Here is a 57,671-nt window from a genome sequence, read left to right on the forward strand (position 1 = left end):
TAACGATACGACGATCCGTGGTTTCAAAACAGAGCTTCGTCATAACGCAGCTTACTACATGCTAAAACGTGGCGTGTAAGAATTAGTACTTTATGTACTAGAACGTGCTGTGTGTGAGCACGTTCACCCCAAATTTTGTTGTCGATTAAGCCAGTGATGAGCCTCGCTCTTCGCTGGCTTATGCTATTGTGAAGCGAAACATTTTAGGAGTAGATATGATCGATTTAAGCGCCTACCAAGGCATTATTTTTGATATGGATGGCACCTTAATTGACTCGATGGGCAGTCACTTACAGGCATGGCAAAAAGCTTGCGAAGCCTATGGCTACCCATTCGATTACGACTACATGTACAGCTTAGGTGGCATTCCGACCGTTAAAACAATTGAAATGCTTAACGAAAAATTTGGTTTAGAACACGACCCTCTGGTTGTGGCAAAAGATAAACACCAGTTTTGGGTTAATTTACAGCACCAACCGCTAGTGATTGACGAAACCGTCGCAGTACTTGAAAAGTACCATGGTGTATTGCCTATGGGCGTTGGCACAGGCGCTGACCGAGAGCATGCAATTGATCATCTAACGGATACCAATTTAATAAATAAAATTGGTGCGTTAGTGACTGCAAGTGATGTAAGTAAAGGCAAGCCAAACCCTGAAACATTCTTAAAAGTGGCAGAGCAATTAGGTGTTGAGCCAAGCCAATGTGTGGTGTTTGAAGACACGCAAATTGGTTATCAAGCTGCCAAAAGTGCGGGAATGGATTGCATCATGGTGAAAGACGGAAAAATCCAACTTTAGCGATTAAAGTTGCAATGACACCCTTATTTGTATTATAAAACTATAAATACAATTACAAAAAGGTTATTCATATGTCATTGCAATGTGTTTTCCAAGGTTTAAAAACAACTCATCAAACAGCCAGTTCGAACACGAAAAAGTCGCGCGGGCTTTATGCATTGTTGGTGACATGTGGGATTGCCCTTACACCAGCTTGTGCTCATCAAGGAGACAATATGACTACTTCCCCTTCAGCATCAATGACGGCCTATGGCGTACTGGCTGATCAAACGCCGGTTAATCAAGTAACGCTGACTAACAGCAATGGTATTAGCGTTGATGTAATCAACTACGGCGGCATTATCACGCGTATTGAAACACCAGATGCAAAAGGCGAAATGGGTAATATTGTACTGGGTTTAGATAACCTAGAAGCATACACAAAAGCGACAACTTACTACGGTGCAATCATCGGCCGTTTTGGTAACCGTATCGCAAACGGTAAATTCACGTTAAATGGCACTGAATACCAATTAGCAACTAACGATGGTGACAACCACTTACATGGTGGTGTGCAAGGTTTCGATAAAAAAGTGTGGAACATGACACCGTTCACGACGCAAAACAGTGCTGGTGTTACCTTAAGCTTAGTTAGCCCTGATGGTGACCAAGGTTACCCGGGTGAAGTGACGACTGAAGTAACTTACACGCTAACGAATAACAACACGTTAGATATGCAGTTTATTGCTACAACAAGTAAGCCTACCATCATCAATATGACGCAACACAGCTACTTCAACCTAGCAGGTAAAGGCGACATTCTTGATCACCAAATGCAAATTAACTCAAAAGCAATTACCCCTGTGGATGGCGGCTTGATCCCAACTGGTGAGTTGATGGATGTTGCAGGCACACCGTTTGACTTCCGTACTGCTAAAGCAATCGGTCAAGACATCAAAGCTAGCAACGAACAACTGAAACTTGGTAAAGGTTATGACCATAACTTTGTGCTTAAAGACACGCCAAGCAATGAACTTATTGAAGCAGCGACGGTTTACGAAGCAAATTCAGGCCGTACGTTAACAGTTTACACAGAAGAGCCTGCTGTACAGTTTTATTCAGGTAACTTCTTAGACGGTAGTACTCAGCAAGCGTCTGGCTTAGTGCATAATTTCAGAAGTGGTTTTTGTTTAGAGCCACAGCATTTCCCTGATGCACCAAATCAGCCAACGTTCCCAAGCACAACATTATTACCGGGTGACGTGTATTCAACACGCATCGTGTACGAATTTGGTACAAAATAAAGGAACACAATCGTGAAAACAACAAAGCTTAAAAGCGCAATGCAAAAGGCTGGCTTAGCCAGCGTATTTGCCTTGTCGTTTGGTGCACTGACTGGTTGTCAGACTACAGCTGAAGACAACACAGCTAAAACAACTGACGTGGCAGCCACAGAAAAAGCGCCAATCCAAGATAATGGTATTTTTACCAACCCACTTTTTCCTAATGGCGCCGATCCATGGCTTGAGTACTGGGATGGTAACTATTACCTAACCACAACAACATGGACATCTGAGTTAGTGATGCGTAAATCACCAACGCTAGCTGGCCTTGCTGATGCAACACCTGTCAATGTTTGGTCTGATTCAAACCCTGAGCGCTGTTGTAACTTTTGGGCGTTTGAATTCCATCGCCTAAAAGGGCCAAACGGCTACCGCTGGTACATGATGTACACAGCCGGTACTGATGGCACTTTAGATAACCAACACTTAAATGTACTAGAAAGTGCCGGTGATGATCCTATGGGTCCATACGAATACAAGGGCGCATTAATGCCTAACGTATGGAACATCGACGGTAACTACTTAACATACAAAGACAAGCTATATGTGATTTACTCACAATGGCAAGGCGATCAGCAATTAAACATTATTGCTGAAATGGAAGATCCATGGACACTGAAAGAGAACTCACCGCATACGGTGATCACGCGTCCTGAGCTAGATTGGGAAATCAGTGGTCGTAAAGTAACTGAAGGCGCTGAAATTTTACAGCACAATGGTCGTACGTTTATGACGTACTCAGCAAGCTTCTGTAATACTCCTGATTACAAACTAGGTATGCTTGAGCTTGTTGGTGACGACCCACTTAAAGCGAGCAGCTGGAAAAAATACGACAAGCCAGTATTTGAGCGTACTGAAGAAGTGTTTGGCCCAGGTCACAACGGCTTTTTCACATCGCCAGATGGCACCGAAGACTGGTTAGTTTATCACGGTAATGATTCGGTAGAGCACGGTTGTAGTGCGACTCGTTCATTACGTGCGCAAAAATTTACTTGGAACGACGATGGCACGCCAAGCTTTGGTAAACCATTAACACCTGGCGTTGAAGTAGCACCGCCATCAGGTGAATACGGTCCACTAGTAACGCGAGTACAAGGTCAGCGCTATCAATTAGTGAATGCAACAAGTGGCTTATGTTTAGACATCGCAGCTGATCCACAAGATGCACGTGCGGTGCAACGTCAGTGTGCAAGCACCAATGGTCAATGGGTTATTGATGCAACAACAGATGGTTTTGTTCGTTTAGCTAACCGTGAAGACAGCAAGTTCTTAGAGCTTGAAAGCTGTAATGACGCAGATAACGCTAAAGTACAATCTGCAGCATGGCGTAATAACTTCTGCCAGCAATGGAAAGTAGCACCAAGCACAGATGGTAATGTATCTATTACTAACCGTTACACAGGCAAACCATTAGCGGTTGCTGGTTGTTCTGCTGCACAAAACCAAGCGGTTTTACAGCAAAGCGACGCAACAGCGTGTGGCGACTGGCAATTACGCCCTATGGGTAGTGTTGTAGTATTAAGCCAACAAAGTGGTAAAGCACTTAGCGTAGCAGATACAGTTAAATCAGGTACCAATGTTGAGCAACAAGCATATACGCATAAAGATGCACAACAATGGTTCTTCACACCAACAGATACTGGCTATGTAAGCCTTAAACAAAGCGCTGACAGCGAGTTCTGTGCTGCGGTAGCTGATAACGCCTTAGTACCAGGTGCCAACGTAGAAATGGCCTCTTGTGCAGCGAAAACAGCACAGTGGCGCATTGCGCCAGTAGAAGGTGGTGGTGTGATGCTTATCAACCGCTACACAAAACAAGCGCTTGGCTTAAGTAACTGTGGTTTAGCTGAAAACACTAACTTCGCACAACAACCTGATTTAGGTAACAAGTGCCAAGTGTTCCATCTGCGTGAACCAAATTAAGTTATAAGTAAAAAATCGACTCAACCAAAGCCACTTCATTTATGAGTGGCTTTTTTTATGGTCAGCCTTCAGCTGTCAGTTTTTAGCCGAGCGGTGGGGTATGTTGGTGATATGTCTGTCTGCTCGTAGGGTGTTGATTTCATGACGCGCCAAGCAAGCGTGACGCCTACGATATACTTGCCCTGTTCATTCTTCGGGTAGGTTGGTTTGAGCGAAGCGAAACCCAACATAATCCATCAAAACCTTCTCATGCCTCTGCATTGCATATAAAACCCCACGTAGGAGGTACTTTAGTGCCGAATTTTGTCCATCACATAATCTTCACGGCTAAAGCCGTTCTACAATGCAATCCTAGAACCTAGAACCTAGAACCTAGAGCCAAAAACCTAAATATAACCCCTAATTAATAAAATAACCGATAGGTTGCCACTGGCCACTACTTTTACTGAGGCTAATTGTTTCAATGGCCTGCTCTTTATTCATAAATTGGCTTTGAAACTGAATGATCACGTATTCACCATCAGGCAGAGAGGGTAAAGAGTCATAATTCATCAGGCTTAAATTCTTACGTAAAATCACCTTGCCAAGCGGTACCCGAACTTGTTTTAACGCTTTACTCCAGTTGCTTTGTGGCATCGCTTGTTTAAATAATAAGTCTGCTTGCTGCCAACTTTGCTGATACTGACCGTTGTCGATTAACGTAAGCCAGCTTTTAGCGCGATGAATAACTTCGAGCTCTTCAGCATTTGCACAAAAGCAGCTTAAAAAAATGATTAGTAAGAGCGTTTTTCTCATAGCAATTCCATTTACTTGTTGTTTATTGAATTCGTCTTGAAGTGTTTTTATGTTAAGGCGATGAACAATAAATACTATTCATCAATTGTGCGGTTTATTTTCCCGCAGATAAGCATTTCTTACAGCACATAGCTCAAGGCGCTTTGTGCTGTTCTAAATTAATCGATCAGATAGCCTAGTGGGTGCCAGCCATCGGCGGCTTTGCTAAGGCTGAGCGTTTCAACTACAGCCTCTTTATTCATAAACTCGGTTTGAAACTTGACCACTAAATACTCACCATTTGGCAGGCCGGGTAATGAGTTATATTCTGCTGTGCCAAAATAGGTGCGAGACATAACTCGGCCTAAAGGAACGCGTATTTGATTTAATGCCGTTTGCCAGCGAGCTTTTGGCGTGGTGTTTTGAAAGACCTGATCTGCTTGCTGCCAGCTCTCGTGGTACTCTCCTGAATCGACCAAGGTTAACCATGCTCTAGCTGTTGAAACAGGGCTTGTTTCTTCAGCTGAGGTGAAAAAGCACACCAATAATGATGCCAGTAAAAACAGTTTTTGTAGCGTAAATCCATTTACAGAAAGTAATAAAATTTGACGCATAAGACGCCCTCACTTCGTTCATAGGGTGAATTCATAATACGAATGAGTTGGTTAATTTCTATACTGAAAAAGTAGTAGGGAAGGCTTTTTAGTGGGATTTAAGTGTTGTTTTTTATTTGAGCGATCTTTGCAATTGAGTTCGAAAAGTGGCGATGTAGTTTAGATTGTTAAGTTTATATTGTTGATTTATTAAACAAAACAATTCGTTTTAATAGCTACAAAATGTAACGACAATGACCCTAAATAACACTTGTTTTTGCTGCTAAGGAAGTTTCGTATTTGCATGCTCGATATTTCAGAGCCCGCATAGTTACTGGGTTTTTGACCCTTTTTTGGGTTTTGAGAGAGGAGTTAGAAAGGGGAAAGTTAGAAAGGGGAAAATTGGCTATAGCCGGAAAGGCACAGTCCAAACCTAAAAGCCATTAGTCACAGATTGGAAGCCCTGCTATTTGTCGTCACTTGAAAATCCCGATAATGCAAACTACCCTCAACGGTGAACCAATAGGGGTAAACTTTATATGGATAGCTCGCTTAATTTATTACGAAAAAAAGCTGAAAAGGATCTGAATCAAGCAACACTTGAAAGCAATGTTGTTTTGGTTGAAGACAGTGATCTTGATTTTACTGTTATTAACAAAGTGCTATCACCTAAGTACAACCTCAGGCGCTTCTCAACTGCCGAGCAATTGTTAGAGCAATTCACTAATTTAAAAGTCTCACTTTTTTTACTTGATTACCGATTGCCTGGTATGGATGGGATTGAACTTTGTCAGACCATTCGCAGTGTTCCTGCGTTTGAGCATACACCCATAATCATGTTAACTGGCGAAGCCTATGCAAGCTTTGAATATAAATTTTGGGACGCAGGATGCAATGATTTTATTGCTAAACCTTACAGTGCAGTAACACTGCAAAAGCGTGTAGAAAAAGAACTAAAATACAGTGCTTTGCTTGAGCAACATAAAGAAGCCTCAATGATTGACTCGCTCACTAAAGTTTTTAATCGACGCTATTTAGAAGTGGTGATGAATCAACTGAGTGCAAGGCATGAGTCACCCGAAGTCTCAGTGTTATTACTGGATATTGATTATTTTAAAAAATATAACGACCGTTATGGCCATTTGGCTGGTGATGCGGCGCTTGTATCAGTTACTAACACAGTCAAAAGAGCATTAGCACGCGACACTGATTTTATTTCACGTTGGGGTGGTGAGGAGTTTGCCATAGTTCTTCCGCACACTAATCATGATGGCTGTCAGTTGGTGGCAAAACGAATAATAGACCTATTGCACGAAGAGCATATACCCCATGAAGACTCACCGAGTGGTTATTTAACTATTTCAATTGGTGGGGTGACTGTTCCGGAATCTCCAAGAGATTGGAAGACACTTTTCTTAAAGGCTGACGAAAACCTGTATGAAGCTAAAGAGAACGGGCGTAATCAATACTGTTTAAAGCCTAAAGCCTAAAGCCTAAAGTTTTATACTAAGACATTCATTAGCACTCCAGGGTCGCTGATACCAGCTTCTTTAAGCGCGTCGCTAATTGATTGGCTAAGAGACATTATTTGCGTTTGGATTTCCATAACCATCTTGGTCTGCGTTTCAACTTGCACTTTTACAGCTTCATCTTCTTGGTTTTTGAGCGCTTGCAGTTTGGCTAATTGCTCTTTGGCAAGTTCGAGTTGTTCTTTGAGCTTTTCGAGTTGCTCAACCATTTTGCGAATATGCGCGGGGAGTTCGCTAGATACTTCTTCTTTTTGAGCGGGCTCTACTTCACGACCAGAGAGCTTATTCATTTCTTGGTTGCTGAGCTTGTAGCCTACTTTTGAACTGGTATTACTGCTTGCTGTATCTGCGTTTGAGATAGTTAACGCATTTGCTAATGAGTTAATAGCCATAACGATTGAGTTTAAAGGTAAAGATAGCTATGTATCGGAAAGGGGTACTAAAGCTTTAGAAAAAAGCCGGGTTTTCACCCGGCCTTTCCAGACAACAAATAGTTGAGGTGAGGCAGCTCACCTCACTTTGTTACTCCTGTGCAGCAGCTGCATCAAAGAGTGCTTTTATTTCTTCAGCGCTAATCGCACCGTTGAAAATTTTCAGTTCATCGATAGCACCGTTATAAGGTGTATCCCAGTAGTTAACACCGAGTGCAAACTCATTGGTTTCACCAGGAACCGTGAATACACGCGGGAAGCCATCGGTTTCTAGCTGTAATTCACCGTTAACATACATCTTCAACACATCACCGTTCGTACCATCAACAGTGAATGCAACATGTGTCCATTCTTTTGCTGGAATACGGCTATCTAGTTCTGCATTATCGAAGAAGGCACCGTTATTTGCCCATAAACGAGTTAGGCCTGTACCTGCCATAGATGGCACATAACTTAACCAAGAGCCTGCACTTGCACCTGCGAAGAACGCTGTAGTGTAATCAGTGAAGGTTTCAGGTTTTAACCACATAGATACTGAGTAGTCATTGGTCGTGATTAAGTTATCCGGTAAACGAACACCTGAACCTTCAAGGAATACTGCTTGACCCATGATACCGTCAACAAAAGTTACGTTACCACCAGTGTTGTTGATGAAACCACCCGTTGGTTTACCCGCTGCATACGCACCGTTTAATGCACTTAAGTCACCTTCGAAGCTGTATTCAGCAGGTGCAAGTGATTTTAAGGTTACATCGAATGACTTAGTATCAGTAAAGTCTTTGTAGTTAATAGTTGCAGTTAATGTCACTACTTGGTCGCCAGCAGAGGCGCTAGGTTGTGTCACAACAGCTGTGCCATTAACCGGTTTTAAGTACTCTTCGTTGTTTGACGTCCAGCTAATACCAGATACAAATGGACCTACACGCGGTAACTCAAAGCTTTCACGTACTGCAGATACATCACCTAAATCAAGCGCATCAGTAATGAAGCTCTCGAATTTAGTCGGATCTGTCAGGTTATTGATAGCCGCACCATTAATGTCTAGACCGTTTAGCGCGTAGTCATAAACGATGAATTCATCAATTTGACCTTGGAAAGGTAAATCCCAACCGTAGTTCACACCAAGGGCAAAGTTACCTGTTTGTTCGCTAAAGAAGTCAGGGCGAGGCATCGAACCTGCACGTACACCATCACGATAAAGTGTTGCAGTGCCATTAGCATAAGTGATTGCAATATGATTCCAATCCATTACCGCTGGAGAGTCAGAGATGATTTGGTTCCACATATCTGTGCCATCATCAGCTAAGTAACGGCTCCAAAGCATTGGTGTTGTTGTAAAGTGAGTACTACCCGGGATCAAGCTCATCCAACGTGCATCAGAGGTTGATGCGAAGAATGTAGGCGTGAAGTTAGTTAGTACTGTTGGCTTAAACCAATAAGAAATAGTGTACTCATCGCCTGTTACTAACTCATCAGGTAAACGAACACCCGTTGCACCATCAAAATTAAATGCTTTACCTGTTTGACCTTCTGCGTATGCAGCTGTACCAGCACCCACATTTAACATGTTGTTATCTGTTACACCCGCATCATCAAGGTTACCTAAGCCATCACTGAGTGAATCTTCAAATGCATAGTGTGCAATCGCATTTTTAAACTCTGGGCGCGCTTCTAGATTTACATTAAATGTTTTAGTCGTGCTTTCACCGTTTAAAGAGATATTAGCCGTTAAAGTAACCGCTTTATCACCACGATCTGGCGTTGGAATGAATACAGAGCCTTCACTGGTGATGTAGTATTCATCACTGCTTTCCCAGTTAATTGCAGCACCGTCTTTACCTTTCGTTGGTAATGAGTAGCCTTCGTCAGCGATTGATAATTCAGTTTTAATATCAAGCGCTTCTTGAACAGTACCCAGCACGTTTGCAGTATCCGTAATTTCATCACGTTTACTTGCCCAAATGGTAGCGCCTTCGCTTGATGTAGCTGACACAGTTACAGCCATTGCTTTAGTTGCATCATCCCATTGCCATTTAGCCACGCCAAAGTAAGTACCTGAATCTAACTCAAGTTTAATATTTGAGTCATCAATCATGTACCAGATACCTGGATCATCACCGGTTACTGAGTGATCTTCGTTTAAAGCAATATGCATTGAACGAATAGCATCTGTATTTACATCGTTACCATGGTTGATAAATTTGTAATAGCCGTAAAGCTCATCTGCCACAACCATGTTGTCGCCTTCAAGCGGCACATAACGTTGTGGAGAAGCCATAGGCCAACCTAATGAGTTAATGAACATTTCATGTACGCGAACTTGGTGCGCTTCTGAAATGGTTGGGAACTCAGTAGACGTTTGTGGGAAACGTGTATGCGTTACTAAGATATGACGACCTGTCGCTTCATCATAGTAAGCAGAGTTATGGCCCGGTGATTGGTAGCCCCATGCTGGTGCTGTTTCGCCAAGTTCTTGCGTGTACTCAAAGCCGCCCATTAGTTTTTCGCCGACCTCTAAGCCGCCGATAGCTGCAATGTCATTACCTGCGTTATCTAGGTAAGGGCCATCTGGTGTTTTAGAGCGAGCAACACGGATGTTGTAACCACCATTAAGATCAAAACCAGCAACAGAGAAGAATAGGTAGTAGTATTCACTTTCTGGGCTGTACATTACAAATGCACCTTCCATTGCACGGAAGTCACCGCCTACTAGTTTTTTACCATAGCCTTGCCCAGCTTCTGGCATACCTGTTTCTTCGTCCATTGCTAGCACGAAAATACCGCCAGAGTATGAGCCGTAAACCATCCAAAGTTTGCCATCAGCATCATAGAAGGCTGCAGGGTCAATGGCGTTAGGATCAACGGCACCATTCCATGTTGTTTGGCCATTATCAAGTGGGTAAGCTGCAAACTCCGCTTCTGTACGATAACCGCTGCGTAAGAAAATACCTTTGTTTGTATACGGACCTTCGATATTGTCAGCTTCAGCTAAACCAAGGTAAGAGCGATTCCAACATACTTCATCAACAACATCTGGTGTATCTGGGTTATCTTGTGCACAGTGGTTATAGTAGAACCAAAACTTACCATTTGGCGCTTTGATTACATCGGCAGCCCAGTTTCCTGTAAAACCGTCTGTCCATTCAATACCTTCGGCAATTTCACCTGTGTAGTTGTAATCAAATAATGGGCTTTCATTAACGGCTGCGTTAGCTGAAAGGCTCGAAATCATTTCCCAGTTCAAGAGATCTGTTGATTTAGCGGCAGCAAGGTGTGAACCAAAAATATAATAAGTATCGTCAACTTTAACGACAGAAGGATCGTGCACGCTTACATTGGTAACCATTACGCTACCTGATTCAGTGTATTCAACACTGCTGCTTACTGTCGGTTTTGCACTTTGCGGGTCGGCAACCGCTGGTGCTGTGTCAAGCTTAGTACCATCTTCTTTGCCACAACCTGTAACAGCCAAAGAGCAGGCTATGACCATGGCTAATTTATTTAATTTCATTTTATGTGTCCTCTTGAAACTGGGATTCATTTTTTATTCGATTGTTGTCAATAAAATTGCCGCGTGCCTATATCAAACTAATAAGAACGTAGTATTGTAATTTTATAGTACGATTTAAAATGTGCAAATACTTTTGCAAAGGTAATTGATATGTAAACATGAAGTATCAGTGTTTACAATATGTACAGCGTGATTTTAATTTTTTCAAGTTGCCAATTTGGGCGCTTTTTTCGCTGTTTTTGCTCTATTAGGGAAGTTTTTTGCTTATCTGCAAGTGAGGATTTTCCGGTAAATTTGTTTATTTGTATTACATTTGAACACTAAAAAGGGCTCTTAAAGAGCCCTTTTTGAGATTACTTGTCTTGTTTACTTAGACCTTCAGTGGTCATGATAATACGTTTAAGTGTGCCATCTTCGTTGTAATAAAGCGGCTCAATCGCCACTGAACGGCGAAAACGCCCGCCACTTGGTTTGCCATCAATTGGTGGTACGGCACCAGTATGGTAAATAAAGTAGTCTTTACCTTTGTATTCGATGATTGATTGGTGGTTGGTTTCGCTGTTACCTGCGATCTCATTCAAGATACCTTTATATTCCCATGGCCCATGAATACTTTTGCTCATGGCATAACAGATCTTCTCAGGGAACTCACATGCGTAAGATACATAGTAGTTGTCGTTTTTCTTATGAACCCATAACGCTTCGGTAAAGTTTGGTAAGTCTAGCGTTTTAATTTCACCATCAAGAGAGAGTAAATCGTCGCTTAGCTTTACGTATTTTGGCATTAAGTTACCAAAAAACATGTAAGTATCGCCGTTTTCTTCGGTATAAATAGCAGGGTCGATGTCGTCCCAATCATTTGGCGTATGCTTGGTCATATCATCGGTAACCAGTGCGTGACCAATTGCATCTTTAAATGGACCTGTTGGTGATTTAGAAGTTGCAACACCAATTGCAAAGCCTGGCTTTGTGTCATCGTGGCGAACAGTTGTAAAGAAGTAGAAAGTGCCATCACGCTCAATCATGTGTGAAGCCCATGCTTCACCTTTAGCCCATTTAAAGTCTGTTGCTTTCATGATTGGGCCGTGTTTTTTCCAGTTCACCATATCTGTTGATGAAAAGGCTAACCAGTCATGCATTTCAAAAAACACGTCATTATTAGGTGCTTCATCATGGCCTGTATAAAGGTATACGGTGTCATTGTGAACAAGTGCAGCAGGGTCTGCAGTAAATACATCGGTAAATAATGGGTTTTGTGCAACAGCTAAGCTGCTCGAAAAAAGTAATGGTAGCGCTAACGCTTTCAATTTCTTCATGAGTGTCCTTAGTAACTAATAATTGTTGTTTGAACTGCAGCTTTTTTCTACTCCGAGCTCGCTCTAAGTGACCAGATAATACACAGTGTATGCCTGATTATACTGAGTAACTGATTGTTTACATCGAAACAAACCAGTAAAAGTGCAGCAAAAAATAACTCTATATTGTATTATTGTATTTTAATCATAGTAGCATCAAAATACGCTGGGTAAATAACTTGTTAGCCTTTTTTGTTGCTCTGGATGAGTGAAAGACAAATTAAAACAAGCAAACGAATAACCGCTAAGTAGCTGATAATAATGGGTCTTAATAAATTCCCAAAATAAAAACGCAGCATGCTTTGAGTTTGTAACATGTTATAATTGCAACGTTTTTTGTAAACATAATGGCAGTTATTTTAATTTGGCTTTTTGAGTTGACTGTTAAATAATCATACAATATGATTAAAGTTCAGGCAGCAATGTATTAACATAAAAATATAGACACACTCGCGCACCGTTTTGACAACACACGATGCACAATGCAGTGGTCACTCTTCGGTAACTGAATGGGGAAAGTTCAGCGGACCGATATAACTATAATTTGGAGAACACCGCTTATGTTTAAAAGAACACACATAGCCAGTGCTGTAGTTATGGCATTTACCTGTCAATTTGCTTTTGCACAGGAGGAAGCACCAAACACTCCTGAGAATAACGTCGATGAGATGGAAGTTATTCAAGTATCAGGTATTCGCGGCAGTTTAAACAAAGCGTTAGATGAAAAACGTGCAAGCGTTCAAATCGTGGATGCAATTGTTGCTGAAGATATTGGTAAATTCCCTGATAACAACGTAGTTGAAGCATTACAACGTGTAACGGGTGTACAAACAACTGGCCGTGGTGCTGGTGAAGTAAGCGCGGTTTCAATCCGTGGTCTTACTGATGTTAATACCACAGTTAATGGTCGCGCTATCTTTACAGGTGCGGGTCGTGATGTGGCGCTGCAAGACATTCCTGCAAGTTTACTTTCAGGCGTAACCGTTTATAAAACTCGTTCGGCGGATCAAATCGAACGTGGTATCGCAGGTGCGATTGATATTAAAACTCACCGTCCTTTCAACTTCGAAGGTGAAAAAGTTGTTTTAGCAGCACGTGCGATTTACTCAGATCAACCAGATGAAGTTGATCCAAATATCAGTGCGTTACTTTCTAACCGTTGGGAAATCGACGGCGCTGGTGAGTTTGGTGCATTAGTTAATATTTCATACGCTGAAACACATTACCGCGATGACACCATCACAGCGGGTGCTGCATTCCCATTCTTTACTGATAAACCACAGTACAACTACTCACCGTATTCACGAGTTCCAAATGAATTTTGGACTCAAGGTACTGAGTTAGGTCTACCGACAGCGTCAGGTTCGACTCTAGATGTTAATGGCGAGCCAACAGAATACCTACTTGCACGTGATGCTATTTTTGGTACTTCATATACTGGTCTTCGTAAGCGTCCTGCTGCGTCTGTATCTTTACAGTGGGCACCAGATGAAACCCTAGAAATCACAGCTGAAGGTTTCTACACAGGTTACGAAAACGAATCGCAAAATGCGATGTGGTTCTCAAATACGTTTGAAAATGGTAACGGCTTCATTGAAACACCAACTGTGTTTGATGGCACTAATGTGGTTAAAGAAAAGCAAGCGATTGGCGCTGGTGGTTTCCAAAGTGGTGACTTTTCATATGGTAAAACAGATAGCTACTTATATGCGCTAGGTGCCGAGTGGCTAGCAAGCGATTACCTAACTATCAACACTGAGGTTGTTTACCAAGACAGTGAGTACGAAACAGATTTCTTCGCAATGCGTTTTGATCGTGTAGCGACGGGTCTTGACGTTGATTTTAATGATAAAGACGGTGTACCAGGCATCGCGTTTTGGGATGATCCAAACACAGCGGTAAACGAAGCTGATATGGCTGCTATCGAAAACTGGAATGCAGGTACTATTTATGACAATGGCGGTGGTAATGCCGGCGATGCACTAACATTCACATTTGATGCTGAATACCTAATTGGTGGTACTTATTTTGATAAAGTGAAATTCGGTGGCCGTTACGAAAAACGTACTGCGCAAGAGTACACGCGTGGTCAAGATACTGGTATTGCCAACACGTCTGTAGCTAGCTTAATTGAGCAGCTAGCAGCAGCGGGTGCAGCAGGTGATGGTTCTGGTATTGTGTTCCAAGTTGATGATTATTTCGATGGCCGTGCTGACGTATTCGACAGCTTTGTAACTGCTGACGGTGGTTACATGCTAGATAACGGCGATGCTGTTCGTAGCGTATATGGTATTGAAGCTGAAGACGTATATAAAACATTTGATATCGAAGAAAATTCATACGCGTTATATGCCACAACTAACTTCTTCTTAACGGATGATATAAGCGGTGAGTTTGGTTTACGTTATGTAAGCTACGAGCAAGATATGGACTTCGTTGCTGAATCTGGCGGTATGAACTCAAATGTATTTGAAGAAAGCTCAGCAAGTGCAGATAGCAGCGCATTACTACCAAGCTTAGTACTTAACTGGAACATCACTGATGATGTAGTGGGTCGTGTTGCGTACACAGAAACATTACGTATGCCTAACTTTGCTGACTTGAACGCGCTGCAATACTGGTACGATCCATTAACTGAAGGTGCTACATACGGTACAGGTAATGGTGGTAACCCAGAGCTTAAACCAACAGAGTCAAAGAACTACGACGTATCACTTGAATGGTACTTCGCAGATACAAGCTCACTTTACGCGGCTTACTTTTACCGTGAAATCGAAGGCTTAGTTGTTGCAGGTCGTAAGCAAGTTGTGCGCGAAGGCGATGATGGCGTAACACGTCCATACGTATTAAGTGCACCAGTGAATGCTTCAAACGGTGAACTATCTGGTTTAGAAGTTGGTTTAGTTTACTTCCCTGAAAACCTACCAGAGTACTTAAACGGCTTTGGTGTGCAAGCAAGCTACACGATGCTTGATTCAGAACAAGATACACCAGAATTCAATGAGCTAGGTGAAATTTCTGGTTATGTAGATTCGCAAATGACAGGTGTTTCTGATGAATCTTACAGCATCGTCGGTATCTACGAGCGTGATTCATTCGATATGCGTTTATCATATGTATGGCGTTCTGAGTTCTACACAGGTAATGAAGCGGCAATCTTTGCTAACCCTATTCAGTTTTGGAATCGTCCTGAGCAAAGCTTAGACTTCCAATTTAGCTACAATGTGAATGATGACTTTGTTGTAACCTTTGATGCAACGAACATCCTAGATGACGTATATCAGAGCTACTACGGTGAAGGTAACGACAACCTATTTAACTTTGGTAACGGTATCTACTCACGTACATTCGCACTAGGCGCACGTTATTCTTTCTAAATTTCTTTTATAGACCTAAAAACCCCGGCTTTGCTGGGGTTTTTTATTGGTTTTTATAAACCAAACCATCGGTCGAAAAGAGTTGCGATTTAATAAGTATGATAATACTATTAATTAGATTAGCATTAAATTTACAAAAATAACGAACGCAATGGCCAAGCTGTGTAATATCTAGGGCTAAAAATTTATTTGATACGCAATGTTAAAAGCTTTTTAGCATTGCTTGAAATAGTGAGCGGCGGCTCATTATTGACCAATTAGGGTGTTGTTGTATGGAATCTCAAAAGTTATCCGTTGTAGAAAAAGTCGGCTTTGGTGCCGGCGACATGGCAGTAAATGTCATGGTTGCAGCGTTATTCTATTTTATGTCTTTCTTTTACACCGATATCTACGGACTTGATCCAGTTGATATGGGTGTGTTGTTCTTAGTGGCGCGTTTTGTTGATGCCTTTACCGATCCATTAATGGGGGTGATCACCGACAAAGTGAAAACACGCTGGGGTCAATTCCGTCACTGGTTCTTATTTTTATCTGTGCCTTATGGTTTATCGGTCGTACTGTTATTTACCACGCCTGATTTCGACTACAACATGAAGTTAGCTTGGGCTTATGCAACGTACTTGTTTGCGACCTTGATGTTTACCGGTGTTGCTATACCTTACATCTCTTACATTGGTGTATTAACTGCCGATCCTAAAGAGCGTTTGTCAGCCAATGGTTACCGTATGTTCTTCGCTAAGATTGCTAATGTAGTGATCGTATTTTCAGTGCCGCTACTTGCCACATATTGGGGAGATGGCAGCTTGTCGTATGGTTATAAACTGGCAATGGCATTGGTATCGGCATGTGCCGTAGCACTATTTTTGTTTTGCTTCTTTACTACTCGCGAACGTATTACCCATGAGCCACAAACCGAAGGCGTACTTACGCAATTAAAAGTACTTATTAAAAACGACCAATGGTTACTACTGTGTGCAGCATGTGTGCTTGGTACGCTTGGCTATGCAATTCGTGGCAGTGTTGCTATGTATTACGCAACCTATTACTTAGGTGTACCAGATTTAGCAGGTGCCTTTACCAGTGCAGGTATTGCAGCATCTATTGTATCAATGGTGGCAAGTACGTGGATCACCCAGCGTTACTGTAAAATGAAGCTATTCCGTCAATCACAAATTGCCGTGCTATTTATTTCATTACTAATGTACTTTGTGGTGCAACCTGGCGATGTGATGACGGCGTTTGTGCTTTATATCATCTTGTCATTTGTGGTTGATTTACATGCACCAGTATTCTGGTCTGCCATTGCTGAAGCTGTTGATTACGGTGAAATTAAAGATGGCGTTCGTGCATCGGGCCTATCATTTGGTGGTATTTCATTCTGCCAAAAAGCCGGGGGCGGTTTAGCGGGCTTAGCAGGTGGTTTATTACTGGCATTTTTTGAGTACAAGCCTAACGTTGAGCAAACCGAATTTACACTAATGGGCCTAGCGCTGATGCTAACTATTATTCCGGGTGTTTTCCACGCCTTACTAGGTCTGATTTTGAAAAAATACAAAATTACCGATGAGTACTATACGGATATGGTTATTCATAAGCGCCTACCAAAATAACCACCCTTTAAACGCACACACTAAATAAGTGTGTGCGCTTTGCTCTTTAAAATAACAATTCGCTGGGAGACAACAGTATGAACACATTCAAGGTTAGCTATTTAGCAAGCGTTTGCGCTGCAATTTTAACTGTGACCGGTTGCAGTGAGCAGCCAACAGACACTAAACAAGCTGCTGTCGAGCATGCTGAACATACCAGCGAACAACATTTATTTGCCCTAAATCAAGTAAGTTTAAGCGCCAGCCCGTTTTTACATGCGCAGCAAACTAATGTGCGTTATTTATTAGCTCTTCATCCTGATCAGCTGCTTGCTCCTTATCTGCGTGAAGCCGGCCTTGAGCCAAAAGCGCCTAACTATGGCAACTGGGAAAGCACTGGCCTTGATGGCCATATTGGCGGTCATTATCTTTCTGCCTTAAGCCTTGCGTGGGCAGCCACAGGTGACGAAGAATTAAAGCAGCGTTTAGATTATATGCTGAGTGAGCTGGAGCGCGCCCAACAAGCCACAGGTGGTTACCTAGGCGGTATCCCAAATGGCGATGAAATGTGGCAGCAGATTGAAAAAGGTGAAATCAAAGCCGATTTATTCAGCTTAAATGACCGCTGGGTGCCGCTTTATAACATTGATAAAATCTTCCATGGCTTGCGTGATGCATACGACGTTGCTGGCAGTGATAAAGCCAAACAAATGTTATTTAAGTTAGGCGAATGGTTCTTAGCGACCACAGCTAAGCTAACTGATGAACAAGTTCAACAAATGCTGTATTCAGAGCATGGTGGCTTAAATGATGTGTTTGCTGATATGTACTTTATTAGTGACGATGAGCGTTACTTAAAACTAGCGCGTCAGTTCTCTCATAACATCATTATTGAACCCTTATTACACAAAGAAGATAAATTAACTGGCCTGCATGCCAATACGCAAATTCCAAAAATTATTGGCATGTTGAAAGTAGCAAATGCCAGCGATGATAAAGCATGGCAGCAAGGTGCTGACTTTTTCTGGAAGACAGTCAGCCAAGAGCGCTCAGTATCAATTGGCGGTAACTCGGTACGTGAGCATTTTCATGATAAAAGTGACTTCACGCCAATGGTTGAAGATGTTGAAGGTCCAGAAACCTGCAACACTTACAACATGATGAAACTTAGTAAGTTATTATTCTTAAAAACCGGTGATACGCGTTATTTAGACTATTATGAGCGCGCCACATATAACCATATTTTATCGTCACAACACCCAGAGCATGGTGGTCTTGTTTACTTTACCTCAATGCGCCCGGGGCATTACCGCATGTATTCGTCAGTGCAAGATTCAATGTGGTGTTGCGTAGGCTCAGGTATTGAGAATCACAGCAAATATGGTGAGCTGATTTATAGCAATACCGGTAAAGAGCTATGGGTGAACTTGTTTATTCCAAGTACGTTAAATTGGCAACAGCAGGGTTTACAGATCACGCAAGACAGCCAATTTCCAGATGATAACAAGGTTTCACTGACCGTGAATCGTTTGTCTGAAGGGCAAAGCACTGAGTCGGTAATTCATATTCGTAAACCGTCTTGGCAGCAAGGTGAGCTGAGCTTTACTTTAAATGGACAAGCTGTAAGCGCAACCGAAAAAGACGGTTATTACAGTATCAGCCATGCATGGCAAAGCGGTGATAAGCTTGCCTTTGAGCTTAGTCCTAAGCTTTATACTGAGCAGCTACCTGATGGCCAGCATTATTACTCTGTGATGTATGGGCCTGTTGTAATGGCTACCAAAGTACAAGCATTTGCAAATGAGCAGCTTAACTTTGTTGCCGATAATAGCCGCATGGGCCACATCGCTGCAGGGCCGACCTGTCCGCCAGAGGCTCTACCAATCATGCTGAGTGAGCCAGAAAAATTTATTGCCGATCTTACTCGTAAACCGGGCCAAGAGCTTGCATTTATCGCCGATAAAAATGTGGCGATTGCCAAGCAAGGTATCGATAACACTAAGAGCACGGAGCTAATTCCATTCTTCCGCTTACACGATAGTCGCTATCAAGTGTATTGGCCGCAGCAAAGCGAAGCAGAGTTCACGCAATTTGTTGCCGATGCAAAAGCGGCTGAGCAAGCGAAAGAACAGCTTCGTTTATTAACCGTTGACCAAATTACGCCGGGTGAGCAACAACCTGAAGTCGAACACGACTTTAAAGGTGAGGGAACCCGTGCAGGTGTTAATAATGGTCATCACTGGCGCGATGCGACAGGTTGGTTTGAGTATCAGCTTAGTAACCCAGAACAAAAAGCGGTTGCTTTGCGTGTTCGCTATTTTATTGGCGATGTAGATCGTCATTTCTCAATTAATTTAAATGGTGAGCAATTAGCTGCAGTTAGTTTGCCTGTAGGTAAACCAACGGATGAGTTCTACACCATTGATTACCCATTAACAGAAGCAATGAAAAAGTCGAAAACGCTTACCTTACGTTTTGCTGCCGACAAAGATTCTGTTGCCGGTGGTATCTATGGTATTCGTTTAATCAACGCACAATAAAGAGTTGGCTATGTTAAGCAACAATGTGTTTGCGACGGCTAAAGAGCATGTTTTACCGTCGCTTTTAGATAACAGCGCTGAGCAACACAGTTTTTACCAAACGCCGACAGGGCTCGGTTATAGAGTGATTGAGCAGGGTCAGGGGGATAAACCTAGTTGGGATGCCACAGTGACTGTGCATCAACGCGTTACCCTTACAAATGGTCGGGTGTTATTTGATACTCGCAAGCAAGGTGCTGCTGTAGAGTACGAAATTGCAGAGGCGATAGTAGGCTTGCAAGAAGCATTGCAATTAATGAATAAAGGCAGTCGCTTTGAGGTGCTAATACCTGCGCATCTTGCGCGCGATGTGTACAGCGCATTTATTGAAGAAAAGCATCAGCAAGGCTGCCAAAGCCCCATGCTCGTTGATATTACCTTGGTTGATTTTAGTTAATAACACCTACTTTCAACCTCAAACGAGGTCATTAAAGCAAATAAAAAACCTGCAATTTTGCAGGTTTTTTTGTGTGTTGGATAATTACTTCTTAAGCTTGGTTTTAAGCTTATTCAGGTCGGCTGGGTTAACAACCGGCCAATCGTTTTTCCAACTCATAGGTAAAATACGTAGTTTTTGCACGCCGTTATCGGCTGTTTCGTAGGCGTGTAATACTAAATAGTCTTTACCATCAAAGGTGTACGCAGCATTATGACCAAGAGCTGCCCAGTCTTTATTACCTTCAATAACTAAACTGCCACCGCCATCAACCATAGAGCGACCTTGTTGATCTAAGTATGGGCCTTCGATGTTTTTACTGCGACCCACTCGTACGTTGTAAGTACTCTCTACACCACGGCAGCATTTATCAAACGAAACAAATAGGTAGTAATAGCCGTTCTTTTTAAAGATATAAGGTGCTTCAATTGGGCCATGCTCTGTGTTTGGGCGACTCGCAATGTGATGCCACTTTTCAGGTTTTGCTAAGCGCACCATGTCATCATCAAGTTTTACTAGTTTAAGACCACCCCAGAACGAACCAAAGCTCATCCACGGTGTACCATTCTCATCTTCGATAATCGCAGGGTCGATAGCGTTCCAATCGTCGCGCTCAGGCACTGATTCAACCACTATGCCATAGTCAATCCACTTGTAGTCAGGTGATGATGGGTCAAGTGTTTCATTAACCGTCACACCAATTGCCGAAGTGTTTTTGCCAAATGCAGAGACTGAGTAATAAAGGTAAAACTTACCATTTTTCTCATACACATCAGGTGCCCATAAGTGGCCATCAAAGCTTGGTGAAATACGCTTTGCCCAACTCGGCTCATCTTTAAAAACGCGGCCTGTGAGTTTCCAGTTGGTTAAATCTTTCGATTCATAATAGGTAATGCCTGGCCCTGTGCTAAATACATAGTACGTGTCGCCTTCTTTGGTCATTACCGGATCGTGTACTTCAACTTGCTTTGCAGATACGGCTGCGGCAGAAAAAAGTAGCCCTGTTGAAAGCCACTTCATTGCGTATGTCACCTTACTTACGGGTCTCATGCTTGAATACCTTTTGTTGTTTTAACTCTTGTGTTCATTCAGCTACTATATAATATGTAATACAATATTAACAATAAAATCGAGACGAAATACAGGACACATTATGCTCAAAAAATTATCTCGGCTAACGCTTCTTAGTGCGTTAAGTGCCTCGCCATTGTCAGCCCTTGCTGATGCTAATAGTAGCAAGACTTTAGCGCCAATTGATAACCCCATTGTACTCAAACGTGCTGACCCTTGGTTAGTTCGCGATGATAAAAGTGGCTGTTACACGTTTATAGGTAGTTCGCCGAAATTTGATGAAATTGAGCTACGCCAAGCTTGTCGTTTAAACGACTTAAAATTAGCTGAGCCGAAGGTTATTTGGCAAAAGCGCGATAAAGGCCCAATGAGTGTCAATATTTGGGCCCCTGAGCTGCATCAGATTGATGGCAGTTGGTATATCTACTTCGCCGCAGGTGATATCGAAAAGCCGTTCAGTATTCGCATGTATGCACTTAAAAACGACAGTGCTAATCCGATGCAAGGTGAGTGGCAAGAAATGGGGCAAGTAACTAGCCACCTTGATAGTTTTTCGCTTGATGCCACAAGTTTTACGCACAAGGGTAAACGTTACATGATTTGGGCGCAGCAGAACCAGCCTGCAACTTATAACTCAGCTTTATGGTTAGCTGAAATGGACTCACCAACATCAATTAAAGAACCCATTATCGCTATTACAGAGCCAACCCTTGATTGGGAAGTGCAAGGCTACAAGGTGAACGAAGGTGCTGCAGTTATCACCCATGGCGATAAAATATTTGTCACTTATTCAGCCAGTGCCACCGATCATCGATATGCGATGGGCTTGCTTTGGGCAGATGTGAATGCTGATTTGCTTGATCCTGCTAGTTGGCATAAAAAGGCTGAGCCGGTGTTCACCACCAATGCTGAGCTAGGTCGTTTTGGCCCTGGGCATAACAGTTTTGTAAAAGCTGAAGATGGTGTAACCGATTTAATGATTTATCACAGTCGTGACTATAAAGAGCTGAAAGGCACACCGCTTACAGACCCAAATCGCCATGCGCGAGCACGCATTATTACGTGGGATAAAAACGGTTTTCCTGTGTTTTCACCAGAACTCGCTGATTAAAAAAGGGCGCCAATTGGCGCCCTACAACTTTGGGAACGAACGATTACCAGAAGCGGTAGTAAATAAAGGCAGTAATACCAATAATACCCGCGGTATGAATGTAATCCCACTTATCTAAGCCGGCAGCCACTTCTTTCATAGTTGCTTTATCTAGGCTTGAGAAAGTAAGACCTTTCAATTGTTCTTCGTCTGCTTGTTTGGTGAAAATACTCACCACAATCATAATCGCAACGACCACGACAAATAGCAGAATACAATAATATAACCAGTTCATTGTGGTGATCCACGCAAATGATGAACCTGTTAAATCATCTTTAAATGGCAGTAATACTAAGCGGATCATACCAAGCACAAAACCTGATACTAAGCCCACAAAACCCGCTGTTGGAGTGATGCGTTTACTACATAAACCTAGTAAAAATACCGCAGCAATACCTGGTGCAATAAGAGACTGCACACTTTGCAGATATTCATAAAGCACATCGGCAATTAAGCTCATGACGGGTATCCACAGAAGACCTAATACAACAATCACGATAGTGGCAATACGGCCTACTTTCAGAAGGTGCTTCTCAGATGATTCTGGTTTGAATTTCTTATAGAAATCAATGGTAAATAAGGTTGCTGATGAGTTAAATAATGATGCTAAAGAGCTCATAAGAGCTGCTACTAAACCACCAATTACAATCCCCTTAACGCCGGCTGGTAATAGCTCAGCAACTAAAGTTGGGAAAGCTTGGTCAGCACTTTCATAGCTAATAATACCTTTAACATTCAATGCGTATGCAATCATGCCTGGTACTAAGAAGATAAATACAGGAAGTAATTTTAAGTAACCGGCGAACATGGTACCGCGACGGGCTTCTTTAATGCCTTTTGCAGATAAAACACGTTGTACGATGTATTGGTCGGTACACCAATACCAAAAACCAATAATGAATGAACCAAATACAATGCCAGGCCATGGGAACTCAGCATCTGAAGCACTACGAATAAGGTGCATATTAGCATCGTTGATACGCTCAACTTCTGCCCAGCCACCTACTTTATCTAGACCAACAACTAATATGACTAAGGAGCCAATAATGAGTACAGGGGTCTGCAACACCGAGGTCCACATAATGGCTTTCATACCGCCAAGTACCGTATAAATACCGGTGATCACGACAAGGCCAATAGCTGAAATCCAGAAGAAATCGATACCCCAAATGCTCTCGATACCTAAGATTGTTTTAAATGCGATGCCGCCAGCATAAACCGTTACCGCAACCTTGGTTAATACATAACTAATCAATGAGATAACAGATAAGAAGGTACGTGATTTAGAGTTAAAGCGGCGCTCTAAGAATTCAGGCATGGTGTAGACTTTACTACTCCAATAGAAAGGCACGAAAATCCAACCGAGCAGTAGAATGATCCACGATTGCATTTCCCAGTGAGCCAGTGCCATACCCGATTGTGCACCTGAACCTGAAAGGCCCACTAAATGTTCCGAGCCAATGTTCGATGCGAAAATAGAGGCACCAATCACTAACCAACTTGCATTACGACCCGCTAAAAAGTAATCAGCGGTGTCTTCTTCTTTTTGTCGCATAGACATCACGACAACGCCTAGTAACAGGACAAAAAATCCTGCTAGCACTGCCCAGTCTAAGGTACTTAGTTCGACCATCGTGTGTTCCACCTAATTTTGAAAGAGAATTTTGCTTTTTTAGTTGTTGAATAAAAATATTATATTATAAATAAGCTAAGTGAAAGAGATTTGTTAAAATAAGGTGACAGTCTGTAGGTGAAATGGTGACTGTATTGTTCAAAATACAGACACTTGTATTAGGCCGTTTTTTACTTGTTATTGATTTTAATCAATTATTTCCAGGATGACGGAATTGCTTTATAGATGTATCATATTACTCAGATCTTTTGAGGAACACACATGGCGCGCTTAGAAAATTTAAACCTATCACAACAAGTTACCAATGAGCTTGGTAAAGCAATTATTGTTGGAGATTATAACTCTGAAACGGGGCTACCAACCGAAGCACAACTTTGCGAAGTGTATGGTATTAGCCGCACAGCTGTTCGTGAAGCAGTGAAAATGCTTGCTGCAAAAGGACTGATTTCTTCTCGTCCACGACAAGGTATTCGTGTTGAGTCGGCGGAGAACTGGAACTTATACGACACAAGCGTATTAAAATGGTTGTTAGAAAGCAGCCCATCACTTTACGTACTTAAAGAATTTCTACAAGTGCGTTTGGCAATTGAGCCACAAGCAGCAGCACTTGCAGCAAGAAAAGGCGACCAAGCAGCCATTGCAGAAATTAAAATGGCACTTGATAAAATGCAAGCGGCAGCAGAAGAGCCAGAAGGCGTAATGCATGAGCCAGACCTTGCTTTCCATACGGCCATTTTGCATGCCAGTGGTAACCGTTTTTTCTATCAATTACGTGATTTTATTAGCACGGCTCTGCATGTAAGTATTCAGCATACTACACCTGCTAAGGGCAATAAAAAGGCAATCGCTGAAGAGCACTTTAAAGTGTATAACGCGATTGCGAGCGGCGACCCTGAGCGTGCTAAAAATATGATGACGTACATGATTGATGAAGCAATGGCGTTTATTGAAAAAGAAATCGCCGAAAAAGAAGCGGCTCAATAACTTCGCTTTTTGACGTTGTAATTACTTTAAAACAAAAGGTTATCATGCCAAATTCAAACGAGCTAAAAACTGTTTACCCAAGCCTTGCTGGTAAGAGTGTGTTTATAACTGGCGGCGCATCGGGAATTGGTGAAGTAATGGTAATGCGGTTCTGCGAGCAGGGCGCAAAAGTCACCTTTGTTGATATTGCAACTGAGCAAAGCGATGCGTTATGCGCGAAATTAGCTGGCAAATATGAGTTTGACCCACAATTTATCCGTTGCGATATACGTGATGTAGAAGCCTTAAAAGCGGCCATTGAGCAAACTCGTCAGCAACAGGGTGACATTGGTGTGCTAATTAATAACGCAGCCGATGACACCCGTCATGCCGCTGAAAATATGGATGTGAAATATTGGGAAGATAAGTTTGCTGTTAACTTACGTCCATGTTTCTTCTCATCGCAAGCTGTAGTTGAACACATGCAGCGTTTAGGCGGTGGTAGCATTATCAATATGGGGTCGGTAAGCTGGCGCATTAAGCAAACAGGCATGCCAGCCTACACAACAGCAAAAGCGGGGATTGAAGGTTTAACCCGTTCATTGGCTGCTTCATATGGTAAAGACAATATTCGTGTGAATTCACTGGTTCCGGGTTGGGTGATGACAGAGCGCCAAATTACTCATTGGCTAACCCCAGAAATGATTGAAGATGTTCGTTTAAGTCAGTGTATTAACGAAACAATTCAACCAGACCATGTGGTAAACGCGGCATTGTTTTTGGCCGCTGATGACAGCCGAATGATGACAGCACAATCATTGATAGTGGATGCAGGTTGGACATAATTTTGCGAAACAGTCGCAAAACAACTAGCTTGCAATAAAAATTTTTACATAATTCAAATGATACTATAATAATAAAATATGGGTTATAGAATCAACAGAGCTCATACTTAGGAAGGTGGTAAGAAAGTTTGACCGACTTTGTACTTGTTTATTTAATTCTGATTATTGGCGCTTGCCTGCAAAGTGTTATTGGCTTTGGTCTAGGCATGCTATGTGTGCCTGTGCTTTACTGGCTTATGCCAGAGCTGGTGCCTGGGCCAATGATTCTGAATGCGCTGTTTTTAACGTCGGTGTTAATGATTAAACACCGCGGTGCGATAGACATGAAACAAACAGGCATTTCCATTATTGGTGGTGCAGTAGGAGTTATTCTTGCTGCTGTGGTGATGTGGTATGTCAATGCGAAGCAGTATCAACTCTTGCTAGGAGTGAGTATTTTGGTAGTGGTGGCATTGTCTATCATAGGTATGAAACCAAAAATTTCCACCATTACAAGCTTACTTGCGTCAATGTCGTCGGGCTTTTTAGGTACCACAACGTCAGCCGGTGGCGCGCCAATGGGGCTACTCTATCAAGCTGAAGATAAAGACAAAATTAAAGCAAACCTGAGTGCCTTTTTTGTATTTATAAACTTGTTTGGCATTATTGTATTGATGCTGACAGGCTCTGCCGATATGGCCGATGTGAAGCTGTTCTTTTTCTGCTTACCCGCTATTTTAATTGGCTGGGGCTTGTCGTTTGTGATCAACAATAACCTCAATGAAAAGGCCATTCGCGGCATCATCTTGCTGGTTGCGGGCTTATCTGGTCTAGCACTTATTTTCATACACAGATAGAATGAGAATAGTTCAGCAGTTTGTGTAATGAAGCCTATGCTCGATGACACCATTAAAGTAATCATTTCTAGCCAATGCCAATTGGGCGAAGGTGCCTATTTTGCTAAGGCACATAACTGTTTATTTTGGGTCGATATTTTAGGGCAGCGTTTGTTTCGTTTGCAGTGTCAATCGATGCGAGTTAGCCAGTTTACTATGCCAGAACCGATTTGCTGGGTGATGGAAACCGAGCAAGCAGAGTTAGTTGCAGGCTTTGCGAAAGGCGTTTATAAGCTAAATAGTGAAGACTTTAGCCGCGAACTTCTTTACCCAATCGACCACGAACCCTCACAAAACCGCTTAAACGATGGTAAAACGTCTCGCCAAGGCTTTGGCTTTTTTGGCTCAATGGACTCTCAAGAGCAAACTACGAGTGGCAAGTTATACCGTTTTGGTCATGGTCAGGCTCCGACAGCAGTTGATCATGACTACACCATTAGCAATGGCCCTGCGGTAAGTAAAAATGGCCAGTTTCTATATTCTACAGACTCAGATAAACAAACAATCTACCGCTTTACTCTGAATGAGCATGGCGAGCTTGCTGATAAACAAGAGTTTATTCGCTTTACTGACAATATGGGTTTTCCTGATGGCATGACAGTTGATAGCGAAGATCATCTGTGGGTTGCTGCATGGAATGGTTATGGCGTGTATCGTTTTGCTCCAAACGGTGAGCAAGTACAGTTTATTCGCTTACCCGCACCGCGTGTTACGAGTGTCGCATTTGTAGGTGAAGAGCTCACGCACCTGGCGGTGACAACTGCGGCAGTAGGGCTAGAAGACTCAGTGCTCGCTGATTACCCTCACAGTGGTGGCGTGTTTATTCTCGAGCCGGGCGTTAAAGGTATTGCTGAAACGCCCTTGAAGCTATAGGTTTTCCATTACTTGATAACGCAACTCGCCAATAAACGAGCGTGCTGCAGGACCCAGTTTGTCACCGTCTTTAAAGAGTAAATGTAACTTAGCGCTGCGACTGCTGTTATGGGTTAAATTAAGTGCTTTCATTTGCCCTGCCGCAAGTTGTTTTTCTATCGCGACTTTTGGTAACCACGCAAAGCCCAGTCCATTACTGATCATATCAATTGAAGTGCGTAAATGAGTAACAGTCCAGCGTTGATCGGCACCTAACCAGCCACCATCTTGTTTGTGCTTATTCGCTGAATCGCGAACTACAATTTGGCGGTGTGATTTTAAATCTTCGAGGGTGATTTCACGCTCTATCTCATGCAAGGGGTGATCTGGGTGTGCTACAGCAATAAACTCGATATCACATAACTCTTCGTGAAAGTTTGCTGCAATTGGAAAGCCGGTAATGGCAATATCAACCTGATCGTTTTCGAGCAGCTCATTGCCCCCCATTAGCACAGATTCATGCAGCTCAATACGCAGTTGCGGGTATTGCGATGACGTGTCGTTAAGTACTTTATAAAGCAGTTGTTGTGGGAAAATAGCATCAACAGCAATGCGTAACTTACTTTCGATACCTTCACCCAAGGTTTGCCCAATGGCCTCAACTTTAGCAGCTTCATCAAGTAAGTAATTAGCACGGCGCAGCATCATTTCGCCGGCTTCAGTGAGCACGGTTTTACGGCCTTGAATGCTGAATAACTTTACATCGAGTGCAGATTCAATTTTGCCAACTGCATTATGAATACTCGACTGGCTTTTATGAATACCTTGTGAGGCTTGGTTAAAGCCTCCAAATTCAACAACAGCACGAAACATGCGCCACTGTTCTAGCGTAATTCTTAGCATGATGTTCCTTTGCTTACTTAACTACCTAATAGTACCTGTAAATGCTGAAAAAGTTTACTTTTTAGGTGAGGGCAACTCAATATACTCAAGCTCATCACCGGGAATTTTAGCAAAACGCTGTGCTTGCCAATCTTGTTTTGCTTGCTCGATGCGCTCTTTGCTGTAAGCAACAAAATTCCAGTGTAAATACGGGACTTTATTGAATTTACTGCCACCGAGTAAAATAAAGCGGCTGTGCATCAGAGTCGTTATTTCGCGTTCACTGTCATCAAGTAGTACAAAGTCGCCTTGGGTATAGCGAGTATCACCCACACTAATTTCACCGTAAATAACATACACAGCGGTTTCATGGTGAGGATACGGCTTAGTTATATGGCTACCTTGCTCTGCTACCGTATCTACATAAAACATCGGTGAGTAGCTTTTCACAGGGGAGCTTAAGCCATAGGCATCACCGACAATGAGTCGCATCAGCACGCCTTTTTCGATTTTCTCAGGCAATTGCTGTTTTTTGATATGTTCAAAACGTGGTGCTATTTCGGTCATACTCTCAGGTAATGCAACCCAGCATTGCAGACCATTAATGTCGTGCTCGCTCGCCCGCACTTCAAGGCTTTCTCTTTCTGAGTGAACTATACCGCGACCTGCGGTCATCCAGTTAACATCGCCGGGTTCTATTTGCAGGCTATTACCTAGCGAATCGCGATGGTAAATACTGCCAGTAAATAAATAAGTGAGCGTTGATAGGCCAATATGAGGGTGAGGCCTCACATTTATGCCTTCACCGCGAGGAAAGTGATTTGGCCCCATGTGGTCAAAAAAGATAAATGGGCCAACCATTTTTTTGTCAAAATGAGGCAAGATGCGTTTTACATCGAGCCCACCAATATCATGGCTGGTTGCTGTTAATAACGTTGCCATATTCGCGCCCTCTTAAAAACAAATTCAGCCAATAACCTAGGTTATTGGCTGGGATAAATATTATGCCTGACTACGTTTTAACACTAGTTGATCTAGGCTGATTTTGCCTGCACCAACACTGGCTAACGCTAAAAAGCCGCCTGCCATTGCAATGTTTTTGTAGAACATTAAAAATTGCATTTGATCATCAAGCTGAAAGTGGAATAACAAAGCACTAACTAGGCTGAAACCAGCAAAAGCGACAGCGGTTAGTTGTGTTAAAAAGCCCAGTAAAATAAATAATCCGCCAACAATTTCAAAGGCAATTACAAACGGCAGTAAGAACTCTGGTAAACCTACTGATGCCATGTACTGTGCTGTTGCATCAAAGAATTCTATTTTGCTAAAGCCGGTTAGTAAAAAGATGGCCGATAAACCAATTCGTGCCAATAAAGTGCTAATATTTTGTAAGTGTGGTTGAGCTGAGATTAAAGTAAAAAGTTTCATAGTAGGTATCCTGTTTAGTTAAGCAGTGTGTCTGCGATGGAGTAACTATAAGTTCACTTTAAAAGAATTAAAAATAGTAAAATTAGCATTTATCATTCTTTAAAAAAGAACATAAAAGGAGGTTGAATATGAAGTTGTTGTTATTAATAGGGTTTTGTTTTTCGGTGGCTACAAGTAGCTTGGTGTTTGCCGAACAAAATTTACCAAATAGTCGTCATTATGAGTTGCTAGCTTCAGATATTGCGGTGCAGCAAAGCTGGCAAGTTAAAGACACAATTAAAGGTTATGAGATGCTGGAATATCAAATTAACCTTAATAAAGGCACTACTTTAAAGGTTGATTTTGCTCCATCAAATTCAAGCAACTACTTTAATATTTTACCAAAAGGCAACCCAACTGCTTTGTTTGTTGGCCCGGCAAAAGGTGATCATGCCGAGATTAAAATTCCTGATAATGGCGATTATGTGATTCGGGTGTTTCTCATGCGCAATGCTGCGCGCCGTGATGAGCAAAGTGAATTTACAGCAGATATTAGCGTCGTAAAAAGTATATTAAAAGGCATGCACCCAAGCTGGGATGTCGATGGTGATGGGGTAAATGATTGCGAGAAAGACGGTAGCTGCGATCACACGGTTGACTACAGCCTTCCTCGAAAGTCGAATTAGGCCTTTGCTAAGGCCTAATCAGCATATTATTCAGGCGCTACTTCAAGCGTTGTGAACAATGAATAACGTACGTTATCGATATCAGCCTCTGTTGGCTTTTGATTTACAGATGCTTCAATCAAATACATATCGGCGTGAGCGAATGTCACAGTAAAGAAACCTTTCTTATCGGTTGTTACTTTCACTTCGTCACGCTCATTGCGGTAGCGCGCACTACCACGAACAATAGCAAGCTCAACGTCAGCGGCTGGTTTGCCATCCATTAATAACTGGAATTTAGCTTCTTCACCAGCAAATAGATCGTTCGGGTGAGTAGGTCCTGAAATTTCTAAGCCTTGACCAAGCAATGTTGGCTTAGAAGTACCATTACGGCTTACAAAAGTATCAACAGTTGCGATTGATTTTACAGTGCGCACGTCGGTTGCGCCTGCTGGTAGGTCTGCTTCTTTTTTACCTGCGAAAACACGGCCGCGATTGCCGTCTTTATCTTTATAGAAAGTCATTAGCATTGGCTTTTGCTGCATAGCAATATGGTAAGTACCATCTTGCGTTAAGCTCACTGCCGCTGAGTTTTTGCGTTTTAAATAGTATGCACGAATCGTTTCTTCAACCGGCTTACCATTTGGAGCAAGGGCAATTAATAAGTTGTCGTCATACTCTGCGCCTTTTTGTTTTGGGCGGTATGCTTTATCTGGGCTAAACAACTCATTAGAAATACTGGCATCGATCATCACATAGTGAGTTTTCTCACCAGATAAAGAAGTGTGAGATGGCATTAACCAACGGGCATGTGCTTGTGCATAGCCAGATGCAATTGCTGTGAAGGTCACGGCGCCGATCAGCGCCGTTTTTAATAATTTTAATTTCATTGTTTGTCCTTAATTACTGGTAATGGTAACAAAGCTAGTCGCGAACTCTTTTTCGCCTTTAATTGTGACTTTGCCGTCTTTCGTTAAGTCGATTTCAACGCGGGTGTAATCTCGGCCACCTTCTTCACGTACAACTTCAACATTTAGTAGGTAGCTACCAGGTTTAACTGGATTACCTTTTAAATCTTTACCTTGCCACTCAATGGTGTAAGTGCCAGGGCGTTTTGTTGCACCTGTTACACCATCAAAGCTGTCGTTGCTACGACCTGCTTTTCGCCACCACTGACGTAAGTCTTTAAACCATTCAGCTTTTTCGACCCAAAGTGCAATAGTGGTAACGTGTTTACGTTCAGGTGTTTCTAGCCATAACGCCACGTAAGGGCGATGATATGGAGAAACATCTAGCTCAGGTAAGGTAAATTCAACGGTTAGGTTGGGATCTTTTGCAAAGCTCAGTGGGCTGAACAAACAGCCAATTAGTAGAGCAACGAGTAAGTGGGCTTTTTTCATTAAGATACTCCTTTAAGTTGAGGCACCCAAACTAGATAAATAACCAAAGGCGTGGCAACACCAAGCAGCGTTAACCAAAGGCCTGCGGCACGTTTTTTACGGTTTTGAAAGAGAATAAATAATCCGGTAATAGCAAACAGAATCATCAAAACAGCTGAGATATCAATGACCCAGCTCCATGCTTCGCCTGTATGGCGGCCCTTGTGTAAGTCACCAATCAGACTCATAAAGCCACCAGTTTGATAATCAATATTAAGTTCACCGGTTTGAAAATCGATTTCGGCATAGGCAAAGCCAGCCGGAAGCGGGTAGTCGAGCATTACCAAGGCATCTTCTTTTTCCCACTCAATACTCTTTACATTGCTGAGTGAAAACTGCTGTTGCATGTATTGCTCTATTTCAGGGTAAAGGCTTGGTAATGTGTCGAGGTTTGCTTGTGCTTTTTCGAATAGCTCTGCAGAAACAAGTAGTTGGTTCTGACCATTATGTTTATCATTTTCGAGCCAACTAACGTGGTTAAGAATGATGCCACTGACACAAAATAAAATAAGCAAAAAGAATAAGGCCGTTGAAAGGTATATGTGTAAGGCGCGGCTAACGCTATAAAAGCTGCGTTTGTTAAATGAGAACATAATGCGGTTTATTCGTTAAAGATACAAATATGATAATGATTTGTATTACTGATAACAAGCGGGTTTACGTTCTTTACATTTCTTTGTGCTAGAAATGAATAGCGAGGTAAGCCATAACTGCTAGTTGCGAACTGAGAAAACAAGCAAGCAACATCAAGCGCATCTGTGTGGTTATATTAACTTGAATTAGGGTTGGTTTATTTGGTTCAGATGGGCGGTTAATTAAATAGGCTAATACGCTCAATTCAATCACTGCTACTAAATACATCACCCAAATTGGCGCGGCACTTTGTAGTAAAAAAGCATATCCGATAGCCATACCAAAACCTGCTAATAACTTAGCACGGGTAGGGACAACCTTATGCTCTTGCCAAAACCTTAACGGTTGGCCGTATCTAGGGTGGTTTAGCAGCCAGGCAGAAAGCTTGGGTGATGAGCGGGTAAAGCACGCCAATGCTAGAATAAAAAAGATAGTCGTCGGCATCACAGGTAATGCAATACCTATGATACCTAAACCCACCATCAATAATCCGAGTAATTGATAGCAGCCATTTTTATAGGCGGTAAACGCCGCTCTCACATTCATCAATAAAGTTGGGCCTGATAAAACTTAAATCGTTGTAGTGCTTGCTCGGCACCCTCTATCAAGGTGGCTTGTTGCTGTTCACAGAGCTCAAGGTTATCAATAAGATGACTTAGTTGACAGCCTTTAGAGTATTCACTGGCTTTAGCTAGGTAGCGTGCACCACGTTGATTATTTAACTTTAGCTCAGCTTCTACCTGTTTGCCTAATGTAGCTGCAGAAAATTGCGCTCCTTCAATTACATACAGCCAACCAAGTACATAGGCAAAGTCGGCATTTTGAAAGCGGCAGGGTTGCTGTTGATGATTTGGTAATGGGTGCTTTAAATCATCTAAGTCCTGCTCGATTAAAGATAATCGCGTACGATCATGTAAGTTATCTATATATTGATGTAAACCAGCATGCTCGTAGAGGCCTTTTAATTCTAACTGGTAGGCATACTGTAAGGTTAAAAACTTTTTATAGTTATCTAAATCAGCACTAGGCGCTAGCGCTAATAAATGATGATCAATATCATCGGTTATGGTGCTTATCGCTTGTTTTAGCTTTTCAGCTCGAGAAAGTAGCTCGAGTATTGGCATGAATATGTTCCTCAGCAACGTCTATAGAGTAAATGCACGGGATAGTTGATGTTGTCATAGGGTTATACCCATAATTTCTAAGTGATAATCAGACAAAGCTGCTATACAGCTTTTGACAATAAATCGGGCTTAGAATGATGTTATATAATAATGATTTTCATTTGTATATCCAGAAAATGTTTTTACTAAAGGTACAGATCGGACCTGAATATTCTTTGTTTTGTGTTTGTAACGTTTTATCAATATTCCAAAGCTACATTGTTAAAAAGTAAAAAAGCATGGAGGTGTTTGACTGTGAAGTTTAGTTCCAACATGCTTTATAGCATGTACTAAGCGATGCTTGATGGTCGTGTAAGGATATATGTCACAATAAGAATCTTTATAAAACCAATCATGAAAACCAGCCATAGAGCGGGTTCTGCTAAGGCTAATAATGAGAAACTAAAACATATACACGTTACTGCCATGAGCTTTGCTTTGACAGGTATTACTTTGTTTTCTTGCCATAAACGCAATGTTAATCCAAAGCGAGGGTGGTTAAGTAACTGCTTTGCATGTGTTGGTGAAGCATGACTAAAGCACACTAGGGCAAGTATAAAAAAAATCGTTGTTGGCATAATAGGCAAAGCCATACCTACAACTCCTAGAGCTACTAAAGTAAACCCACTTAGTTTTAGTGTGGTTTGTTTGTACCTTATTAGTCGAAGGTTAAATTTCATGAATACACTTGGCTTTGAAATTGTTGAAAGCGTGTAAAGGCTTGGCGAGCACCTTCAATTAGAGCAGCTTCTTGGGCTTGTGTTAGCTCTAACGTGTCTATTAGTTGTGTGAGTTCTCGCCATGCACTTCCTCGACCTGCTCCAGGTCCTTTCAAATATCGAGCGCCATGGTTAGCATCGAAGTTTAGCTGTGCCTCTACTTGCTTACCAAGCATCGCAGCTCCAACTTTTGAGCCCTCAACAACATAGAGCCAACCTAAAGCGGTAGCAAAATCTGTCTCATGGGTGATAGAAGGTTCTAAAGGGGTTTCTGGTAATGCGTACTTCAGGTCTTGAAAGTCCTGTTCTAATAAAGACAAGCGACGACGTGCGATTAGATCATTTATATGCTTAGCAAGTTCTGGGTGTTCGTATAATGCACTGACATCTTTCAAGAAGTTGTACTGTAAACTTAAAAATAATAGATAGCTGCTTGTATCGGCAAATGGGTTTTGGGCCATGATGCTTTTATCGACATTATTGTGCACATCTGTCGTTGCTGTTTTTAGTGCTTGAGATCGCGAATGTTCAGTAATGGTAAGAGACATGTTTACTCCATAGATAAAGCACATTGCAGTGAAAAATGATCGCTGCAATGTATAAGGTAAAATAAGAACTTAAAGTTTGATTTCTAGGCCAAGAGTAATGGTCTTTCCTGGCTCGGGCATGGCTACAATAGAACCCGTTGAAACTTTATATTGGTCAGTTAGATTCGTAACAGATGCATAGCCGCTCAGGCTTTCGTTGAACGTGTAATCAAGGTAAAAATCTAATTGATAACCAGATGGGATATACTCAAGTGCATCAACACCTGTTGATGATAAGAAGCCGCCAGGGTGGCGCTTATCGGTATGCTTTTTATAAATAAAACCTGTATCTAATGAATCATCAAACAAGGTTGCACCGATATTGACGATGTAACTCTTTTCTGGAGGAATTCGCAACGGGGTTAAACTGCCTAAAAAGCCTTCACTATTACAGCGTTCGGCACCGCCAATATCTGTCAATTCATTTGAACACATGTCTACGTCTTGGTAATTGATCATTGATGCAGATGCATAGAGGTACTGACTTTTATAATCTAGTTTTAACTCGATACCGGGAAGTGTGAATGAGTCATAGTTTGTAAATGCATAGGTGCGTTGCCAAGAATACGCTTCAGGATCCTTGTTGGGTAGGTTCGCCGTAGCAAGCATATCTTTTATTTCAGTGTGGAATAGGCTGAAATTGAAAGTAAAGTTATCATTGGTTACGATGATGTCACTAAATGTGCTTTCAATATTCAATTCGTATGAATTTGTTCGCTCAGGAGTAATTGGGTAGTCGGGTGAGAAAGAAAACACCTCATTAGAAACGGTTCCCTCGTATAAACTCGGCATTCGATATGCCTTACTATACTTAGCAGATACAAATGTGTTGCCAATCAGAAGATATGAAGCTTGCAAGGTTAAATCTAGTTTAGCATCAAAGTCATGCTCTAATTCAGCTTGGCGGTCTTCAATTTTGGCATCATGAAGGTTCATGTTTAGTAGTAGTTCTAAGTCATTAAAATCTAATTGCGCATTAGCAAAAAAGCTATTTGAGGTTCGCTTACCATCACGTGATGTAGGGTATTTTGTATAGAAGGTGTCTTCATAACCTTCTTTTGGTTTTAATTCTTCAGACTGCCACGCATAGCCAGTGGTCAAGGTTGTAGGGATCTGGCTGGCAATTTTAAAGCTTGATACATTATAAGCACTAAAGCCTGAACGAGTATTTGCATACTGGTGGGTATATTGTAATGCGTTTGAACCTAGGTTGCTTGCCAATGCATTGTATTGATCTAATTTTGCATGCGTGTTCCAAAGGTTCACTTTCAAATCGATAAGTGAGTTGTTCGTTGGTAAGTAGTGGTAAATAGCACTGATACTATTTACATGTGCTGTACCAAGTTGCCATTGTGGCATTGCCTCTTCACCTGCAGGAATTTCTTCCCATGTGCCGTCAGGTAGGCGGCGGTAATCACCTTCTTCATATTTATGCCAATATGAAGCGAGCATTTCCCCAGCGGCTTGTTGATGATGGCGGGTATTGACTTCGAGAGTGTGTTCATCGGTAAACTCATAGCTAAATTTAGCTAAGTAGGATTCACTTTCAAAGCTCGTATTAACGACTTCTGCGCCAGGTGATACCGGAGGGTGAATTTCAAAAGTACTTAGCCAACCCTCAACAACTTCAACAAAATCTTCATAACCATTACTACCAGCAAAGTAGTTGCCGACCTTTTTGTCACTAAAAGCAAATACTGCGCTGAAGTCATCATTTTTATAAGCAGTAGCTAAAACCATTGACCCGTTTTCAAAGTCTGTAGTGTTATGGCTTGGCGCTACTTGGTAATACTCTTGCTCTACAGGGTCATCACTTACTTTTGGCATAGAGTTGTTGTTGTATGTTTTTAGTTTTACTAATGCGCCTAAATTTTGACCTTCCTTTAAAATATCAGCAGGGTTTAAAGTGCTCATACTGATTGTGCCACCGATAGCGCCTGCGCTAAATGGTGAGGCTTTTGCTGCAGGGCCTTTTTCGACATTCACTGTACTGATCAGGTCTGAGTCAATGTAAGTGCGATCAGAGGTGCCCATATAACCGCGGTTAGTGTGAGTAGACTGTAAGCTACCATCAATAAAAATGGGAACTCGGCCTTCACCCTGTACGCCTCGGATGCCCACGTCTAATGCACCTGCTTCGTTACGAATATTATTCGCCTCAATTCCTGAAAAAGTTGAAAAAATATCAGAGTTTGAGAGGCCGCTTGTGCGGTCCATCTCTGCTCGAGTTATTTTTAATTGCGTACCTTTTACTACGATAACTTCTATATCTTTTTGTTTTTCTGTTAAATCATTAGAGACAGCGCTGTCTTTACCGGTAGTAGAAGAGGTTGAGTTTATTGAATTAGTCGACTTTATAACAATACTGTTATCGATTACTTCTGCACGAATAGCTGTATTCTTAAGAGCGACTTCTAAAGCATCATATACTGATTTTTGGCCATGTATTGAAGGAGCGACAATACCTTCTAATATTTTTGCATCAGCAATAAGGTTCATGTTCGCTTGCTGTGCTAGTTGGTTAAGTGAGTTACTTAATGATTGCTCAGCAATGTTAAAAGTAAATACCGCTCTATCTTGAGCGGCAAGGGGAGCGCTTAGGGCTAACCCAAGTGCAAATGCCAAAGGTGATAATTTAGTGGTTAAAGAGTAAGGGGTTTTCATTCATTTACATCCAAGTAATTAACTAACTAAAATGAAAACGAATGAGAATGAGAATTCCTCAATAAAAACTTTATAAATTATAGTTTGTTTATAATTATCTGATCTTTTTCTGTTTTTACTTCAACAGGAACTACATGGGGTAATAATTTTAAAAAATTATCCAATTCTGAGGCATTAAATGTTCCAGACAAAGGTAGTTGGCTCAATTCATTGCTGGCAAATTTAAATTCTCTGTCATGGTATCGGTTGAACTCTACAAAAACTTCATTGAGAGGTGTGTTGTCAAAAATTAGTCGCCCATGTTGCCATGCATCAATAAGAGTTGGGTTGATATTTTCAACAGAGATACCTTGCTCATTAACATAAGCTTGCTGACCTTGTATTAGTTCAACGGTATGCTGATTACTTTGAACCTTGACTCTACCATGCGAGACGCGAATGCGTGTGTTTAATGGTTTTTTATCGACTGTAAACCTAGTACCTAAAACGGTTATTTTAGTGGTGTCTGTATTGACGATAAATGGTCGCTTGAGGTTTGTCGTGACATCAAATAAGGCTCGCCCTTTTACTAAGGTATTAGAGCGAATGTGCTCATTAAAATTAATGTTTAGGTTTGTTTGTGCATCTAAATATAGCTTAGAGCCTTCTGGTAGGTTTACTTCAAGCTGCTCACCAACTGCTGAGCTATATTGAGCACTGTAATCGCTGCTTTCAGTATGGGGCAATAATGTGAAACTGATCAGGCTTATCATGAATATCGCTAAGCATGCTGCTGTTGCCATCCATACATTTGCTTGTGAAAAACGAAAGACTTTTGATGTAGATAGATTCTCGATTTCTTGTTCTGAAAACTGTGCTAACAAACCGTCTATTTGTTTACTTTCTTCGAAGATAGTCTTGTGATCAGGGTTTAGTGAAAGCCAGTACTGAAATTGCTCTTCTTGCTCTGTAGTAAAGCCACACTTTTGCTGTTCTAGCCACTTATTCGCTTGCTCTTGCAATAATGTTTGCTGACGGTCCATTGTATACTTTCCTATTTTCTATTCAGTGTTTCACGGCATAACATCATGGCTGTTGCTAGGTGCTTTTCAACCATACTAACAGAAATGTTCATTTGCGATGCAATTTGATGTTGGCTAAGATTTTTAAACTTATAAAGTACAAAGGCTTGTTTTGTTTTTTGCGGCAGCTGTTCAATGCATTGGTAAAGTTGCTTGAGTTGTTGCTGTGCCGCGAATTTTGATTCTGGCTCAAAGCCAGCGGGAGCAATAAGATCTAGTTCAACCTCTTCGGTTACTTTTCGCTTTTTACGATACTGATCGATAACAATGTTTTTTGCTGTAGTAAAAAATAGAGCACGCTGCTGGGTTGAATCATGATTTGGATTGTTTTTCTTATGATTCAGTATCCTTAAGTAGGCTTCTTGTACAATGTTTTGCGCCTTTTCTTTACAGCCAACGGAGCGTGAAATGTAATTTAAAACTTCAGCGTAATAGCGTTCCAAAAGTCACCTTTTTAGGTAATTTAAAAAGGAAAAGGATACTAGCTGCCAGCCAACTAAATGGCAATAGTTTTCGTTTGTATTTGCAACTGGTTTGAGGTGTGACAAATAGCCCAGCGCAAGGCTGGGCTAAATAGGTGTATGGAGCACTAGGGTTACTAAAAGTAATAACCTATATTGATATTGAAGCGGGTTTCAGTCTCGTCGCTGTCGCCAGCAATTGAACCACCAACAAATGGTTGGTTTTTCGCTTGTACAAAATCAAAGTAAGTGAATAAGCCACCTGCGGCAACAGATACACCGGTTACATTCATCCATGTATCTTCGCTGTTATCTGACTTGTCATAAATGATGCCGTAGTCATTATAAAACTGCAGGTTTGTTACCGGACCCCACTCTACAGGCAGGCTGTAAGCGATATTAGCATTAGTCATGGTCGCTTCTGCGGCAATACTATCGTAAAACGCATAAGCACCCACGGCCATACGGTCGACGTTGTCGATATCGTAGTTATACTCACCATGCTGGAGCTGGAAATTCCATGGACCGATAGTACTGTTTAAGTGCACAGCCCAGGCGTAGTAATCGCCGGCTTTATCTTCACCGTCATGCAAGCCACCCGATAACGCAGAAACACCTAGCTCAGTGGTGCCGCCGTCATGCTCAAAGTGATAACCATAACGACCAGAGAAGGTGTTGTACTCACCAATCGCATTGGTTGGTTCGGCATAAACACCTTCATCAGCAGAGCGGAAACCAACAACATCATATGAGTAGCGGTCGCTTCTGTCGCTTACGTAACCATCAACACCACCTAGCTCATCATTTTTGAAAAAGCCAAGATCAATTTGCCAGTTGTCAGCAATTTTGCGCTTGAATAGCACACCCAGATCGTGGTCATCTTCAAGACCAATATAGTAAGTGGTGCCAAAGAAGTAGTTGTGTGAATTATAAGGCCAGTTACCAAAAGGCACTTTGGTAATACCTGCCTGCACTTGCCAGTCTTCAGCAAAGTCGTAGGCAGCATAGGCATACTTAACAGCAGTCATGTAATCGAAAAAACGGATCTCAGCGTTAAGCTGTACATCACCGACATCGCCTGCAAAATTTAGCCTGAAGATGTCAAAATCGAAGTCACCACCGCGGTTTTTATTACCATCGTTATAAGATGTATGGCTGAAGTTGGTACGTACTGCACCCCCGACCTTAATGCCAGATTCTTTTTTAGGAGCTTCAACAGCTGCTGTTTGTTGCTCAAGTTGCTTTTGCTGTTTTGCTACTTGTGCATCAATTTGCGCTTGTTTTTCGGCTTGTTGCTGCGATTTTTCTTCGGCAGCATCAAGTTTGTTTTGCAGTTGTTGCATTTGCTGTTTCAGCAATTGCAGCTGCTTTTGAAGGTCATCAATTTCAGATGCCTGACTAAGACTTGAAGTTGTGCCCAAGGCTATTGCGAGGGCTAACTTTGATAGTTTAAGCATGAATTTTCGCTAGTGTTGGAATGGGTACTACCAAGCATAGTTGATAATCATGCTGAACCCAAGACTAGACACAGAAAATTAATATTAATCAATCAGTTTTAATTTTTACTGTGGTTCTAATGTCTTGGTGATTGCGCCAACTTCAAGCAGAGGTGAAGCATCAAGCTGATCTGCATCCATCATTGCGGCAATACGTTGCATTGATGAAAGTAGTAAGCTTTGCTCCCACTCATCGAGTGCTGAGAACTTTTCAATGAAATGTTCTTGCAGAGGCTGAGGTGCTTGATTTAGTAGCTGTTTACCCGCTTCTGTGAGATGCAAACTAACTCGGCGTTTATCTAATTGGCTACGTACACGAGTGATCAGGTTACGGTTTTCTATACGGTCTAAGATATTGGTAACCGTCGCTGGGCTTAGATTTACATTTTGTGCAATGCGACTAGCGGTTATGCCATCGGTTTGTGCAACCTCGTTCATAATCAGTAATTGTGGGCCTGTTAAGCCAGAGGTTTTATTGAGCTGTTTTGAATGAAGGTCGATGGCTCTGATCACTTTACGCAGCGACACTAGTAGCTCGTCATACTTTTGCATGTTTCTGTCTCTTAAATAAGGCGGCGTGGAGCAACCGCAATCAAAAAATTTTACACATCTAATAAATTGAGTTCAAATAAATAATGACTATATTGCTTATAATTTATGGCCATAAAGGTTGTTTTTGTGCTTTTAAAATAATTAGAGCAGAAATTAAAAAGCAAAAGTTAAAATTTAGATGAAGTAATTGTTGTTAACACTTAAAATGCAACTACGAGGTGACACCATCACTTTGTAGTAAAACAATTTATACAAATAACTAAATATTATTTACTAAAAGCCACTGCATTGGGTAAGGTGGATTTACCTTTCATTAAATGGGACGAATTATGAAGTTATCGCCATCAGTTACGATTGAGCAAAGTGAAACCGGGCTTGAATTTATTAAAGTTGCTAGTGAGTTTTGTAGCGCAACTATTTTTCTGCAAGGTGCGCAGATCACTGAGTTCACGCCAACCGATAAAAAGCCACTATTATGGGTCTCAGAATTAGAAGATTACCAAGAAGGCAAAGGTGTGCGAGGCGGTATTCCGATTTGTTGGCCATGGTTCGGAGTAAGCCAACATGAAGGCTGGCCAGCTCATGGTGTTGCTCGCACAAGTTTATGGCGCGCAGAAGAAGTGAAAGAACAAGACGATTCTATTTATATCAGCTTGTCATTGCCGATGACGCAAGTTGATGAAAAGTATTGGCCTTATAAAACTAAGTTATTGGCTGAGTTTATTTTAACCTCTAGCTTAGAGATGCGTTTAACAACCACGAACTTAGATAACCAAACAGTACAGTTTACTCAAGCACTGCACACGTACTTCCCAACACCAGCAATTGAAGAAACAAAAGTAGATGGTCTGCAAGGCGCGAAATACATTGAATTTGCTGAAGGTCCATTTGAGCAAAATGAATTGGTGTCGTTCGCACGTGAAACAGACATGGTTTACACCGAAGCAAGAGACACTCAGCGTATCATTACACCTGATGGCATTATTGAAGTAGGTCGCGAAAATTCAACATCGTGTGTACTTTGGAACCCATGGATAGATAAATCAAAACGCCTTTCTAATTTTGCTGATGACGAATACCACGTAATGCTGTGCTTAGAAGCGGCTAATGTCCTTGATGATAGTGTTGAACTTGCACCAGGAGCAAGCCACACACTTGCAACAAAACTACGCTGGGTATAATTTATAACATATAAAAACTCAGTGTTAGCACGTAAGGCCAGCACCGCTGGCCTTTACAAGGAATTACCGTGTTTAGTAATCAACAAATAGAAACCCTTCCAAAGCATCAAACGATTCAATTCCAACCACTTGCTGATAATGCGATATGGCATGTACAACTAAATTGGTTGTTGTTTTATGTGCCTCTGATGGCCGTGATCATTGCGGTACGGCACTTTAATCCTGCCGTTAGCGAAGCTATTGCTGCACCTTGGCTTTTGGTTTTGCCATTGTTGGTAATACTGTCGATGGTTTACAACCTTTACAGCGTTCGCGCTAAAGGGGTGGCAGTAAGAGAGCATGATATTGCCTTTAAGCGAGGTTTAATTTGGCAACAAATCACTTTATTGCCTATTTCTCGCGTGCAACACACCGAAATTCATCGCGGCCCAATTGAGCGAAAGTTAGGACTCGCAACACTCAGGCTTTACAGTGCGGGTGGCATGAGTGCTGATTTACATATCAGTGGGTTAACTGACGAACAATGCAATGATGTTCGCCAGTTCGTGCAAAGTTATGGTGATAATGCAGCAACTCAAGAAAATGAGCTTGCCGATGAGTGATCAACAATGGCAACGCGTGTCGCCATGGGCGCTACTGTATTTTATTGTTCACTTTGCACTGCGATTCATAAAAGATGGGCTGCTTAATTTACTGCCTATTTTGGTGTTATTTGTTACGCAAGTTGAGCAAAAGCTGTTTTGGGGGCAAATAGCTGTTGCCGTAGCCTCTTTAGTTTTAGTGGTGTATGCCTTTGCTTATTATCGTAATTTTAAATACCGCATAACAGATGGTCACGAAATACTGCTCAATAAAGGGGTATTTAAAAAAGAGCGGCTAACCCTAAAATTTGCTCGAGTACAGAACGTAAACATTGCCGAGCCTTTTTATTTTCAGCCAGTTAATTTAGTTAATTGTATTTTCGATGCCGCCGGTAGTAGTGCTCAAGAAGCTGTGATCCCGGGAGTTAAGCTTAGCTATGCCGAGCAAGTTCGTGAACAAGTTATGGAATTTAAAGCTCAGTTACAACAGCAAGAGCAGCTACCTGTTGAGCAGAGCGAAGCAACAGATAAACCGAAAACCTTAACGATCAGCAATGCTGAAATTGCTAAATTTGGTTTGATGTCGAACATGGCAATTTTAGCATTGGCCGCACTTGCTCCATTTATGAATGTGATTTTTGAGTACCTCGAAAAAACCATCATAAACCGCCTAGAGGCCATACTGAATGAGCAAGCTGCTTTTGTTGGCAGCGCAGCTGCAATCGCTGTGTTAATTATGGTTGTTGCCATTGTTTTATGTGCCATTTTACTTTCTGTTGTCATGGCCTTAGTGCGCTTTTTTAACTTTCAGCTGTATTTTCAAGACGATAAGTTTAAGCGTGTGGCAGGTTTATTTGAGCGCCAGCAACTCTCGATTAGCGTGTCGAAAATTCAAAGTGTGCAAATCAAACAAAATATTATTGCTAGGCTCCTTAATCGCTATACCTTAATTTGCCCACAAGTGAGTAGTGGTGGTATGGCAGCTGGGGTTGCGGCACATAAAAATAAACAAACGTTAGTGATGCCAGTAATCACTAAAGAGCAAGTGCAAGCCGTGTGTGGCTGGTTATTTCCATGGTTTGTTGATTTAACAGAGCTTAACTTTATTAAGCCTGAGCGAGCTTTACTTTATAAAAATACGTTTTTATATGTGATCCTGCCAAGTGTGTTTTCTGCTTTAATTTTCAACGCCTTATTTGATGCTGCTACGATGCTGTGGAGCAGTGTCGTAGGCTTAGTTTTGATGATCGGTGTGTTTTTGAATTATCAAAAAACGGGTTTGGCTATGTATCAACATGACGGCCGTTTTTTTGCCGTATTTAAAACCGGCATGCTAGGTGTGCAGTATCGTGTTTTTGAAATCTATAAAGCGCAAAGCGTCACCACAATAAGCACTTATTTAATGCGCCGATCACAGCTTAAAAGCTTGTATATACAACTGGCTTCTGGTTCTGTATCAATGCCTTACTTAAAAGCAGAGCTGGCTGAGCAGTTTGCTGATTTCGCCCTATATGAAATAGAAGGCGTTGAGCGGAATTGGTTTTAAATAAAAATGATTCTCAATATCATTGATTCGTTTTAATATTGAGGTATACTAGCGCAACGTCAATAACCACGGGTGCGCAATGATTTATTTACTACCTATTTTAGCTATTTCAGGTGTTGTTGCCTTACTTTGTTATGCACGTTCTCAGCAGGAGTGTAAGGGCTTATGTGTGAGTGTTGCCGTTACAGCAATTGCTTTACTCGTAACCGCAGCTTTGGTCATCGCGGGGCTCGGTGCATTAAGAAGTAGCCTGATGTTTGCCGTGACTGTTTTTATTATTTATCAATTACTCGGTTTAGTACGGCCGATTAGACTGGAGTAATTTCTTACACTTTTTAACTTCAGCCTTTTAAAAAAGCATCGCATACTAACCCTTAAATTAAGCAACTTGCTAATCAAGGATTGTGATGAAAAAAGCTCTGTTAACTGTGGCACTACTTGCTGCTAGCCACGCTTCAAGCCAAGAGACTTGGCAAACTATTCATACCGAGCACTTTAATGTGCATTTTAGTACTGAGAACCAGCAATGGGCCCGTTCAGCGGCAACAGAGCTTGAAATTGTTCGCGATAAGGTACTAAAACAGCAAAACCGTGCTCTTGATGAAGTGGTCGATGTTCTGGTTTTTGACCCATTTAACGCCTCCAATGGCTTTGCTTTGCCGGTGACTAACAAGCCTTTAATGGCTTTGTTTACTACGCCCCCACAATCCGACACGGTGATTTCTAACACCGATGGCTGGCAGCAGTTATTGATTTTGCACGAATATATTCATTTGGTGCACCTTGCTCAGCCTACTCGAAGTGACGTGCGCCAAGCTATTCGTAATAGTTGGGATATTTACGACTTAGCTGAAGGTGAAATGCCGCGCTGGGCTGCAGAAGGGTATGCAACGCTACTTGAGTCGAAAATGACAGGGCGGGGTCGTTTATACGATAACCTTTCAGAGGCAATATTGGTTGAATTTGCCCAGCAAGGTGCATTGCCACGATATAGCCAATTAAATAGTACCGAAGGGGGCTATTTAGCTGGCTCAATGGCGTATTTAATGGGTTCTCGTTTTCTTGCTTGGCTTGAAGAGAACTATTCAGCGCAAACTCTTGATGCAGTTTGGACCCGCATGCAAGCGGTTAAAGCGCGTGATTTTAATGAGGCCTTTAGCGGCGTATTTGGCGACTCACCTGAACACCTCTACCGCCGTTTTATTGCAGAATATACTTATAAAGCAATGGCTAAAGAGGTAAGTGAGCAAACACTTGCAAGTAAGCTTTGGTTGGAGCTTGATCTATACGCCTCGAACCCTGTTTTAAGTTTAGATAACAGTAAGCTTGCCATTGTTGAGCGCAACAAAGATAACGAAACCCGTTTAGTTATCTATAGCACTGATGACAATCAACAGGCTGCCGATGATTTTGCAAAGCAGCAACAAGCGTTACTTGATGATGACCCTGCTGATATTGCAGATAAAGCCCCCAGTGTTTTTAAACGTAAGCAAAAACATGTGCTTCACCAAATTAATAGGCAGGGTATAAAAAACCCGCAGTGGTTAGATGAAAGTACATTGTTTTTCACCGCCACAACAACCGTAGGTAAAGGCTCGATTCAAGGTATTTCTGATCTATACCGCTATGATATTGATACAGGCAAAGTAACCGCATTAACCCAACATGCAGGGCTGCGCCGCTTTAGTATCAGTGATAACGGGCACACTGTTTATGCTGAGCAAACGAAGCATGGTTTCTCTGAGCTAGTGCGCCTTGACCTCAATACGGGTGTCGCTACGCCTTTATTTGAGAAAAGCCTAGAAACGGTTTATGACTATCCATTACTTAGCCCTAATAAAACTCAACTAGCTTATTTAAAAGCGACATTAAATGCTAATTGGCAGTTGTATATACAAGATGTAAGCTCTCAAAAATCACTTACTGTGCCAATGCCAAAGGGCTACCAGTATGTGTCACAACCTAATTGGCAAGCCGATGGCAAAGGGCTTTATTTTGTCGCTGGTAAAAATAAAGCTCTCGATTTATATCATTATGATCTACAAAGCAATTCACTACGCCAATTAACGCAAGGCCAAGAAGCTATTGCACACCCAATGGCAATGAATAATGGTGAACTTTTGTATTTATCGATCACTGCTGAAGGGCCGAATATCAAGCATTTTGCTGAGCAACCACAAGGATTAGAGGTTGTTGAATTTGCTAAAAGTGCAGAGCCACCACGAGGTCAGGTAACGAGCGAAGTATTACCTGAGGCGAAAATCTACCCGCAAAGCCCAACTGAGCCAGCCGATTATGATATTTGGCAGCAAAAACCCACCTTTTCGCTGGCATCTCAGTATTACTCGGCCTCATCTTCGCTGCTTACCCTTGGAGTAAAAAGTAACGACTTTTTAAAGCAGCTCGATTTACAAGCAGGCTACAGTGTTGATTTACATGACAAAGCATTGGAAGGGGTGTTTGCGGCCGCTAAGTACTCAGCGTTTGATTTAAAATTTAAAGCGCTGTTATTTGATTACGACCTTGAATCGGCAAAACAGTACCATTCACAAATACCGGTGAAGGTAAGTAACACTGGGGCGCATTTAGCCATGAGCTACCCGTTGCAGTTTCAGCAGCTTAGAATTACACCGAGTTTGAGCTATAACTACAGTGATTTTAGTAAGGGGGATGATCAATGGTTAACCCTTGGACTTGAACAAAAATGGCAACATGATAGACAGCGATACGGTTTTGCTCAGTCTGTGAGTGCTCAGTGGTTATCCGGTGATGCTAACTCGAATAATTGGCAGGGCTATAACTTTGCCACCGTATTGAGCGGTTATGCTTTTGATATTCCTGTGTATGTTAATTTTGCACAGCAATATCGCGATGACAGTATTCTTGCACTTGGCGGTTATGAGTCAAACTTAATTAATAATGACACGCAAAGCGGCTTTGTTGTTGCCCCTGAGTTGCCGTTTATTAGTCAATCAGGTAACCGCTATAAAGGTTATGGCGGGGGCATTAGTTACAAAGATTCATTACCTTGGCTTTATTACCAACAGCATCAAGTTGATAACCGAGTCTATGCACAAAGTTACGGGCTAAAATGGCGAGGAGACTTTAGCTTTGGTATGGGGCCCGCTGGTTTAAACGATGTAAACCTTGATTTTGGCGTCGCCCGGGTAGAAGGCGACGACTTTGAAAATGATTTACGGGCTTGGCTAAGCTTCTATTACTCGTTATAGCCTAGTGTTGATCAGTTAAGGCGAAAAGCTTGGCGTGATATAGCGCCAGTTTTTCGTCTTTATTTTCTATCTCAATGGCTTTTTCTAGCCACTCCTTAGTGCTTTTTTCATTTCCTTGCTGAAAACTAATAATCGCTAATTCTATATAGGGTTCAGATAAATAAGGGGCTAATGCAATAGCGTCTTCGAGTTGTTGCTTTGCCTTGAAAAGCTTGCCATTGTTACGGGCGTTAATTGCCGTTGCCAGTAACTCGAATGGATCCTGCTCTAGCATCGCCAACTGTGAATTGAGCTGCTCTGCCAAAACCTGATCATTAAGTTGCTCGGCCAGCACTGCGTAATTATGTAGTAAATTCGTATCTTTAAAGCCATGCTGCATTGCTGTTTGATAAATATGTTTTGCTCCAGCTAAATCACCCGCTTGGCGATGTAATACGGCAGCTAGATTATAAAGTGAGGGTGCATGTGGTGTGTATTCATTGGCTTTTAAAATGTAGCTGTAACTCAAATTGAATTGCTTTTTAGTTAAGGCCTCGCTTGCCAAGTTGCTGTAATAACGGCTGATTAAGTCTTTTAATTCAGCGCGGCCAGAGTAAAAACTACCACGTGCTGGGAAGTAATCGATGACTGTGCCTGGTGGCACCAAGTAATTATCGTCCTCATTTAAAGGGGCGTAGACTTTGGTGCGAAAATGGCCCGATACATACACGATGTTATTTTGTTTGCTATAAACAGGCTCACTGGAGACCGCTTGAAAGCCTGTTTGAAGTCCAGCTAGTTGAGCATAAGCATGGGTTAAAATTGCTAAGCTAATACAGTTACCTTGATGACCTTGAAGAGTCTGCTGGGCATTGAGTGTGGCGCTAAAGTAATTAAAATTGGTGAGCTTATTTTCTAAATAGTGATATAGGATTTGGTCATCCCTTAAATCGCCACCTTGACGTTTGGTAAAATAATTAAGAAAACGTTTCTGCTCATCTGCAGGGAGCGTAAATAGCTCAGGGTCGCTAAGTTCAACGTGTTTAAAATGTGCTGCATTGAGTAAGCTGGCCACACTCGGTGGTGGCGTTGGTTGTTGTTTTGTACTCTTGCATCCAACTAAAAAAGTACTTAAAACAAGCGCATATAAAATTGACTTCATGGCTTAACCCTCCTGAGCACTATTTAATCAATGTACCCAGATCACATTAATTATTCAAGTTAGTCGTTAGTGTCATCAGCTGTAAACAGCTTGTACGGATATCTTGCCAATAGACTGTTGTTTATTTTTTATTCTTTATTGCATTCTAAAGCGCTCTCATTACAATGCCGCGCTCTTTTAAATCGCTTTAAAAACAGGTGTTTACTGTAATTCTATGGGTGATTTATAAATTGCTAACTTATTAACTAAATTGTAACGAGAGAGGTCTGTTTTGGCGCACTTTTTGCCGATTATTTCATGCTTTATTTTAGCGTTTAGCTTTTATCCGCTTTTAAATAAGATCCGTAAAAATCGCAGTGTGTCGGGCGTTTCGCTGTTAATGATGAGCTTTGGTGTTGCGCAAAGTTTATATTTCATCACCTTTAACCTGTTTTTTCAGCGTTTTTACATGGTTTTGCCATTCGTTGTAACAGGCATGCTAAGTGGCGTGATTCTTTACTATTTTGTTCGTTACAATGCCGCACGAAAGCAACGCATGCAGCTAGCTGGGTTATTAGCCATCTCGGTCGTGCCTTTTGGATTGTTGCTTAACTCTCATTATGAAACAGCAACGGTGCTTAACTGGCTAACCTATGTTGGTTTAGTCATGAGCTCTATTCGGGTTATGCCGCAGACTTATAAAACCATTAAAAGTGGTGATATTAGTAATTTAAGTGCGCGTTACTTCAGCCTACAGTTTGTTGCTGGAAGCTGCGGCCTCGCTGCCGAGCTTGCTATGGCGACACCGAGCGTGTCTCACATACTGACCTTTGTAATGATTCTACTGACTAATGCAGCGCAATTGGGGTGTATTCAATATTATAAATCGCGCCCTGCAATGGCTTGATTGGGTAATAAACAAACTATTTATTAACTTTTTGCTTTATGGCACATTATCTTATCGCTATCGAAAGGATAAGATATGAATTGGAATCAATTAGGCTACTTGTGTCGATTATTATCGCCAATAAGTGGCCTAAATAAAGCACAGCAAGAAGCGCTTAGTGCCCCGCAACACTTAGAAATTTATAATGATGGACAAAAGAATAGTCCATTAGCCACTAAGCTTGCAAAAGACCTTAAAGAAGCTGAAGGTGAGCAGCAGCAAAGGTTAGCGTTAAGTTATGCAGCGTTATCATCAACACTAAAAGAGCACTCTTTCGACTGTAAAACCAAGTTGCTTTATCTGGGTGTACTTTTCTCCGTTTTCATCCTTGTTAACTTTATTTACCAGCAATTTGTTATTCCTTCGTTCTCAAATGTGTTTAGCCAATTTGATGTGCAAGTTACAGAGCACATGGCTAATTTAGTTAGATTCTGGCTGGTCGCAAGTATTGCGCTCGGCTTGTTCTTGATGGTTATTGTATTGACTGTAAATGCGCTTCGACAGTTTGCAAATCTGACTTTACTGAGCGCTTCATCAGCCCAGTTTGAGTTAATAATCCCTAAAAAAATTAGGCACAATTATGATGCGTTAGTCGCATTAATTGAGTTCCCATTGTATGGAACATTACAGAACGATAATCGTGAGTTATCTCATTTAAAAACATGCCAAAGTAATGGCTTGGATATTGCCCAAGAGCTAGAGCTCCTCGTCGCCAATAAACTTGAAAGCTTACGCGGCGATATCACAGCGCATATCAACAGACTCATCACTGTATTTAGTATTTTATTGGTGATATTAGTTGCCCATTTCTTAGTGGGAGCATATGAGCCTCTATTCTTAATGGGAGAGATAGTATGAAAAATAAAGGATTTACGCTGATTGAGTTAATGGTTGTAGTAGCCATCATCGGCATTTTAGCTTCTGTTGCATTACCACAATACAGTCAATATATTCAGCGCAGTGAACTAGCTGATCCCTTAGCAATGGCGTCAACTATTCGAGAAGACGTTACAGCTTTTTACTTGGAGCACGGTCGCTTTCCAAAAAACAATGAGCAAGCAGGTGTCCCTGCAAGTAAATTTTTAATTGGTAATCGAGTTACGGGGATCACTGTTGAAGACGGAGCGATTCATATTAGCTTGGGCAATAAGGTATCTATGCCTTTGCAAAATACAGTATTAAGTTTTCGCCCTGCGGTTGTTGTCGGAAGCCCTACAAGCCCTATAGCTTGGCTTTGCGGGTTTGATAAACCTGTAACGGGTATGCAAGCGGTTGGTGAGAATAAAACGACTGTGCCAAAAGATATATTACCTTCATCGTGCATTGATCGGCGCTAACTTTTAAAAAAGGCTGCCAAGTGGCAGCCTTTTTTGTGTTGTTGTAATTACGCTTCGAGGGCTTTACTAATTAAGCGATCGATATATTGCTTATGGGCTTTAGCTGCGGTGTTTGCACCCCATGGTACGCTCATATCAGCAATTTGATTTAACTGATAAAGCGCGGCAGCTTTGGCTAGGTTATCGTGCTTGCTCGCTTTGCCTAAACCAGCAATCGCGATTAGCTGGTTCACATATTCAACTTGTAGATTGTGACTTAGGGTATTTGCTTTTTTGCTGTCTACAAAAATGCTTGCTGTTAAGTCATTCATAAATTGGTTAAGTGAATACTCGTTGCCATACATTGCGCTGTCTGAAATACGCAGCATAACTGCTGGGTGCAACAACTGAGCAAGTACCAGCTTTTGCATACCTAAAATCATGCCATGTGGTTTAGGGTCTTCGTTCTTACCATAATGATTAAAACCACGACGCTGCTGTAGCAGGTAGTTATACAGTGGCTGCATGCTCGAAAGTACATTTGGCGAGAATACTTTGTCGGCTAACACTTGCATTGCATGTTGCTGGCGCTCAAGTGGCACTGGCGTAAATGGTGCGCCATTTTTGTCATCACCCACCACATTGCGTTCTACATAAACACCACCAATTTGACGAGATACCACGCCTGCTTGTGTTCTGTAGCTTCTAAATAAAATGTTCGCTGAGGTAACTAGCTGCTGGTATGACTCACCATTAACCGTGGCATTGTCTTTAAGTTCAGTAAACAGCTTATTGATAAGTTCCATACGATCATCAGCATATGCGGCAGGGTTAGATGACATATCACCAATCATTACACGTGGGTCGATATGGCGGCCTGGGGCACGCATATCATCAGCATCATTACCAAAAGCTAAAGCATGCTCAGATGAGCGAGCGAGAATTTTTTCAAGGCGCTGCTGCTCAGCGGCTTTATCTGCTAATGCTTGGCTGTAGCCGTACTCAATCGCCCAATCATCGTAAGGGCCAGGTTTTGTTTGGAAGATATCACCTTGTTGCATGCCAATAGGGGCAATGTTTGCTGGTGCATAGTCCATAACTGAGCCCGTTACGATACCTTGCGTTTTACTCTTATCGTGAACTTCTTTTTCATCCCACAAAATAGATGATTTCATATTGTGGTTAAGGCCTAGGGTATGGCCCACTTCGTGTAAAACTAGCTGAGTTAAGCCTTGGCGTAAAATCTCTTTGTCTTCAATGCTCGCACCAGTGCCTAAGCCTTTAGCAAGTAGCATGTTTTCTTGAATGCTGTGGCCCAGTGAGCAATGTAAGTCTGTGCTGTTTTGGCTAGTTTCAAGCGTGGCTGCACCTTGAGTGTATAAGCTGTCGTACATCCAACGGTTTTTCATGAAAACATACTCTAACATAATGTCAGAGCCTAAGATTTCACCGGTTAATGGGTTCGCAAGGGCAGGACCATAACCACCAAATGGTGGGCGCGGTGATGCAGTCCAACGTAATACATTGTAGTTAATATCGCCCGCATCCCAATCGGCGTCATCAGGTTGCACTTTTACTTCGATGGCATTTTTAAAGCCCGCTTTTTCAAATGAGCTATTCCATGCTAGTACGGCATCACGAATAGTGTCTCGCCACTCAACCGGGGTGGTATTTTCAATCCACCAAGTAATCGGTTTAACTGGCTCAGACAGTGCCGCTGACGGGTCTTTCTTTTGTAAGTCCCAGCGCTTGATGACATCTTCATAAGGTGCCCAATCCGCTGATGTCATATTGTCGAATTCGTTAGTGAAATAACCAATACGCGCGTCATCTTGGCGAGCTTGATAATCATTTTTCGGTAGCGCGACAAATGAATGCTGTACTTTAATTGAAACGTTACGAGGATCGCTTACGGCTTTTGAACCTCGTACTGTTGGGTTAGCATTAGAAAATACGTAATCCACCACAACATCTAGGTTATTTGGGTAAGGGCGCTGTTTAACAATACGCGATTTTTTGTCGTTTAACTTACCAAGTTTAAAGCGTTTGCTGGCATTTTTATCTTTTGGGTTTGCCCAAGGTGACACTTTATGCAGTGCTTCACTTAAAAAGAGCTTATCAACTTTAAAAGCAATTTTACCGTCTTCTTCTTTTTCGATTTTAATACTCGCAAGGACAGCTTCGCTGATGTTGGCATCGGCAGAGCGTGCTAGGGCTGAGTTTTCATCAAATTTATAGCGCGGTGTTTTGCTAATAATATCAATGCGGTCAAAGTATTTACGAAACTCAATTAGCTTTGTCTCGCGATATGCCCCTCTGAAGTGGCCTGCATCAGTAACACCATCAACGGTGTGAGCAAAGTACACAAATGGTGTATCAAGTTGAGATTGGTCTATCACCATTAAGTTATCGCCGGTTTTCGCATCTTGGTAAATGCTGAAAACGCCGGCAAACTCGCTTTTATCTTTGATCATTTCAGCCAGTGTTTTTGGCTTCTTTTCTTCTTTCTTTGTTTCGGCAGCGTGGCCATTCATGGCAAACGCTAAGCTTAGTGCCAGCGCAATGTTTGTTATTTTCATTGTTAACTCGTTCCTTTAATTATTTCTCAATCAAGTTTAATGAATTAACCCCTTGATAAAAGGCTGTTTGTTAACAAGTGTGAAAGGAAGTCTCTAAGCCTTTGATGTTATGTGGTTTTTGTTTGTAACAAATTGTTCTTAGATAAGTTTTGGTTTTTGTGTTGCCAATTTATCTGTTTTTGTAACAGTTCCTTACAAATGTCACATTAATGTTTCTGTCAGCTTTGGTATGATAGGGCCAGTGAAAATATTATAGGTGTAAGTTATGCGCACAAGTTTATTAAAATGGATATTACCGTTTGTTGCATTAATCGTTGGTGTTGCTGGTTTTAAAGCAATCAACGCGATTGCTCAAGAGCCTAAAGACAAGGATGTAGTTGATGTGCGTCCTTTAGTACAGGTTGAGCCAGTAGCAAGTGATGATCATCAAGTGATTATTAATAGTTACGGCGAAGTGAAACCGCTTGAAAGTACTTTGCTTGCCTCACAAGTGGCTGGTGAAGTTACAAGCTGGCATCCAAACTTTGTTGCTGGTGGGATTGTAGCTCGTGGTGAAGTGTTATTTACCATCGAAAAAGACAACTACGAAGCAGCTGTACTACAAGCTGAAGCGTCACTTGCTAGTGCTCAAGCGGCACTGATTGAAGAGCAAGCACAAGCTAAAGTGGCAGAGGATGAAGCAAGACGTTACCCAGAACGTGAGCGCACTGACTTATTCCTACGTAAACCTCAAGTTTTAAGCGCGCAAGCCGCTGTTAAATCAGCGCAAGCGGCATTAAAACGTGCCGAGCGTGACCTTGCTCGCTGTGAGGTAAAAGCACCTTACGATGCATTGGTGATCAGCCGTGAAATTGGTGTTGGCCAATACATCAATGTGGGTAGCCAAGTTGCTGAAATTAACAATATTGAAAGTGCAGAAATCATTGTACCAATCGCTGGTTTCGATAGTGTATTTTTGCCAAAACGCTTAAAAGGCGTTAAAGCGACCATCATCAATAAAGGCTTAAACAGTTTTACTCGTGAAGCCGAAATTGACCGTGACCTAGGCGTTGTTGATAACGCGACGCGTATGAGCAACTTAGTTGTTCGTGTTGATGACCCATACGGCTTAAAGCACGACGTACAACCTATTAAATTTGGTGCTTACGTACAAGTGAGCTTTGCCGGTGCAACATTACAAAATATCTACCGTTTACCGCAGTCTTTAGTGAATAACCAGACGGTGTGGATTGTGAACGACGAGAATAAACTTGAACCACGCAAAGTAACGGTAGTACGCGAAGAAGGTGAGTATTTCTACATTAGTGATGGCCTTGAAGTGAATGACCAGTTGGTTCTTACGCTACCTGAGTACCCGCAAGAGGGTATGGAAGTGAAGGTTGCAGGTATGAAAGAAATGACAAGCGATGCAGAAACTGCAGCGGTTGAAAAGCTTTAAGGTAGCACTATGACTGATACAAACACAGAAAAACAGTCTGGCCTTATTGCCTATTTTGCCAATAACTCGGTCGCTGCTAACTTAATGATGGTGTTTATCATCATTATGGGGATCATTAGTTATTTCACTATTCAGCGCCAGATGTTCCCGAATGTTGAAATTAACTATATTGAAGTACAAGCCAATTATCCGGGGGCCTCACCACAGGAAATTGAAGAAAGTATTCTGATCAAAATTGAAGAGTCACTAAAAGATGTCACCGAAATTAAACGTGGTGTATATCGCTCATTTCGAAATAGTGGCCGTGCAAGTTTAGAGATCAACACAGATGCAGAACTTACTGATGTACTCGATAAAGTGAAGCTAAGAGTAGACAGTATTGCGACTTTCCCTGCGGGAATGGAGCCGGTGACGATTAGTCAGGTTGAGTTTCGCCAAGACGTGATTGGTATGACGCTAGTAGGTGATATTCCACTTACTGAGTTAAAGCCTGTTGCAAATAAAATTGAAGATGAGTTACTGCAATTATCTAATGTGTCGCTGGTACAAAACGATGTACCACTTGATGAAATTGCAATTGAAATTGACCCGGATTCACTTCGTCAATACAACCTTACTTTAAGTGAGGTGGCCAGTGCTGTACGTCGTTACTCTGCAAATATTTCAGCAGGTCAATTACGTACTGACGCAGGTATTATCTCGGTACGTGTTGAAAATCAATATTACAGCGGTGATGAGTTCCGCCAGATCCCAGTAAAAATTGGTGCTAATGGCGCGAAAGTGCTGCTAAACGACATTGCTGTGATTAAAGACCAATTCACAGAAGGTGAGCGTTACTTTAAATTTAATGGTGAAAATGCCGTTTATTTATCAGTAAAAGCAACCAAAGAACAGAATATGATCCCGGTTGCTGATTCAGTTAAAGCGTTTATTGAGCAAAAGAATAAAGAGCTACCGGCGGGCCTGCGTCTTGAGCCATTAATGGACATGACTTATTACCTAAATGCCCGTTTAGACATGATGAAAAGCAATCTCTTCCAAGGGGCTATCTTGGTTGCCATTATGTTGTCTATCTTCTTACGCTTTAAGTTGGCACTTTGGGTAATGATTGGTTTACCTGTGTGTTTCTTAGGTGCAATGATGATGATGCCGTTATTTGGTATCAGTATTAATATCGTGTCTTTATTTGCCTTTATTATGGTACTCGGGATCGTGGTCGATGATGCCATAGTCATAGGGGAAAGTGCCTACACCGAAATTGAGAAAAAAGGCGGTGGTGTTGTAAATGTGGTAAATGGCGCAAAACGCGTTGCTACCCCAGCAACATTTGGTGTTTTAACAACGATTGCTGTATTTGCACCGTTTACATTATCAAGTGGCCCAGAGAGTGCATTTTTCTTTGGTATCGCGGTGGTAGTAATTCTGTGTCTGATATTCAGTTTGATTGAATCGAAACTTATTTTACCGGCACACATTGCCCACACTAAATTCCCGCCAATTAACCCAAATAGCTGGCGAGCGCGTTTTAACAAACGTTTCTTTAACTTTGTAAATGGCCCGTATAAGCGTTTTATTGAGCTTTGTGTAGAGTGGCGTTGGTTTGTACTATTTGCGTTTATCGGTTTATTGATTTTGACGTTTGGCTTAATTTCATCAAACCAAGTGCGAGTGGTACCAACACCAAAAGTACCTCATGACTTCCCGCAAATTCGTTTAGAAATGAATGAAAATGCCTCGGATATGCAAACGATTAATGCTATTCGTGAAATCGAAGCAATGGTTAACAAGGTAGACCAAGAGACAGAACGCGAATTTGGCCAAAAGCTAATTCGCGATATCTTAGTGTTCAACCAAGGTCGTACTGAAGCACAATTACTTGCTCCGCTGGTAGATGAAGAGCTTCGCCCGTATAACGCATTCGAATTATCTCGTCGTTGGCGTGAACAAATGCCAAGCATCCCAGGTGTGAAGTCACTGCAAATTTACGATGATGTAAACGGCGGTGGTATGGATGGTGAGTTTGGTTACTTACTTTATGGCCCAGATATCGATACTTTAAATGAGGCTGGTCGTCGTTTCATCCAACTATTACAACAGCAAAAAGGCTTATTTGATATTAGTTCGACCATCGATCCGGCGAGCAAAGAAGTGCAGTTAAGCTTAAAACCTGTAGCATATGATCTAGGTTTAGACCTTGCCAATATTGCTAACCAAGTGGGCGCAAGCTTTTACGGTGGTGAAGCACAGCGTGTTATTCGTCGCGGTGAAGAAGTACGTGTTATGGTTCGTTACCCGAAACTAACACGTGAAGCGTTTGCATCATTAAAGCACGCTGTTATCACAACGCCTGCAGGCCAAGAGGTGATGCTGGGTGATGTTGTTGAGCTGAACGAAAAA

48 protein-coding genes and 1 pseudogene (2 of these 49 cut by a window edge) are annotated in these 57,671 nt (G+C 41.9%); 25 read left to right on the top strand and 24 right to left on the bottom strand.

Annotated elements, in window-relative coordinates; translation table 11 throughout:
* The 4 genes from araA to AUR67_RS16070 all read left to right on the top strand — a co-directional run.
* A protein-coding gene (gene araA, locus AUR67_RS16055; protein ID WP_054562995.1) for an L-arabinose isomerase crosses the window boundary here: on the top strand, window positions 1-79 show its end. The gene continues 1,421 nt to the left of window position 1, outside the view; the window shows 79 of its 1,500 coding nt (coding positions 1,422-1,500); its start codon lies off the left edge, out of view; it ends in the stop codon at window positions 77-79.
* Window positions 80-215: 136 nt separating this feature from the next.
* A complete protein-coding gene (locus AUR67_RS16060; protein ID WP_055020604.1) occupies window positions 216-800 on the top strand; it encodes an HAD family hydrolase in 585 nt (194 codons plus the stop codon).
* A 215-nt stretch (window positions 801-1,015) separates the two neighbouring features.
* Window positions 1,016-2,083 (top strand): aldose epimerase family protein, encoded by a 1,068-nt coding sequence (locus AUR67_RS16065; RefSeq protein WP_235591851.1) that lies wholly within the window; start codon window positions 1,016-1,018, stop codon window positions 2,081-2,083.
* Window positions 2,084-2,095: 12 nt separating this feature from the next.
* The gene (locus AUR67_RS16070) at window positions 2,096-4,045 is read left to right on the top strand and encodes an RICIN domain-containing protein (RefSeq protein WP_235591852.1); all 1,950 of its coding nucleotides are present in this window, start codon (window positions 2,096-2,098) and stop codon (window positions 4,043-4,045) included.
* Window positions 4,046-4,444: 399 nt separating this feature from the next.
* Here the strand turns inward: AUR67_RS16070 and AUR67_RS16075 are convergent, their stop codons facing one another.
* Window positions 4,445-4,840 (bottom strand): DUF4019 domain-containing protein, encoded by a 396-nt coding sequence (locus tag AUR67_RS16075; protein ID WP_058586027.1) that lies wholly within the window; start codon window positions 4,838-4,840, stop codon window positions 4,445-4,447.
* A gap of 158 nt (window positions 4,841-4,998) precedes the next feature.
* Window positions 4,999-5,433, bottom strand: a complete 435-nt coding sequence (locus tag AUR67_RS16080) for a DUF4019 domain-containing protein (protein WP_058586028.1) — start codon at window positions 5,431-5,433, stop codon at window positions 4,999-5,001.
* 518 nt (window positions 5,434-5,951) lie between these two features.
* On the opposite strand from AUR67_RS16080, the gene AUR67_RS16085 reads away from it, so the two are divergent.
* Complete coding sequence (locus AUR67_RS16085) at window positions 5,952-6,902, top strand: diguanylate cyclase (protein WP_058586029.1); 951 nt, start codon at window positions 5,952-5,954, stop codon at window positions 6,900-6,902.
* An 11-nt stretch (window positions 6,903-6,913) separates the two neighbouring features.
* On the opposite strand, the gene AUR67_RS16090 is transcribed toward AUR67_RS16085, so the two are convergent.
* From AUR67_RS16090 to AUR67_RS16100, 3 genes are all read right to left on the bottom strand, one after another.
* On the bottom strand, window positions 6,914-7,333 hold the full coding sequence (locus AUR67_RS16090; protein WP_058586030.1) for a hypothetical protein: 420 nt from the start codon (window positions 7,331-7,333) through the stop codon (window positions 6,914-6,916).
* A 130-nt stretch (window positions 7,334-7,463) separates the two neighbouring features.
* Window positions 7,464-10,883, bottom strand: coding sequence for a LamG-like jellyroll fold domain-containing protein (locus AUR67_RS16095; protein ID WP_058586031.1), 3,420 nt, complete (start codon window positions 10,881-10,883; stop codon window positions 7,464-7,466).
* 353 nt (window positions 10,884-11,236) lie between these two features.
* Window positions 11,237-12,199: a glycoside hydrolase family 43 protein gene (locus AUR67_RS16100; RefSeq protein ID WP_058586032.1), complete on the bottom strand. Its 963-nt coding sequence runs from the start codon at window positions 12,197-12,199 to the stop codon at window positions 11,237-11,239.
* Between the two features lie 599 nt (window positions 12,200-12,798).
* Between AUR67_RS16100 and AUR67_RS16105 the strand changes: the two genes are divergently transcribed.
* The 4 genes from AUR67_RS16105 to AUR67_RS16120 all read left to right on the top strand — a co-directional run bounded on the left by AUR67_RS16105 (window position 12,799) and on the right by AUR67_RS16120 (window position 20,180).
* Entirely contained in the window at window positions 12,799-15,615 is a 2,817-nt protein-coding gene (locus AUR67_RS16105; protein WP_058586033.1) for a TonB-dependent receptor, read from the top strand.
* A 272-nt stretch (window positions 15,616-15,887) separates the two neighbouring features.
* Window positions 15,888-17,225, top strand: coding sequence for an MFS transporter (locus AUR67_RS16110; protein WP_058586034.1), 1,338 nt, complete (start codon window positions 15,888-15,890; stop codon window positions 17,223-17,225).
* 77 nt (window positions 17,226-17,302) lie between these two features.
* Window positions 17,303-19,744, top strand: coding sequence for a glycoside hydrolase family 127 protein (locus tag AUR67_RS16115; protein ID WP_058586035.1), 2,442 nt, complete (start codon window positions 17,303-17,305; stop codon window positions 19,742-19,744).
* A gap of 10 nt (window positions 19,745-19,754) precedes the next feature.
* Window positions 19,755-20,180, top strand: a complete 426-nt coding sequence (locus tag AUR67_RS16120; RefSeq protein ID WP_054562982.1) for an FKBP-type peptidyl-prolyl cis-trans isomerase — start codon at window positions 19,755-19,757, stop codon at window positions 20,178-20,180.
* An 84-nt stretch (window positions 20,181-20,264) separates the two neighbouring features.
* On the opposite strand, the gene AUR67_RS16125 is transcribed toward AUR67_RS16120, so the two are convergent.
* Window positions 20,265-21,239, bottom strand: coding sequence for an arabinan endo-1,5-alpha-L-arabinosidase (locus AUR67_RS16125; protein ID WP_058586036.1), 975 nt, complete (start codon window positions 21,237-21,239; stop codon window positions 20,265-20,267).
* 133 nt (window positions 21,240-21,372) lie between these two features.
* On the opposite strand from AUR67_RS16125, the gene AUR67_RS16130 reads away from it, so the two are divergent.
* Complete coding sequence (locus AUR67_RS16130) at window positions 21,373-22,401, top strand: family 43 glycosylhydrolase (RefSeq protein WP_058586037.1); 1,029 nt, start codon at window positions 21,373-21,375, stop codon at window positions 22,399-22,401.
* A gap of 43 nt (window positions 22,402-22,444) precedes the next feature.
* Here AUR67_RS16130 and AUR67_RS16135 read toward each other — a convergent pair whose 3' ends face one another.
* Window positions 22,445-24,073, bottom strand: coding sequence for a sodium:solute symporter (locus tag AUR67_RS16135; RefSeq protein ID WP_055020596.1), 1,629 nt, complete (start codon window positions 24,071-24,073; stop codon window positions 22,445-22,447).
* A 261-nt stretch (window positions 24,074-24,334) separates the two neighbouring features.
* On the opposite strand from AUR67_RS16135, the gene AUR67_RS16140 reads away from it, so the two are divergent.
* From AUR67_RS16140 to AUR67_RS16155, 4 genes are all read left to right on the top strand, one after another.
* Complete coding sequence (locus tag AUR67_RS16140) at window positions 24,335-25,057, top strand: FadR/GntR family transcriptional regulator (protein ID WP_058586038.1); 723 nt, start codon at window positions 24,335-24,337, stop codon at window positions 25,055-25,057.
* A 44-nt stretch (window positions 25,058-25,101) separates the two neighbouring features.
* Complete coding sequence (locus AUR67_RS16145; RefSeq protein WP_058586039.1) at window positions 25,102-25,881, top strand: SDR family NAD(P)-dependent oxidoreductase; 780 nt, start codon at window positions 25,102-25,104, stop codon at window positions 25,879-25,881.
* A 128-nt stretch (window positions 25,882-26,009) separates the two neighbouring features.
* Window positions 26,010-26,717, top strand: coding sequence for a sulfite exporter TauE/SafE family protein (locus AUR67_RS16150; RefSeq protein ID WP_055020595.1), 708 nt, complete (start codon window positions 26,010-26,012; stop codon window positions 26,715-26,717).
* A 27-nt stretch (window positions 26,718-26,744) separates the two neighbouring features.
* Window positions 26,745-27,629 (top strand): SMP-30/gluconolactonase/LRE family protein, encoded by an 885-nt coding sequence (locus AUR67_RS16155; protein ID WP_235591853.1) that lies wholly within the window; start codon window positions 26,745-26,747, stop codon window positions 27,627-27,629.
* On the opposite strand, the gene AUR67_RS16160 is transcribed toward AUR67_RS16155, so the two are convergent.
* From AUR67_RS16160 to AUR67_RS16170, 3 genes are read right to left on the bottom strand one after another with little or no spacing between them, the layout of a single operon-like run.
* Window positions 27,624-28,511, bottom strand: coding sequence for a LysR family transcriptional regulator (locus tag AUR67_RS16160; RefSeq protein WP_054562975.1), 888 nt, complete (start codon window positions 28,509-28,511; stop codon window positions 27,624-27,626). The genes AUR67_RS16155 and AUR67_RS16160 overlap by 6 nt on opposite strands.
* A gap of 54 nt (window positions 28,512-28,565) precedes the next feature.
* Window positions 28,566-29,432, bottom strand: a complete 867-nt coding sequence (locus AUR67_RS16165; protein ID WP_058586040.1) for a pirin family protein — start codon at window positions 29,430-29,432, stop codon at window positions 28,566-28,568.
* Window positions 29,433-29,492: 60 nt separating this feature from the next.
* Window positions 29,493-29,918 carry a DoxX family protein gene (locus tag AUR67_RS16170; RefSeq protein ID WP_054562973.1) on the bottom strand — a complete coding sequence of 142 codons (426 nt, stop codon included), beginning with the start codon at window positions 29,916-29,918 and terminating at the stop codon, window positions 29,493-29,495.
* Between the two features lie 128 nt (window positions 29,919-30,046).
* Here AUR67_RS16170 and AUR67_RS16175 point away from each other — a divergent pair, with 128 nt between their 5' ends.
* Window positions 30,047-30,583 (top strand): hypothetical protein, encoded by a 537-nt coding sequence (locus AUR67_RS16175; RefSeq protein ID WP_058586041.1) that lies wholly within the window; start codon window positions 30,047-30,049, stop codon window positions 30,581-30,583.
* 26 nt (window positions 30,584-30,609) lie between these two features.
* Here the strand turns inward: AUR67_RS16175 and AUR67_RS16180 are convergent, their stop codons facing one another.
* The 12 genes and pseudogenes from AUR67_RS16180 to AUR67_RS16235 form a co-directional block, all read right to left on the bottom strand.
* Window positions 30,610-31,452 carry a DUF4198 domain-containing protein gene (locus AUR67_RS16180; protein WP_054562971.1) on the bottom strand — a complete coding sequence of 281 codons (843 nt, stop codon included), beginning with the start codon at window positions 31,450-31,452 and terminating at the stop codon, window positions 30,610-30,612.
* Window positions 31,453-31,461: 9 nt separating this feature from the next.
* A complete protein-coding gene (locus AUR67_RS16185) occupies window positions 31,462-31,962 on the bottom strand; it encodes a DUF2271 domain-containing protein (RefSeq protein WP_055198551.1) in 501 nt (166 codons plus the stop codon).
* Window positions 31,962-32,594: a PepSY-associated TM helix domain-containing protein gene (locus AUR67_RS16190; RefSeq protein ID WP_058586042.1), complete on the bottom strand. Its 633-nt coding sequence runs from the start codon at window positions 32,592-32,594 to the stop codon at window positions 31,962-31,964. Before AUR67_RS16190 ends, AUR67_RS16185 begins: the two co-directional genes overlap by 1 nt.
* A 196-nt stretch (window positions 32,595-32,790) precedes the next feature.
* Window positions 32,791-33,180 (bottom strand): annotated as a pseudogene (locus AUR67_RS16195) (YbaN family protein); the annotation flags it as partial.
* A complete protein-coding gene (locus AUR67_RS16200; protein WP_058586043.1) occupies window positions 33,180-33,758 on the bottom strand; it encodes a biliverdin-producing heme oxygenase in 579 nt (192 codons plus the stop codon). The gene AUR67_RS16200 and the pseudogene AUR67_RS16195, both read right to left, overlap by 1 nt.
* Window positions 33,759-34,087: 329 nt before the next feature.
* Window positions 34,088-34,477 carry a YbaN family protein gene (locus AUR67_RS16205; protein ID WP_058586044.1) on the bottom strand — a complete coding sequence of 130 codons (390 nt, stop codon included), beginning with the start codon at window positions 34,475-34,477 and terminating at the stop codon, window positions 34,088-34,090.
* Window positions 34,474-35,064: a biliverdin-producing heme oxygenase gene (locus AUR67_RS16210; RefSeq protein ID WP_058586045.1), complete on the bottom strand. Its 591-nt coding sequence runs from the start codon at window positions 35,062-35,064 to the stop codon at window positions 34,474-34,476. Before AUR67_RS16210 ends, AUR67_RS16205 begins: the two co-directional genes overlap by 4 nt.
* A gap of 69 nt (window positions 35,065-35,133) precedes the next feature.
* Window positions 35,134-37,767 carry a TonB-dependent receptor domain-containing protein gene (locus AUR67_RS16215; protein WP_058586046.1) on the bottom strand — a complete coding sequence of 878 codons (2,634 nt, stop codon included), beginning with the start codon at window positions 37,765-37,767 and terminating at the stop codon, window positions 35,134-35,136.
* A gap of 77 nt (window positions 37,768-37,844) precedes the next feature.
* Entirely contained in the window at window positions 37,845-38,789 is a 945-nt protein-coding gene (locus AUR67_RS16220) for a FecR family protein (protein ID WP_058586047.1), read from the bottom strand.
* 11 nt (window positions 38,790-38,800) lie between these two features.
* Window positions 38,801-39,271 (bottom strand): RNA polymerase sigma factor, encoded by a 471-nt coding sequence (locus AUR67_RS16225; protein ID WP_058586048.1) that lies wholly within the window; start codon window positions 39,269-39,271, stop codon window positions 38,801-38,803.
* 155 nt (window positions 39,272-39,426) lie between these two features.
* On the bottom strand, window positions 39,427-40,746 hold the full coding sequence (locus tag AUR67_RS16230; RefSeq protein WP_058586049.1) for a porin: 1,320 nt from the start codon (window positions 40,744-40,746) through the stop codon (window positions 39,427-39,429).
* 105 nt (window positions 40,747-40,851) lie between these two features.
* Complete coding sequence (locus tag AUR67_RS16235) at window positions 40,852-41,337, bottom strand: MarR family winged helix-turn-helix transcriptional regulator (protein WP_058586050.1); 486 nt, start codon at window positions 41,335-41,337, stop codon at window positions 40,852-40,854.
* 329 nt (window positions 41,338-41,666) lie between these two features.
* Here AUR67_RS16235 and AUR67_RS16240 point away from each other — a divergent pair, with 329 nt between their 5' ends.
* The 5 genes from AUR67_RS16240 (at window position 41,667) to AUR67_RS16260 (ending at window position 47,875) form a co-directional block, all read left to right on the top strand.
* Complete coding sequence (locus tag AUR67_RS16240; RefSeq protein ID WP_058586051.1) at window positions 41,667-42,518, top strand: D-hexose-6-phosphate mutarotase; 852 nt, start codon at window positions 41,667-41,669, stop codon at window positions 42,516-42,518.
* A gap of 68 nt (window positions 42,519-42,586) precedes the next feature.
* Complete coding sequence (locus tag AUR67_RS16245; protein ID WP_058586052.1) at window positions 42,587-43,120, top strand: PH domain-containing protein; 534 nt, start codon at window positions 42,587-42,589, stop codon at window positions 43,118-43,120.
* On the top strand, window positions 43,113-44,645 hold the full coding sequence (locus AUR67_RS16250) for a PH domain-containing protein (protein ID WP_082665656.1): 1,533 nt from the start codon (window positions 43,113-43,115) through the stop codon (window positions 44,643-44,645). Before AUR67_RS16245 ends, AUR67_RS16250 begins: the two co-directional genes overlap by 8 nt.
* 79 nt (window positions 44,646-44,724) lie before the next feature.
* Window positions 44,725-44,967, top strand: coding sequence for a hypothetical protein (locus AUR67_RS16255; protein WP_058586054.1), 243 nt, complete (start codon window positions 44,725-44,727; stop codon window positions 44,965-44,967).
* Window positions 44,968-45,052: 85 nt separating this feature from the next.
* Complete coding sequence (locus AUR67_RS16260; protein WP_058586055.1) at window positions 45,053-47,875, top strand: TolB family protein; 2,823 nt, start codon at window positions 45,053-45,055, stop codon at window positions 47,873-47,875.
* A 1-nt stretch (window position 47,876) separates the two neighbouring features.
* Here AUR67_RS16260 and AUR67_RS16265 read toward each other — a convergent pair whose 3' ends face one another.
* Window positions 47,877-49,016: a tetratricopeptide repeat protein gene (locus tag AUR67_RS16265; RefSeq protein ID WP_058586056.1), complete on the bottom strand. Its 1,140-nt coding sequence runs from the start codon at window positions 49,014-49,016 to the stop codon at window positions 47,877-47,879.
* Window positions 49,017-49,287: 271 nt separating this feature from the next.
* Here AUR67_RS16265 and AUR67_RS16270 point away from each other — a divergent pair, with 271 nt between their 5' ends.
* The 3 genes from AUR67_RS16270 to AUR67_RS16280 all read left to right on the top strand — a co-directional run bounded on the left by AUR67_RS16270 (window position 49,288) and on the right by AUR67_RS16280 (window position 51,278).
* Entirely contained in the window at window positions 49,288-49,902 is a 615-nt protein-coding gene (locus tag AUR67_RS16270) for a PQ-loop domain-containing transporter (RefSeq protein ID WP_058586057.1), read from the top strand.
* Window positions 49,903-49,977: 75 nt separating this feature from the next.
* On the top strand, window positions 49,978-50,799 hold the full coding sequence (locus tag AUR67_RS16275; protein WP_058586058.1) for a hypothetical protein: 822 nt from the start codon (window positions 49,978-49,980) through the stop codon (window positions 50,797-50,799).
* A complete protein-coding gene (locus tag AUR67_RS16280; RefSeq protein WP_058586059.1) occupies window positions 50,796-51,278 on the top strand; it encodes a pilin in 483 nt (160 codons plus the stop codon). Before AUR67_RS16275 ends, AUR67_RS16280 begins: the two co-directional genes overlap by 4 nt.
* 47 nt (window positions 51,279-51,325) lie before the next feature.
* On the opposite strand, the gene AUR67_RS16285 is transcribed toward AUR67_RS16280, so the two are convergent.
* The gene (locus tag AUR67_RS16285; RefSeq protein ID WP_058586060.1) at window positions 51,326-53,836 is read right to left on the bottom strand and encodes a zinc-dependent metalloprotease; all 2,511 of its coding nucleotides are present in this window, start codon (window positions 53,834-53,836) and stop codon (window positions 51,326-51,328) included.
* Window positions 53,837-54,101: 265 nt separating this feature from the next.
* On the opposite strand from AUR67_RS16285, the gene AUR67_RS16290 reads away from it, so the two are divergent.
* Window positions 54,102-55,274 carry an efflux RND transporter periplasmic adaptor subunit gene (locus tag AUR67_RS16290; protein WP_054562957.1) on the top strand — a complete coding sequence of 391 codons (1,173 nt, stop codon included), beginning with the start codon at window positions 54,102-54,104 and terminating at the stop codon, window positions 55,272-55,274.
* A 9-nt stretch (window positions 55,275-55,283) separates the two neighbouring features.
* Window positions 55,284-57,671 carry the 5' portion of an efflux RND transporter permease subunit gene (locus tag AUR67_RS16295; RefSeq protein WP_054562956.1) on the top strand. It continues 750 nt past the right edge of the window, so the window shows 2,388 of its 3,138 coding nt (coding positions 1-2,388); the start codon lies at window positions 55,284-55,286; its stop codon lies beyond the right edge, outside the window.

The sequence above is a fragment of the Pseudoalteromonas sp. XI10 genome (assembly GCF_001469895.1).
GTDB lineage: Bacteria > Pseudomonadota > Gammaproteobacteria > Enterobacterales > Alteromonadaceae > Pseudoalteromonas.

Coding starts and splice junctions, on each gene's coding strand:
- AUR67_RS16170 (WP_054562973.1), bottom strand. CDS start 29,918: ATGAAACTTTTTACTTTAATCTCAGCTCAACCACACTTACAAAATATT.
- AUR67_RS16125 (WP_058586036.1), bottom strand. CDS start 21,239: ATGAAGTGGCTTTCAACAGGGCTACTTTTTTCTGCCGCAGCCGTATCT.
- AUR67_RS16185 (WP_055198551.1), bottom strand. CDS start 31,962: ATGAAAAAAGCCCACTTACTCGTTGCTCTACTAATTGGCTGTTTGTTC.
- AUR67_RS16155 (WP_235591853.1), top strand. CDS start 26,745: ATGAAGCCTATGCTCGATGACACCATTAAAGTAATCATTTCTAGCCAA.
- AUR67_RS16105 (WP_058586033.1), top strand. CDS start 12,799: ATGTTTAAAAGAACACACATAGCCAGTGCTGTAGTTATGGCATTTACC.
- AUR67_RS16120 (WP_054562982.1), top strand. CDS start 19,755: ATGTTAAGCAACAATGTGTTTGCGACGGCTAAAGAGCATGTTTTACCG.
- AUR67_RS16285 (WP_058586060.1), bottom strand. CDS start 53,836: ATGAAAATAACAAACATTGCGCTGGCACTAAGCTTAGCGTTTGCCATG.
- AUR67_RS16265 (WP_058586056.1), bottom strand. CDS start 49,016: ATGAAGTCAATTTTATATGCGCTTGTTTTAAGTACTTTTTTAGTTGGA.
- AUR67_RS16230 (WP_058586049.1), bottom strand. CDS start 40,746: ATGCTTAAACTATCAAAGTTAGCCCTCGCAATAGCCTTGGGCACAACT.
- AUR67_RS16215 (WP_058586046.1), bottom strand. CDS start 37,767: ATGAAAACCCCTTACTCTTTAACCACTAAATTATCACCTTTGGCATTT.
- AUR67_RS16100 (WP_058586032.1), bottom strand. CDS start 12,199: ATGAAGAAATTGAAAGCGTTAGCGCTACCATTACTTTTTTCGAGCAGC.
- AUR67_RS16080 (WP_058586028.1), bottom strand. CDS start 5,433: ATGCGTCAAATTTTATTACTTTCTGTAAATGGATTTACGCTACAAAAA.
- AUR67_RS16205 (WP_058586044.1), bottom strand. CDS start 34,477: ATGAAATTTAACCTTCGACTAATAAGGTACAAACAAACCACACTAAAA.
- AUR67_RS16260 (WP_058586055.1), top strand. CDS start 45,053: ATGAAAAAAGCTCTGTTAACTGTGGCACTACTTGCTGCTAGCCACGCT.
- AUR67_RS16085 (WP_058586029.1), top strand. CDS start 5,952: ATGGATAGCTCGCTTAATTTATTACGAAAAAAAGCTGAAAAGGATCTG.
- AUR67_RS16065 (WP_235591851.1), top strand. CDS start 1,016: ATGACTACTTCCCCTTCAGCATCAATGACGGCCTATGGCGTACTGGCT.
- AUR67_RS16250 (WP_082665656.1), top strand. CDS start 43,113: ATGAGTGATCAACAATGGCAACGCGTGTCGCCATGGGCGCTACTGTAT.
- AUR67_RS16165 (WP_058586040.1), bottom strand. CDS start 29,432: ATGGCAACGTTATTAACAGCAACCAGCCATGATATTGGTGGGCTCGAT.
- AUR67_RS16220 (WP_058586047.1), bottom strand. CDS start 38,789: ATGGACCGTCAGCAAACATTATTGCAAGAGCAAGCGAATAAGTGGCTA.
- AUR67_RS16255 (WP_058586054.1), top strand. CDS start 44,725: ATGATTTATTTACTACCTATTTTAGCTATTTCAGGTGTTGTTGCCTTA.
- AUR67_RS16115 (WP_058586035.1), top strand. CDS start 17,303: ATGAACACATTCAAGGTTAGCTATTTAGCAAGCGTTTGCGCTGCAATT.
- AUR67_RS16240 (WP_058586051.1), top strand. CDS start 41,667: ATGAAGTTATCGCCATCAGTTACGATTGAGCAAAGTGAAACCGGGCTT.
- AUR67_RS16110 (WP_058586034.1), top strand. CDS start 15,888: ATGGAATCTCAAAAGTTATCCGTTGTAGAAAAAGTCGGCTTTGGTGCC.
- AUR67_RS16190 (WP_058586042.1), bottom strand. CDS start 32,594: ATGTTCTCATTTAACAAACGCAGCTTTTATAGCGTTAGCCGCGCCTTA.
- AUR67_RS16095 (WP_058586031.1), bottom strand. CDS start 10,883: ATGAAATTAAATAAATTAGCCATGGTCATAGCCTGCTCTTTGGCTGTT.
- AUR67_RS16210 (WP_058586045.1), bottom strand. CDS start 35,064: ATGTCTCTTACCATTACTGAACATTCGCGATCTCAAGCACTAAAAACA.
- AUR67_RS16075 (WP_058586027.1), bottom strand. CDS start 4,840: ATGAGAAAAACGCTCTTACTAATCATTTTTTTAAGCTGCTTTTGTGCA.
- AUR67_RS16175 (WP_058586041.1), top strand. CDS start 30,047: ATGAAGTTGTTGTTATTAATAGGGTTTTGTTTTTCGGTGGCTACAAGT.
- AUR67_RS16200 (WP_058586043.1), bottom strand. CDS start 33,758: ATGCCAATACTCGAGCTACTTTCTCGAGCTGAAAAGCTAAAACAAGCG.
- AUR67_RS16280 (WP_058586059.1), top strand. CDS start 50,796: ATGAAAAATAAAGGATTTACGCTGATTGAGTTAATGGTTGTAGTAGCC.
- AUR67_RS16135 (WP_055020596.1), bottom strand. CDS start 24,073: ATGGTCGAACTAAGTACCTTAGACTGGGCAGTGCTAGCAGGATTTTTT.
- AUR67_RS16290 (WP_054562957.1), top strand. CDS start 54,102: ATGCGCACAAGTTTATTAAAATGGATATTACCGTTTGTTGCATTAATC.
- AUR67_RS16160 (WP_054562975.1), bottom strand. CDS start 28,511: ATGCTAAGAATTACGCTAGAACAGTGGCGCATGTTTCGTGCTGTTGTT.
- AUR67_RS16275 (WP_058586058.1), top strand. CDS start 49,978: ATGAATTGGAATCAATTAGGCTACTTGTGTCGATTATTATCGCCAATA.
- AUR67_RS16235 (WP_058586050.1), bottom strand. CDS start 41,337: ATGCAAAAGTATGACGAGCTACTAGTGTCGCTGCGTAAAGTGATCAGA.
- AUR67_RS16140 (WP_058586038.1), top strand. CDS start 24,335: ATGGCGCGCTTAGAAAATTTAAACCTATCACAACAAGTTACCAATGAG.
- AUR67_RS16145 (WP_058586039.1), top strand. CDS start 25,102: ATGCCAAATTCAAACGAGCTAAAAACTGTTTACCCAAGCCTTGCTGGT.
- AUR67_RS16090 (WP_058586030.1), bottom strand. CDS start 7,333: ATGGCTATTAACTCATTAGCAAATGCGTTAACTATCTCAAACGCAGAT.
- AUR67_RS16060 (WP_055020604.1), top strand. CDS start 216: ATGATCGATTTAAGCGCCTACCAAGGCATTATTTTTGATATGGATGGC.
- AUR67_RS16130 (WP_058586037.1), top strand. CDS start 21,373: ATGCTCAAAAAATTATCTCGGCTAACGCTTCTTAGTGCGTTAAGTGCC.
- AUR67_RS16180 (WP_054562971.1), bottom strand. CDS start 31,452: ATGAAATTAAAATTATTAAAAACGGCGCTGATCGGCGCCGTGACCTTC.